This window comes from Roseinatronobacter alkalisoli (genome assembly GCF_028745735.1).
Classification (GTDB): Bacteria; Pseudomonadota; Alphaproteobacteria; order Rhodobacterales; family Rhodobacteraceae; genus Roseinatronobacter; species Roseinatronobacter alkalisoli.
In genome coordinates this window covers 57,672-115,342 of sequence record NZ_JAQZSM010000005.1, presented here as the reverse complement: position 1 = coordinate 115,342, position 57,671 = coordinate 57,672, and the positions used below count along the sequence as shown (strand labels likewise).

50 protein-coding genes and 1 riboswitch (2 of these 51 cut by a window edge) are annotated in these 57,671 nt (G+C 60.6%); of the genes, 18 read left to right on the top strand and 32 right to left on the bottom strand.

Annotated elements, in window-relative coordinates:
- The 4 genes from PUT78_RS07675 to PUT78_RS07660 form a co-directional block, all read right to left on the bottom strand.
- A protein-coding gene (locus PUT78_RS07675) for a LysR family transcriptional regulator (protein WP_274351666.1) crosses the window boundary here: on the bottom strand, window positions 1-26 show its start. Its footprint begins 1,180 nt before the window's first position; the window shows 26 of its 1,206 coding nt (coding positions 1-26); the start codon lies at window positions 24-26; the stop codon falls past the left edge of the window.
- Entirely contained in the window at window positions 23-901 is an 879-nt protein-coding gene (locus PUT78_RS07670; RefSeq protein WP_274351665.1) for a DUF1932 domain-containing protein, read from the bottom strand. Before PUT78_RS07670 ends, PUT78_RS07675 begins: the two co-directional genes overlap by 4 nt.
- 155 nt (window positions 902-1,056) lie before the next feature.
- Window positions 1,057-1,695 (bottom strand): SGNH/GDSL hydrolase family protein, encoded by a 639-nt coding sequence (locus tag PUT78_RS07665; RefSeq protein ID WP_274351664.1) that lies wholly within the window; start codon window positions 1,693-1,695, stop codon window positions 1,057-1,059.
- Complete coding sequence (locus tag PUT78_RS07660; RefSeq protein WP_274351663.1) at window positions 1,695-2,513, bottom strand: IclR family transcriptional regulator domain-containing protein; 819 nt, start codon at window positions 2,511-2,513, stop codon at window positions 1,695-1,697. The genes PUT78_RS07665 and PUT78_RS07660 overlap by 1 nt, the downstream gene beginning before the upstream one ends.
- Window positions 2,514-2,732: 219 nt before the next feature.
- Here PUT78_RS07660 and bglB point away from each other — a divergent pair, with 219 nt between their 5' ends.
- From bglB to PUT78_RS07630, 6 genes are all read left to right on the top strand, one after another.
- Window positions 2,733-3,851, top strand: a complete 1,119-nt coding sequence (gene bglB, locus PUT78_RS07655; protein WP_274351662.1) for a beta-galactosidase BglB — start codon at window positions 2,733-2,735, stop codon at window positions 3,849-3,851.
- 57 nt (window positions 3,852-3,908) lie between these two features.
- Entirely contained in the window at window positions 3,909-5,189 is a 1,281-nt protein-coding gene (locus tag PUT78_RS07650) for an ABC transporter substrate-binding protein (RefSeq protein WP_274351661.1), read from the top strand.
- Between the two features lie 107 nt (window positions 5,190-5,296).
- Entirely contained in the window at window positions 5,297-6,190 is an 894-nt protein-coding gene (locus PUT78_RS07645; RefSeq protein ID WP_274351660.1) for a carbohydrate ABC transporter permease, read from the top strand.
- Window positions 6,171-7,082 carry a carbohydrate ABC transporter permease gene (locus PUT78_RS07640; RefSeq protein WP_274351659.1) on the top strand — a complete coding sequence of 304 codons (912 nt, stop codon included), beginning with the start codon at window positions 6,171-6,173 and terminating at the stop codon, window positions 7,080-7,082. Before PUT78_RS07645 ends, PUT78_RS07640 begins: the two co-directional genes overlap by 20 nt.
- Window positions 7,083-7,093: 11 nt before the next feature.
- Window positions 7,094-8,176 (top strand): ABC transporter ATP-binding protein, encoded by a 1,083-nt coding sequence (locus PUT78_RS07635; protein ID WP_274351658.1) that lies wholly within the window; start codon window positions 7,094-7,096, stop codon window positions 8,174-8,176.
- 4 nt (window positions 8,177-8,180) lie between these two features.
- Window positions 8,181-9,461, top strand: a complete 1,281-nt coding sequence (locus tag PUT78_RS07630; protein WP_274351657.1) for a Gfo/Idh/MocA family protein — start codon at window positions 8,181-8,183, stop codon at window positions 9,459-9,461.
- An 8-nt stretch (window positions 9,462-9,469) separates the two neighbouring features.
- Here the strand turns inward: PUT78_RS07630 and PUT78_RS07625 are convergent, their stop codons facing one another.
- Window positions 9,470-10,408 carry a LysR family transcriptional regulator gene (locus PUT78_RS07625; RefSeq protein ID WP_274351656.1) on the bottom strand — a complete coding sequence of 313 codons (939 nt, stop codon included), beginning with the start codon at window positions 10,406-10,408 and terminating at the stop codon, window positions 9,470-9,472.
- A 116-nt stretch (window positions 10,409-10,524) separates the two neighbouring features.
- Here PUT78_RS07625 and PUT78_RS07620 point away from each other — a divergent pair, with 116 nt between their 5' ends.
- The 5 genes from PUT78_RS07620 to atzF are packed head-to-tail and all read left to right on the top strand — an operon-like array spanning window position 10,525 to window position 17,464.
- Window positions 10,525-12,132 (top strand): ABC transporter substrate-binding protein, encoded by a 1,608-nt coding sequence (locus PUT78_RS07620; RefSeq protein ID WP_274351655.1) that lies wholly within the window; start codon window positions 10,525-10,527, stop codon window positions 12,130-12,132.
- Window position 12,133: 1 nt separating this feature from the next.
- Complete coding sequence (locus PUT78_RS07615) at window positions 12,134-13,159, top strand: ABC transporter permease (protein WP_274351654.1); 1,026 nt, start codon at window positions 12,134-12,136, stop codon at window positions 13,157-13,159.
- Window positions 13,156-14,028 carry an ABC transporter permease gene (locus PUT78_RS07610; RefSeq protein ID WP_274351653.1) on the top strand — a complete coding sequence of 291 codons (873 nt, stop codon included), beginning with the start codon at window positions 13,156-13,158 and terminating at the stop codon, window positions 14,026-14,028. The genes PUT78_RS07615 and PUT78_RS07610 overlap by 4 nt, the downstream gene beginning before the upstream one ends.
- A 5-nt stretch (window positions 14,029-14,033) precedes the next feature.
- Window positions 14,034-15,683, top strand: coding sequence for a dipeptide ABC transporter ATP-binding protein (locus tag PUT78_RS07605; RefSeq protein ID WP_274351652.1), 1,650 nt, complete (start codon window positions 14,034-14,036; stop codon window positions 15,681-15,683).
- Window positions 15,684-15,697: 14 nt separating this feature from the next.
- Window positions 15,698-17,464, top strand: a complete 1,767-nt coding sequence (atzF, locus tag PUT78_RS07600; protein ID WP_274351651.1) for an allophanate hydrolase — start codon at window positions 15,698-15,700, stop codon at window positions 17,462-17,464.
- 58 nt (window positions 17,465-17,522) lie between these two features.
- Here atzF and PUT78_RS07595 read toward each other — a convergent pair whose 3' ends face one another.
- The 8 genes from PUT78_RS07595 to PUT78_RS07560 all read right to left on the bottom strand — a co-directional run bounded on the left by PUT78_RS07595 (window position 17,523) and on the right by PUT78_RS07560 (window position 25,570).
- On the bottom strand, window positions 17,523-18,530 hold the full coding sequence (locus PUT78_RS07595; protein ID WP_274351650.1) for a branched-chain amino acid ABC transporter permease: 1,008 nt from the start codon (window positions 18,528-18,530) through the stop codon (window positions 17,523-17,525).
- Window positions 18,527-19,453, bottom strand: coding sequence for a branched-chain amino acid ABC transporter permease (locus tag PUT78_RS07590; protein ID WP_274351649.1), 927 nt, complete (start codon window positions 19,451-19,453; stop codon window positions 18,527-18,529). Before PUT78_RS07590 ends, PUT78_RS07595 begins: the two co-directional genes overlap by 4 nt.
- Window positions 19,446-20,168, bottom strand: coding sequence for an ABC transporter ATP-binding protein (locus PUT78_RS07585; RefSeq protein WP_274351648.1), 723 nt, complete (start codon window positions 20,166-20,168; stop codon window positions 19,446-19,448). The genes PUT78_RS07590 and PUT78_RS07585 overlap by 8 nt, the downstream gene beginning before the upstream one ends.
- On the bottom strand, window positions 20,165-20,905 hold the full coding sequence (locus tag PUT78_RS07580) for an ABC transporter ATP-binding protein (RefSeq protein ID WP_274351647.1): 741 nt from the start codon (window positions 20,903-20,905) through the stop codon (window positions 20,165-20,167). Before PUT78_RS07580 ends, PUT78_RS07585 begins: the two co-directional genes overlap by 4 nt.
- 65 nt (window positions 20,906-20,970) lie before the next feature.
- Window positions 20,971-22,266, bottom strand: coding sequence for an ABC transporter substrate-binding protein (locus PUT78_RS07575; RefSeq protein WP_274351646.1), 1,296 nt, complete (start codon window positions 22,264-22,266; stop codon window positions 20,971-20,973).
- A 59-nt stretch (window positions 22,267-22,325) separates the two neighbouring features.
- Window positions 22,326-23,237: an alpha/beta hydrolase gene (locus tag PUT78_RS07570; protein ID WP_274351645.1), complete on the bottom strand. Its 912-nt coding sequence runs from the start codon at window positions 23,235-23,237 to the stop codon at window positions 22,326-22,328.
- 12 nt (window positions 23,238-23,249) lie between these two features.
- Window positions 23,250-24,014: a coniferyl-alcohol dehydrogenase gene (locus PUT78_RS07565; protein WP_274351644.1), complete on the bottom strand. Its 765-nt coding sequence runs from the start codon at window positions 24,012-24,014 to the stop codon at window positions 23,250-23,252.
- An 83-nt stretch (window positions 24,015-24,097) separates the two neighbouring features.
- A complete protein-coding gene (locus PUT78_RS07560; RefSeq protein ID WP_274351643.1) occupies window positions 24,098-25,570 on the bottom strand; it encodes an aldehyde dehydrogenase family protein in 1,473 nt (490 codons plus the stop codon).
- 256 nt (window positions 25,571-25,826) lie between these two features.
- On the opposite strand from PUT78_RS07560, the gene PUT78_RS07555 reads away from it, so the two are divergent.
- A complete protein-coding gene (locus PUT78_RS07555; protein ID WP_274351642.1) occupies window positions 25,827-27,515 on the top strand; it encodes a sigma-54-dependent Fis family transcriptional regulator in 1,689 nt (562 codons plus the stop codon).
- A gap of 470 nt (window positions 27,516-27,985) precedes the next feature.
- Window positions 27,986-30,031, top strand: a complete 2,046-nt coding sequence (locus PUT78_RS07550) for an OmpA family protein (RefSeq protein WP_274351641.1) — start codon at window positions 27,986-27,988, stop codon at window positions 30,029-30,031.
- A 51-nt stretch (window positions 30,032-30,082) separates the two neighbouring features.
- On the opposite strand, the gene PUT78_RS07545 is transcribed toward PUT78_RS07550, so the two are convergent.
- The 3 genes from PUT78_RS07545 to fsa all read right to left on the bottom strand — a co-directional run bounded on the left by PUT78_RS07545 (window position 30,083) and on the right by fsa (window position 33,104).
- A complete protein-coding gene (locus tag PUT78_RS07545) occupies window positions 30,083-31,189 on the bottom strand; it encodes a 5-methyltetrahydropteroyltriglutamate--homocysteine S-methyltransferase (RefSeq protein ID WP_274351640.1) in 1,107 nt (368 codons plus the stop codon).
- Window positions 31,190-31,296: 107 nt separating this feature from the next.
- A riboswitch (cobalamin riboswitch) is annotated at window positions 31,297-31,501 on the bottom strand.
- A 62-nt stretch (window positions 31,502-31,563) separates the two neighbouring features.
- A complete protein-coding gene (locus PUT78_RS07540) occupies window positions 31,564-32,340 on the bottom strand; it encodes a transglutaminase-like domain-containing protein (protein ID WP_274351639.1) in 777 nt (258 codons plus the stop codon).
- 110 nt (window positions 32,341-32,450) lie between these two features.
- Complete coding sequence (gene fsa / locus PUT78_RS07535; protein WP_274351638.1) at window positions 32,451-33,104, bottom strand: fructose-6-phosphate aldolase; 654 nt, start codon at window positions 33,102-33,104, stop codon at window positions 32,451-32,453.
- Window positions 33,105-33,281: 177 nt separating this feature from the next.
- Here fsa and PUT78_RS07530 point away from each other — a divergent pair, with 177 nt between their 5' ends.
- Window positions 33,282-34,085 carry a DeoR/GlpR family DNA-binding transcription regulator gene (locus PUT78_RS07530; protein ID WP_274351637.1) on the top strand — a complete coding sequence of 268 codons (804 nt, stop codon included), beginning with the start codon at window positions 33,282-33,284 and terminating at the stop codon, window positions 34,083-34,085.
- A gap of 147 nt (window positions 34,086-34,232) precedes the next feature.
- Here the strand turns inward: PUT78_RS07530 and PUT78_RS07525 are convergent, their stop codons facing one another.
- Window positions 34,233-35,129, bottom strand: coding sequence for a LysR family transcriptional regulator (locus PUT78_RS07525; RefSeq protein ID WP_274351636.1), 897 nt, complete (start codon window positions 35,127-35,129; stop codon window positions 34,233-34,235).
- Window positions 35,130-35,239: 110 nt separating this feature from the next.
- Here PUT78_RS07525 and PUT78_RS07520 point away from each other — a divergent pair, with 110 nt between their 5' ends.
- The 3 genes from PUT78_RS07520 to PUT78_RS07510 are packed head-to-tail and all read left to right on the top strand — an operon-like array spanning window position 35,240 to window position 39,222.
- Complete coding sequence (locus tag PUT78_RS07520) at window positions 35,240-36,235, top strand: TAXI family TRAP transporter solute-binding subunit (RefSeq protein WP_274351635.1); 996 nt, start codon at window positions 35,240-35,242, stop codon at window positions 36,233-36,235.
- Window positions 36,236-36,265: 30 nt separating this feature from the next.
- Window positions 36,266-38,158, top strand: a complete 1,893-nt coding sequence (locus PUT78_RS07515) for a TRAP transporter permease (RefSeq protein WP_274351634.1) — start codon at window positions 36,266-36,268, stop codon at window positions 38,156-38,158.
- Window positions 38,155-39,222, top strand: a complete 1,068-nt coding sequence (locus PUT78_RS07510) for an amidohydrolase family protein (protein WP_274351633.1) — start codon at window positions 38,155-38,157, stop codon at window positions 39,220-39,222. The genes PUT78_RS07515 and PUT78_RS07510 overlap by 4 nt, the downstream gene beginning before the upstream one ends.
- A gap of 554 nt (window positions 39,223-39,776) precedes the next feature.
- Here the strand turns inward: PUT78_RS07510 and PUT78_RS07505 are convergent.
- Genes PUT78_RS07505 through PUT78_RS07470 form a run of 8 tightly spaced genes read right to left on the bottom strand, consistent with a single transcriptional unit; the run spans window position 39,777 to window position 49,946 of the window.
- The gene (locus PUT78_RS07505) at window positions 39,777-41,225 is read right to left on the bottom strand and encodes an aldehyde dehydrogenase (protein ID WP_274351632.1); all 1,449 of its coding nucleotides are present in this window, start codon (window positions 41,223-41,225) and stop codon (window positions 39,777-39,779) included.
- Between the two features lie 48 nt (window positions 41,226-41,273).
- On the bottom strand, window positions 41,274-42,725 hold the full coding sequence (locus PUT78_RS07500) for an NAD-dependent succinate-semialdehyde dehydrogenase (RefSeq protein WP_274351631.1): 1,452 nt from the start codon (window positions 42,723-42,725) through the stop codon (window positions 41,274-41,276).
- Window positions 42,726-42,741: 16 nt separating this feature from the next.
- Window positions 42,742-44,244 (bottom strand): aldehyde dehydrogenase family protein, encoded by a 1,503-nt coding sequence (locus PUT78_RS07495; RefSeq protein ID WP_274351630.1) that lies wholly within the window; start codon window positions 44,242-44,244, stop codon window positions 42,742-42,744.
- A gap of 12 nt (window positions 44,245-44,256) precedes the next feature.
- A complete protein-coding gene (locus PUT78_RS07490; RefSeq protein ID WP_274351629.1) occupies window positions 44,257-44,760 on the bottom strand; it encodes a DUF3237 domain-containing protein in 504 nt (167 codons plus the stop codon).
- Window positions 44,757-46,400 carry a GMC family oxidoreductase gene (locus PUT78_RS07485; RefSeq protein WP_274351628.1) on the bottom strand — a complete coding sequence of 548 codons (1,644 nt, stop codon included), beginning with the start codon at window positions 46,398-46,400 and terminating at the stop codon, window positions 44,757-44,759. Before PUT78_RS07485 ends, PUT78_RS07490 begins: the two co-directional genes overlap by 4 nt.
- Window positions 46,397-47,884, bottom strand: coding sequence for a lignostilbene-alpha,beta-dioxygenase (locus tag PUT78_RS07480; RefSeq protein WP_274351627.1), 1,488 nt, complete (start codon window positions 47,882-47,884; stop codon window positions 46,397-46,399). The genes PUT78_RS07485 and PUT78_RS07480 overlap by 4 nt, the downstream gene beginning before the upstream one ends.
- 20 nt (window positions 47,885-47,904) lie before the next feature.
- Window positions 47,905-48,420, bottom strand: a complete 516-nt coding sequence (locus tag PUT78_RS07475; protein ID WP_274351626.1) for a DUF3237 domain-containing protein — start codon at window positions 48,418-48,420, stop codon at window positions 47,905-47,907.
- Window positions 48,417-49,946: an ABC transporter substrate-binding protein gene (locus PUT78_RS07470; protein WP_274351625.1), complete on the bottom strand. Its 1,530-nt coding sequence runs from the start codon at window positions 49,944-49,946 to the stop codon at window positions 48,417-48,419. Before PUT78_RS07470 ends, PUT78_RS07475 begins: the two co-directional genes overlap by 4 nt.
- A gap of 341 nt (window positions 49,947-50,287) precedes the next feature.
- Between PUT78_RS07470 and PUT78_RS07465 the strand changes: the two genes are divergently transcribed.
- Window positions 50,288-51,346 (top strand): MarR family winged helix-turn-helix transcriptional regulator, encoded by a 1,059-nt coding sequence (locus PUT78_RS07465; RefSeq protein ID WP_274351624.1) that lies wholly within the window; start codon window positions 50,288-50,290, stop codon window positions 51,344-51,346.
- 9 nt (window positions 51,347-51,355) lie between these two features.
- Here the strand turns inward: PUT78_RS07465 and PUT78_RS07460 are convergent, their stop codons facing one another.
- The 7 genes in view from PUT78_RS07460 to PUT78_RS07430 are tightly spaced (at most 59 nt apart) and all read right to left on the bottom strand, a layout consistent with a single transcriptional unit that may run on beyond the window.
- Window positions 51,356-52,348, bottom strand: coding sequence for an ABC transporter ATP-binding protein (locus tag PUT78_RS07460; protein WP_274351623.1), 993 nt, complete (start codon window positions 52,346-52,348; stop codon window positions 51,356-51,358).
- A complete protein-coding gene (locus PUT78_RS07455; protein ID WP_274351622.1) occupies window positions 52,345-53,340 on the bottom strand; it encodes an ABC transporter ATP-binding protein in 996 nt (331 codons plus the stop codon). Before PUT78_RS07455 ends, PUT78_RS07460 begins: the two co-directional genes overlap by 4 nt.
- On the bottom strand, window positions 53,337-54,254 hold the full coding sequence (locus PUT78_RS07450) for an ABC transporter permease (protein ID WP_274351621.1): 918 nt from the start codon (window positions 54,252-54,254) through the stop codon (window positions 53,337-53,339). The genes PUT78_RS07455 and PUT78_RS07450 overlap by 4 nt, the downstream gene beginning before the upstream one ends.
- Window positions 54,255-54,257: 3 nt before the next feature.
- Window positions 54,258-55,157 (bottom strand): ABC transporter permease, encoded by a 900-nt coding sequence (locus PUT78_RS07445; RefSeq protein WP_274351620.1) that lies wholly within the window; start codon window positions 55,155-55,157, stop codon window positions 54,258-54,260.
- A gap of 23 nt (window positions 55,158-55,180) precedes the next feature.
- Window positions 55,181-56,791 carry a GMC family oxidoreductase gene (locus PUT78_RS07440; protein ID WP_274351619.1) on the bottom strand — a complete coding sequence of 537 codons (1,611 nt, stop codon included), beginning with the start codon at window positions 56,789-56,791 and terminating at the stop codon, window positions 55,181-55,183.
- Between the two features lie 2 nt (window positions 56,792-56,793).
- The gene (locus PUT78_RS07435) at window positions 56,794-57,291 is read right to left on the bottom strand and encodes a DUF3237 domain-containing protein (protein WP_274351618.1); all 498 of its coding nucleotides are present in this window, start codon (window positions 57,289-57,291) and stop codon (window positions 56,794-56,796) included.
- A 59-nt stretch (window positions 57,292-57,350) separates the two neighbouring features.
- Window positions 57,351-57,671, bottom strand: partial view of an ABC transporter substrate-binding protein gene (locus tag PUT78_RS07430; protein ID WP_274351617.1) — the final stretch only. 1,200 nt of this gene lie beyond the right edge of the window; only the last 321 of its 1,521 coding nucleotides appear in the window; the start codon falls outside the window, past its right edge; it ends in the stop codon at window positions 57,351-57,353.

Here is a 57,671-nt window from a genome sequence, read left to right as displayed (position 1 = left end):
AAATGCCGCAGATTATGCCTTGTCATAGCCTGCCCAGTATCCGGTCCATACGCACCAGAAGATCATCGTCGCCGGGGTCCAGTTCAAGCCCGGCAATCTGTGCCTGCCACTGCGCCGATGCTGCGCTCATGCCATCCGGCAGACCAAGCGCGGCCACGGTCGCAGCGACTTCGCGCATCTCAGACGCGCGCCTTGCCCCGTGAACGATCATGCGTTCCAGATTGTAACTGGCACGCGCGCGCCAGTTGATGTCCGGATCAGACCGTTCAAGGGAGGCAAGAACCTGCTCTTCAACCCCGGCGCGGCGCGCAGCAAGAAAACATTCCGCACTTAATGCTTCCATCCCCTTGATTATGACCGACCGCAGCATCTTGATGGAGGACGCCTGCCCGACCTTGTCCCCGGCAATGTCCGGACGCATGGACAGCGCGGCCAGCGCATCAATCGCGGCGGCGGCATGCGGGCCTGATACCAGCATGGGCACAAGGTGGCGCTTGGGGTGAACAGGGGCCATGATCGCCACATCGACATAGCGCCCACCGGCGGATTCAATGATCCTTGCGGCCTGTGCCTTGGTGTCAGGGGCGCAGGAATTGCAGTCCAGCCACAGCGCGCCCGCCGCCAGACAAGGCGCGGCAGATTGCGCCGCGACCAGCGCCTGATCGGCTGTAACCACGCTGAACACCAACCCCGCCCTTTCAAGCGCGGCCGCCGGATTAGCAGCCCCGTCAACGCCATGGGCCTGATACTGCGCCTGCATCGCGGCGCTGGTCATCTGTGTCTTAATATCGAAGGCGGACACATGCGGCGGGCGCGCATCCCCCCAGCCAACCAGAAACGCCCGCGCCGCTTCGCCAAAACCTATGAACGCCACGCGGTGGGGAAGGTGGGATTGCGTCATCTGTGCGACTCCATGTCATTGAACAGTAACGCCCCGGACAGTGCCGCATGGCTACGGGATTCACAATTTACTATAGCTATTTCTTATGAGATTGGCCATGCTTCAAAACCGCCTTCGCAAAGCGGAAATCTGCGGGCGGCTTTGCGCGACAAGCGCTAATCCATCTGCCGGACAGCCTGCGCCATGACCTGGCCCAGCGTGATATGAGCGGTGGCCGACAAATGCACGCCATCAATGTCTGACACCTGCACATGCGCGCCCGCATCCACGAACCCTGCACCCAGTTCCTGCGCCAGCGCTGCAATCATCGACCCAAGGCGATGCGATTTTGCTGCCCCGCCCGCCAGCCGTTCGGCCGCTGCGCCCAGTTCCGCAACGGGGGCAGGCGCAACCAGAAGAAGCCGGGGCGCGCGCTGATCAGGGCCTGCATTGCTGGCCAGCACACGCTGACCCAGCACGCGCAATCCATGCTCAATATCAGTGGCACTGACCGCATGCAGCACCTTCAGGTCATTGGTGCCCAGCATCAGGACGAACACATCAATGGGCGCATGGCTTTCAAGAATGGCAGGCAACAGGCGCGCGCCGTTCTTATGCGCGCCGTCAAACGGGTTGTCATGGCAGGTGGTGCGACCGGGCAGGCCTTCTTCGATCACATGCCAGTCAGGGCCAAGCACTGCCGCCATGCGCCCCGGCCAACGGATCTGGCGGTCATAGCGTGTCCAGGGGCCTGTTCCCGCATTGGGCACGGACCCATAGGTGTTGGAATCCCCAAAACACACCACCACCGGCATTACAAAATTCCCTGCGCCGATGGCCCTGTAAGGCTGCCTTCGAACCCAAGCGCATGCGACGCCGCCTCGCCCGCCGCGATCAGCAGGGCCACATATTCGGACCTGCGCGCATCCTCGAACCGGAAAATCGGAAAGGCAATGCTGATCGCGGCGACTGAACGGCCCATGTGGTCCAGCACCGGCACGGCCATGCAGCGCACGCCTGCCTCGCTTTCTTCGATTTCCTCTGCGACGCCCAGACTACGATACTGACGCAGCAGGGCAATCAGTGCGTCGACATCTGTGACAGTGCGCGGCGCGATCTGCGGCAATGGCCCCTGCCCCAGTCGGTCGCGCACCTCTTCCTCTGGCCGCCAGGCCAGCAGGGCCTTACCCAACGATGTCGAATGTAGCGGGTTGCGCAGCCCCAGTGTGGATTTCATCGACAGGCTATAGGCGGAATCGTATTTGTGAATATAGGCAACCTTCTGTTCACGCTCATCCAGTATGCCCAGATTTATGGATTCTCCGGTTGCGCGCGACAGCCGCCCCATTTGCAGATCCGCCACCCGCAGCAGGTCTGACTGCCCGTTCAGGGACCGTGCCCCAAGGCTGAACAGTTTCAGTGTCAGGCGAAAGCGTTCGGTATCGCTGTCCTGTTCAACATAGCCAAGGTCAATCATCGTGTGAAGCAACCTGTGCGCGGTCGCTTTTGATGTCATTGCGTGCTTGGCAAGATCGGCCAGGCTGACCTGCCCATCCTGTACCAGCGCTTCCAGCACCGCAAACACCTTCAGCGCGGCGGCAACATTTTCGGTTTTTGAAACTGATTCGGCCATGTCACACGTTCATATTTTCTGAAACATCATTTTGAAATGTTTAGCATTGCCTGTCAAGAAGCCAAACCATATTAGCCTTACTCACTGATATTGCTAATTTTAATGGGCATTCAGATGGCAGAAATTTTTGGTTGCGAGCGTTTGATAAATATGCTTTCCTAATTTATGAAACAGCGTTTCAATAATGTCGCCCCGAGAATTGACAAGGAATCACTGCCCATGCACCCGCTTTTGCGTCAGAAGAATCGGTTCATTTCCCGGCAGGATGTTTGCGGGTTGATTGATCGGCTGACTGAAAACCTGATCTCTATCACGGATGACACCGGCGAATTCCTGTTGCGGCTGGAAGATGGCCGCGTGATCGACACCAAGGGCTGGGCTGGCTGGGAATGGACGCACGGAATCGGCCTGTATGGGCTGTTCAAATACAGTCAGACCACCGGCAACGCACGTGCCCGCGCCATTATTGACGACTGGTTTGCCGCGCGGCTGGCCGAAGGCACGCCTACCAAGAATATCAACACTGTCGCGCCCTTTCTGACACTGGCATGTCTGTATGAACAGGCGCCGAACCCCGTCTGGCGGCCCTATCTGGAAACATGGGCGGAATGGGTGATGTATGACATGCCGCGCACCCGTGAAGGGGGTTTGCAGCATATCGTCTATAACAGCGTCAATGACCAACAGATGTGGGATGACACCCTGATGATGAGTGTCATGCCGCTGGCCAAAATCGGGCTGGTTCTGGACCGACCGGAATTCGTGGAGGAAGCGAAATATCAGTTCCTGATCCACGCCCAGTATCTTGCCGATACCAGAACCGGGTTGTGGTTTCATGGCTGGTCGTTTGACGGCAATCATAATTTTGCGCGCGCACTTTGGGCGCGTGGCAATAGCTGGATCACCATCGCCATCCCCGAATTCATCGAACTTCTGGACCTGAAGGAAGGCGATCCGCTGCGCAAACACCTGCTGTCGCTGTTGCGCAGACAGGCGCAGACACTGGCGCAGACCCAGCATGAAAGCGGGCTGTGGCACACGCTGATTGATGACCCCGACAGCTATCTGGAAGCATCAGCCACAGCGGGGTTTGCCTATGGGCTTCTGAAAGGGGTGCGCAAGCGCTATCTGGACCCCGAATTCCTGCCCGTGGCCGAACGCGCCATCAAGGGTGTGATCGACAATATCAGCGCGGATGGCGAATTGCAGCAAGTGTCCTTTGGCACTGCAATGGGCGATGATCTGGATTTCTACCGCCAGATTCCGCTGACATCCATGCCCTATGGGCAGGCCATGGCAATGCTGTGCCTGAGTGAATTCCTGCAGACATATGTTTGACAATCGCAGGGCCATTTTCAGCCCCGCATCCAGTCCCGACGGAGGAGGAGAGGACACATGAAACTTACCCGCAGAACCTTGATGGGCAGCGCAGGCGCCGCAGCCGCCCTAGCTGCATTTCCCGCAACCCGCAGCCTTGCACAGGACCGGCGCGTCCGGCATTTCTGGTGGGGCAACCCCACCCGCGATGAACGCACCTTCCGCCTGATCGAACAGTTTCAGGCCGCAAATCCGGGTATCCGCGTATCAGGCGAAGCAATCGGCTGGGGCGACTACTGGACCAAGATGGCAACCCAGACCGCAGGCGGCAACATGCCGGATGTGGTCCAGATGGATCATGGTTTCATCAATGAATATGTCAGCCGCGGGGCGCTGTTGCCGCTGGATGAATATGTCGGCAACGGTTTGCGGCAGGATCATTATGATGCCGGGGCAAATGACGTCGGCACGATTGGTGGCAAACTTTACGGCATCAGCATCGGGTCCACCAGTCAGGCGATCCCCTATAACCAGCGCATTTTCGACGAAGCGGGCATCGAATTCGATCCGCTGACCTGGACGACTGATGATTTCGCGGCGATCTGCGCACGCATCACCGAACATTCCGGTGGCGCTGTTACCGGATCCGAAGACCTGTCGCTGTATATCGAGAATTTCGAAGTCTGGTGTCGGCAGGCAGGGACCGACATGTACGACGCTGACGGCAATCTTGTCGTGTCCGAAGACACCGTGCGGGAGTACTGGGAATTCTGGGGCGAATTGCGCGCCGCCGGGGTTGTTGAAGGGCCGGATGCCACTGTCCAGCTTGACAAGGGCATGAGCGAGCTGGGCATCGTGCGCGGGACATCCGCAATGACCTTCCGCTACGCCAATCAGGTAGGCGCAGTCCAGAGTCTGATGACAGACCCCGTGGGCGCAGCCATGGTGCCCCATCGTGCGGGCATGGATTACGGGCATTTCGTGCTGCCGTCGATGTTCCTGGCCATGACGCGCGATGCGGGCGACAAGGACGCGGTGATCGCCTATATCAACCACTGGATCACCGCCCCGGAAGCCTTTGTCACGCTTGGACTTGATCGCGGCATTCCGCCAAGTGAGTTGGGCCGTGAAGCACTGCTGCCGTCCCTGTCTGATGTAGACACCCGCGTGATCGACTATTTCAGCGCCATTCAGGACAAGATCGGGCCAACCCCGACCAGCAAACCCAAAGGCGCGGGCGAAGTGCGTGACAATTTCATGCGTACCGGCACCGACGTGGTTCTGGGCTATGTCCCCGCAGCAGAGGCCGCAAGCCGCTTCATCGAGGATGCGGGCTTCATCCTTGAACGCGCGCGCTGACCTAACAGCCAATAACGCGGCCCGCATGCAGATGCGTGCGGGCCGTTCCATTCGTCAAAAGGCCCCGTCTTGCTGAAAGGCCCCATCTTTCTGAAAGGCTCTGTCAGATGCGCCGATTTTTCCGCCGAAACGCCGCTGGCTATCTGTTTCTGACCCCGTGGCTTGTGGGGTTTTTCCTGCTGGCGCTTGGTCCCATTCTGGCCTCGCTTTACCTTGGGTTCACACGCTATGACATGGTGTCCGATCCCCGCTGGGTCGGGCTGGATAATTACCGCTACATGTTCGAACGCGACCGCCGTTTCTGGAAAGCGCTGGAAGTCACGTTCACCTATGTCGCACTGGCGGTGCCGCTGCGTCTGGCAATGGCGCTGGCCGTGGCCATGCTGCTGGACAAGGGGCTGCGCAGTATCGGGATGTATCGCGCGATTTTCTATCTGCCGTCGATTCTGGGCGCGTCCATTGCCATCGCCATTCTGTGGCGGGCCATGTTCGGCATTGACGGGGTGGTCAATCAGTTTCTGGCGCTGTTCGGCATTCAGGGCATCGGCTGGATCACCACGCCATCAACATCGATCTATACAATGGTGGTTCTGGCGATGTGGCAGTTCGGCTCGCCCATGCTGATATTTCTGGCTGGGCTGCGCAGCATCCCACGCGATCTGTATGAGGCGGCCGAAATAGACGGCACATCCAGACCGCGCCAGTTCTTCCGCATTACCCTGCCCTTGCTGGCGCCGGTGGTGTTTTTCAACCTGGTGCTGCAGATCATCGAGGCGTTCAAGACCTTCTCCTCGGCATTCATCATCTCGAACGGGACGGGCGCACCTGCCGACAGTCTGCTGTTCTACACGGTCTATCTGTTCAACGAAGCATTCCGCTTTTTCCGCATGGGCTATGCCTCGGCGCTGGCCTGGGTTCTGCTGGTCATTATTGCGGTCATCACGGCAATTGCCTTCGCGACGTCAAAATACTGGGTGCATTATGAAAACGAACGCGACTGATCTGGCCGCAGGCGCAGCAGAACTTGCCCGCGCCGAAGCCCGGATGAAAGCCCGCCGCAAGACGCGCGAACGTCACGCGCGGTTGCTGAAACATGTGTTCCTGATCGCGCTGTCGGTGATCATGCTGTATCCGCTGCTGTGGATGTTCGCATCATCCCTGAAACCGGAAGCGGAAATCTTCTCGGGCCTGTCGCTCTGGCCTGCGAAACCGCAATGGTCCAACTATACGGAAGGCTGGTTCGGGCTGCCGGTTTCATTCACGCAGTTCTACTGGAATTCCACCATTGTCACGGTGCTGTCGGTCATAGGCAACCTGATATCATGTTCCTTCGCGGCCTATGCCTTTGCGCGGTTGCAGTTCAACGGCAAGACCCTGCTGTTCGGGCTGATGATGATGACACTGATGATCCCCTATCATGTCGTGCTGATCCCGCAATACGTGCTGTTTCTGAAAATGGGCTGGGTGGACACCTATCTGCCGCTTGTGGTGCCGCGCTTTCTGGCGGCGGACGGGTTCTTCATTTTCCTGATGATGCAGTTTTTCCGCCAGATCCCGCGTGAACTGGATGAAGCGGCCATGATCGACGGCTGTTCGCCCTTCAAGATTTACTGGGCGGTCATCCTGCCGCTGTCGCTGCCCGCCATGGCCACTGCGGCCATCTTCTCGATGATCTGGGTGTGGGAGGATTTTCTGGCACCACTGATCTATCTGAACGACATCGACAGCTATACCGTGCCGCTGGCACTGCGCCTGTTTCTGGATCAGGAAGGCCAGTCGAATTATGGACAGATGTTCGCAATGTCGGTCCTGTCGCTGGTTCCGGTGCTGATTTTCTTCGTGCTGTTCCAGAAACTTATCATCCGCGGCATCGCAACCTCTGGCATGAAATAGGAATTGAACTGATGGCTGGACTTAGCATTCGCAACCTTGCCAAACGATATGGCGCAGTCAGCGTCATCGAAGGGCTGGACCTTGACATTCATGACGGGGAATTTCTGGTGCTGGTGGGGCCTTCGGGCTGCGGTAAATCCACACTTCTGCGCATGATCGCGGGGCTGGAGGAAATTTCCGACGGCACGCTGTCCATTGACGGGCAGATCGTCAATGACGTGCCTGCCGCGCGCCGTGATCTGTCGATGGTGTTCCAGTCCTATGCGCTTTACCCGCATATGACAGTGCGCAAGAATCTGGCCTTCGGGTTGCAGAACCTGAAAATGCCCCGTGCAGAGGTCCAGCGCCGTGTGGATGACGCCGCGCGCGCGTTGCAGATCGAACCACTGCTGGATCGCAAACCGCGCCAGTTGTCAGGCGGACAGAAGCAGCGCGTCGCCATTGGCCGCGCCATCGTGCGCGAACCAAAGCTGTTCCTGTTTGACGAACCGCTGTCCAATCTGGATGCGGAATTGCGTGTGCAGATGCGGGTTGAACTGGCCGCGCTTTACAACCGGCTGAAGGCCACGATGATCTATGTTACCCATGATCAGGTCGAAGCGATGACCCTTGCCAGCCGCATTGTGGTGCTGCGCGGGGGCAAAATCGAACAGGTCGGCACCCCGCATGAGCTGTATACCCGTCCGGCCAATCTGTTTGTCGCCGGTTTCATCGGGTCACCCAAGATCAACATGCTCCCTGTCAATCTGGATCTGGCGGCAGGGCGCATCCACAGCGCTGATTTTGGCGCCTTCAGGACCATCGCCCTGCCCGACAAGGGCAGCACCGCCACCATCTGCGTGCGCCCCGAAGCCGTGAAGCTGGGCGCGGGTGACGTGTCCGCACAGGGCAAGGTGCGTCTGGTGGAATATCTTGGCAGTGAATCGCTGGTTTATGTGGACCTGCCTTCAGGGGAAACGCTTCTGTTTCACGGGGCCGGGCTCGACAGCCATAAGCCGGGCGAAGATGTCACGGTCGGGCTGAATTTTGCTGATATGCATGTCTTTGACTGCGACGGCCAGCGCGTGGACGCGGCGCTGGAACAGGCGGCCTGATCAGATGCGATACGCCATAGTCGGGTGCGGATCGCGCCATGAAATGTTTGTCAGGGCGCTGACCGGGCCGTTTGCCGACCGTCATCAGCTTGTCGCCCTGTGCGACAGCAACCCGGTGCGCCTGAACATGTCCCGGCGCAATGCCGGTGGTGGGGTCGGTGCCTATCCCGCGCAGGATTTCGCGCGCATGCTGGGTGAAACCACGCCCGATGTGGTCATCGTGGCGACGCCTGACCACCTGCATGCAACCTATGTCATTGCAGCGCTGGATGCAGGGTGCGATGTGATCTGTGAAAAGCCGCTGACGGTCGATGCCGCATCGCTGCGCGCCATCACGCTTGCGCAGGCCCGCAGCCGCGGCACGGTCAAGGTGACCTTCAACTACCGCTATGCCCCCGCGCGCAGCCAGATCCGTGACTTGCTGGCCGATGGCGCGATCGGGCAGGTGGTGGCGGTTAATTTCCGCTGGCAACTGGACCGGATACACGGCGCGGATTATTTCCGCCGCTGGCACCGGCAAATGGAAAATTCAGGCGGGTTACAGGTGCATAAATGCACCCATCACTTCGATCTGCTGAACTGGTGGCTGGACAGTGCGCCCCAAAGCGTGGCGGGTAGTGGACAGCGCGCCTTCTATACCCCGCAAACCGCGGAACGCTATGGGCTGGCGCAGCATGGCAAGCGCTGCACCGGTTGCGCCGTGAAACTGGACTGCCCCTTCGCGCTGGACCTTGGCGCAGATGCGCGGCTGGACGCGATGTATCGCGCCGCCGAAGGGGCGGACGGGTATCATCGCGATCTGTGCATCTTCGACCCGGAAATCACCATCGAGGACACGCTTCAGGCCCATATCCGCTATGCCAGCGGGGCAGTGGCCAATTATACCCTGTCCGCCTATGCCCCGCAGGAAGGGCTTCAGGTCACCTTCATCGGCACCGAAGGCGAGTTGCATCACCAGCACACAGAATTGCATGGCATTTTCGGCGGCACCCGTTCCGCGCATGAACACGAACACATGTCCACTGTCCTGCACAGGTCCGGCCATGCACCCCGCAACATTCCGATCCCTGAAACGCAAGGGGATCATGGCGGCGCGGACCCGGTCATGCTGGGCTATCTTCTGGCCCCCGACAGCATGCCGGACCTGCCGCATATGGCCGCGCCCGACACCCGCGCGGGGTGCCTGTCAGTGGCTACCGGTCTTGCGCTGGTGCAATCAATATCCACAGGGCAAACTGTGGCAATTTCCGACATATTGCAGCCGGACTGGTTTGCGATGGGGTGATGCGGCGTTCATGCGGTGCCGGAACCGGCATCTTCCGGCGGCTGGGCTTCCAGAACCTGCGTCAGTTGCATTGCAAATCTGGAACTCGCGACAGGCAGCGAACGCCCGCGAAGCTGGCCCAGCAGTAGCACACCCTGCGATATATCGCGCGGTGAAATTTCGCGGATGACCATACCGGACTGGCGCGCGGCATTCAGCCCGATGGGAATCTGAAAGCCCACGGCATGTTCCTTGATGACATAATGACGGATCAGTTCAAAGGATTCGGTTTCCAGCACCGGCGACAGTTTCCGGCGCATGGCGCGCGCCGCATTGTCCAGAAGGTGGCGCACGCCATATTCCGCAGACGGGGCGACATGAATGTGGTCCAGACAGTCGCGCAACCGCAGTTCCGGCTTGGCCGCCAGCGGGTGATCAGCGGCCATGACTGCACAGACGGGCTGGGGTGACATGGCAATCACTTCGAAATCGACCATCACCACCGGTTCGAATACCAGCGCAAGATCACAGTTGAACGCGGCAAGTTCCGCTTCGGCCCGCGAGCGATCGCGCACGATCACGCTGAAAGTCACGCCCGGATGGTCGCGGCGGTAGCGCGAAATCTGTTCCGGCAGGAAATAGGGCAGCAGCGCCTGCGAACAGGCAATCCTGACATGGCCGCGCCGTACACCCGACAGATCCGCCACCTGACTTTGTACCCGCGCCATGTCCGAACGCTGGCTGCGGTAATGCTGCAGGATCAGCTCGCCCGCCGGGTTCAGCCGCACACCCCGCGCCAGACGTTCAAAAATCTGATCGCCGAATTCATCCTCAAATTTCGAAATGCGCCGGTTCAGTGCCGATGCCGTCAGCCCCGCATCCTCTGCCGCTTTGCGGATGGACCCCGCGCGCGCCACAGCCTCTATCAGGCGAAAGGTTTCCATGTGGCGCATGTCGGGCCTGTCCATAGTTGTTCATTTTTTGCATCAGTATTGTGAAATCATAGCATTTCCGGAATATGCTGCAAGCAGGTATCGTGTCCGCAATGCATCCATACGCGCCCAGAATCATCAGGAGCCCTGCCATGTCCCTTCTCAATCGCCGTGCTTTCCTTGCTTCCGCCACTGGTGCGGGCCTGTTGCCCTTCCTGCGGGTGCTGCCTGCCAGCGCGCAAGGCAGTGACACGCTGGTCACGGTTTTTGGCCAGACCATCAACAGCCTTGATCTGCACCGTGTCGGCACCAACCGCGCCAGCTATCAGGTGGCTGTCAACTGCTATGACCGGCTGGTGGGGTTTGGCGCAAAACAGCTGCCTTCGGGTGAAATGTCCTATGACTACGACGAAATAGTACCCGAACTGGCCGAAAGCTGGACCATTTCTGACGATGGGCTGACCATTACCTTCAAGCTGAAACCGAATGCCACCTTCTGGGACGGGCGCAAGGTAACAGCGGAAGATGTAAAATGGTCCTTTGACCGTGCCGTGTCTGCCGGGGGGTTCCCCACCACGCAGATGGCGGCAGGCGGTTTTTTCCGCCCCGACCAGTTCGAAGCACTGGACGCCGAAACCTTCGTCGTGAAGCTGGACTATCCGTCCAAACTGTCGCTGCCGAACCTTGCGGTACCTGTGCCCTTCATCATCAATTCGGAAGTGGCCAGGGCGCACGCCACCGAGGCCGACCCATGGGCCATGGAATATCTGCACACCACGCCTGCCGGGTCCGGTGCCTACAAGATTGCGCGCTGGGATCAGGGCCAACAACTGGTCTATGAACGCAATGACGCATGGGTCGGCGGCGACCTGCCCGCCATCAGGCGCGTGATCCTGCGAGAGGTGCCTTCGGCAGCAACACGCCGCGCACTGGTGGAACGCGGCGATGTGCAGATCAGTTTCGACATTCCTGACCGCGATGCGGCGGAACTGGCCGACAAGCTGACCGTCCATTCCACACCGGTTGAAAACTGCATCCATGCGCTGTGCCTGAACAGTAAATTCGCGCCCTTTCAGGATTCTGATGTGCGCAAGGCCGTGGCCTATGCCACCCCCTATGAGGCGATTTTCGAAGCTGCCGCCTATGGGCGCGGTGCCAAACTCTGGGGTGGCGACACGGAAATAACCGACACAGCATGGCCGCGCGCCTTTCCCTATGACACAAATCTGGATCTTGCACGCGAACATATGGCAAAATCGGGCTTTGTAGACGGGTTTGATGTAACATTGTCAATCAGCCTTGATCTGGTCAGTTGGATGGAACCGGCCGCGCTGCTGATACAGGAAGCAATGGCGCAGATCGGCATCAACGTGACTGTTGACCGTATTCCGGGTGCAAACTGGCGCACTGTCGCGCTGGTGGACAAGACGCTGGACATGCATCTGGAAAACTTCGGGGGCTGGCTGAACACGCCTTGCTATTACTTTTTCTGGGCCTACCAGAAAGACCGGCTGTTCAATTCGTCTGCCTATGACAACCCGGCTGTGCATGACCTGACCGAACAGACATTGCACATGGCCATGGATGACCCGGAATATGCGCCGCTGATCAAACAGATGTTCGAGATCGTGATAGAGGATCTGCCGCGCATTCCGCTGTATCAGCCCGCGCTGAATGTGGCGATGAACGGCGCAGACGGGTATGAATTCTGGTTCCACCGCCAGCTTGATGTACGCCCACTGACCGGCGCAGGGGCATAACATGGCAACCCGGTGGCTTCCGATCCTGTGGCGGCTGGTCCAGACCATTCCGGTTGTCATCGGGGTTGTCATCATCAGCTTCCTGCTGACACGCGCATTGCCGGGCGATCCGGCAGTGCAGTTTGCGGGCCAGATGGCCACGCCGGAAAGCATTGAACAGGTGCGCGCGGCGCTGGGGCTGGACAAGTCACTGCCGCAGCAATTCCTGATCTATTGTCAGGCGTTGTTGCAAGGGGATCTGGGCCAGTCAGTGGCCACCGGGCGGCCAGTGCTGACCGATCTGGCTACGCGACTACCCGCATCGCTGGAACTGACATTGACGTCCCTGCTGCTGTCTTGCCTGATTGCCATTCCGCTGGGCGTGCTGGCTGCCGTGCGGCAGGGGTCATGGGTGGACCACCTGTGTCGCGTGCTGGTGACAGCGGGCGTGTCGCTGCCCACTTTCTTCACCGGCATTCTGCTGATCTATATCTTCTATTACCTGCTGGGTTGGGCACCTTCGCCGCTGGGACGGCTGGATTTCGTCTATTTCGACCCGCCGCGCGTGACCGGGTTTTTCCTGATCGATTCCCTGCTGGATGGTGATCTGCGCACGTTCACAGGGGCGGCCAAACAGCTTGCGCTGCCCGCGATCACGCTGGCGCTGTTCACATTGGCCCCGATCGCACGCATGACCCGCGCCGCCATGCTGACCGCGCTGTCATCGGACTACATCCGCACCGCGTGCGCCGCTGGCCTGACCCCGCGCAAAGTGCTGTTCGGTTATGCGTTCCGCAACGCACTGCTGCCGGTTGTGACCACGCTGGGTATGGTGTTTTCCTTTGTGCTGGGCGCGAATGTGCTGGTGGAAAAGGTGTTCGCCTGGCCCGGCATCGGGTCTTACGCGGTCGAGGCACTGGTGCAGTCTGACTATGCCGCTGTGCAGGGCTTCGTGCTGGCGATGGCGCTTCTGTTCGTGCTGATCAACCTTATCATCGACCTCAGCTATGCGCTGATCGATCCACGCATCGGGTTTTCTTCAAAATGAGCGATCTTGCCCCCACCCAGACCAGTAACGGCATGCTGACCCATCTGGGCCATATTCTGCGCGAAAATCCGGTTACGGCGCTGTCCTTCGGGCTGTTTGCATTTTTTGTCGGTCAGGCTTTGGTCGGGCAATGGCTGGTGCCCTATGACCCGCTGGCCACCAATGCCGCACAGGCCCTGCAACCCCCGTCTGCCGCGCATTGGTTCGGCACCGACCAACTGGGCCGCGATGTGTTCAGCCGCGTGGTGGTCGCGACACGGCTGGACCTGACGATTTCGGTCCTGGCGGTGGCAATTTCGTTCGTGTTCGGGTCCGTGCTTGGCGCGATTGCGGGCTATTGGGGCGGCTGGCTGGATGCGGTGCTGAACCGCATTCTGGATACCATCATGGCATTCCCGCTGTTCGTGCTGGCCATGGGAATTGTGGCCGCCCTTGGCAACACCATTGAGAATATCATCTACGCGACCGCGATCATCAACATTCCCTTCTATGCCCGTGTTGTCCGCGCAGAGGTGAATATACGCCGCGAAGCAGGCTTTGCCCTTGCCGCGCGCCTGTCGGGCAACAGTCATCTGCGCACGCTGGCGTTTCACATCTTCCCGAATGCACTGCCCCCGATGATGGTGCAGGTGTCACTGAACATGGGCTGGGCCATTCTGAACGCGGCGGGCCTGTCCTTTGTGGGCCTTGGCGTGCGCCCGCCGACGCCGGAATGGGGCATCATGGTGGCCGAAGGGGCGAATTACATCATTTCCGGCCATTGGTGGGTCGCGCTGTTTCCGGGGATGTGGCTGATGCTGGCGGTCTTTACCTTCAACCTGATGGGCGACGGTCTGCGCGACCTTGTTGACCCCCGCAGAAGGACTTGATTCCCATGTTGTCAGTCAAGGATCTTTCCGTCGCCTTCAGAACCCGCAAGGGGCAGGTAGACGCAGTGCGCGGCATCTCGTTCGATCTGGCACCGGGCGAAACACTGGGGATTGTCGGCGAAAGCGGGTCGGGCAAATCGGTGACATCCTATGCGCTGATGCGCATTCTGGACGCAGGTGGCCGCATCAGTCAGGGCGATGTGTCCTGGAACGGGCGCGACCTGCGCGCCGCATCCGAATCCGCCATGCGCCAGGTGCGCGGGCGGGAGATTTCGATGATCTTTCAGAACCCGCGCGCGGCGTTGAACCCCATCCGCAAGGTGGGCCACCAGATCGAAGACGTGCTGCGCCAGCATGGACGCGCCACCCGCGCCAATGCGCATGAAAAGGCCATTGAAGCGCTGGAGGCCGTAAAAATCCGCGATGCGGCAGGGCGCTACCATGCCTATCCGTTCGAACTGTCGGGCGGTATGTGCCAGCGTGTTGTCATCGCACTGGCACTGGCCTGCGGCCCCAAGCTGATGATCGCAGATGAACCCACCACCGGCCTTGATATCACCACCCAAAAAGCCGTGATGGACCTGATGGGTGATCTGATCCGCGAACGTGGCATGTCCGCCATCGTCATCACCCATGATCTGGGATTGGCGGCGGAATATTGCGACCGGCTGGCCGTGATGAAGGACGGTCAGATCGTGGAAACCGGCGCGTCTGGTGATCTGTTCGCGAACCCTCGCCATCCCTATACCCGCAAACTGGTCGATGCCACGCCCCGCCCCGGCGTCAACATCCGCGACCTGCTGCCGCCTGAAATCCGCACCCCCGATCTGCCGCATGATGTGGGGGGGCGCGCGCTGCTGGAAGTTGTCGATCTGGTCAAGATCTATCCCGGCAAATCCGGCCCGGTTCATGCCGTTAAGGGCATCAACTTCACAATCCGCGAAGGGCAATCCGTGGGGTTGGTGGGTGAATCCGGCTGCGGGAAATCCACCACGTCATCGATGCTGGTGCGCCTGCTGGACCCGACATCGGGCGCGGTTGTCTTTGACGGGCATGAAATCGGCGGCATCCCGGCGGAACGTTTCCTGCGTGATGCGCGGCGCGGCCAGATTCAGATGGTGTTTCAGGACGCAACCGACAGCCTGAACCCCCGCCACAATGCCTTTGACAGCATTGCCGAACCCCTGCGCCGCCTTGGCGCATTGCGCGGGGCGGCCCTGCGCGCGCGGGTCAGGGAACTGGCGCACCTGACCGGCCTGCCCGAACACCTGCTGTCGCGCTATCCGCATCAGTTGTCGGGTGGGCAGAAAGCGCGGGTGGGTATCGCCCGCGCCATCGCACTTGACCCGAAATTCCTGATCCTGGACGAACCCACAGCGGCGCTGGATGTGTCCATTCAGGCCGTGGTGCTGAACCTGCTGGCCGATCTGCGCGCGCGCCTTGGCATGACCTATCTGTTTGTTAGCCATGATCTGAACGTGGTCCGGCTGCTATGTGACCATGTGATTGTCATGCAGGATGGCCAGATTGTGGAACAAGGTCCGACGGCTGCGGTCATGGACGCGCCCACCCACCCCTATACCCGCGAATTGCTGAACTCAGCGCCAAAACCGCCGGCGCCACCCGCTGCAGCGCTGACCAATGCCGCAGAATGAATAAAGGAAAAGACATGTCGTCACTGCCCTCCCCCCTGACCATATGTGACCTGCACACTGCCTATGCGGCAGGCGTTCCGGTTGCTGATGTCCTTCAGGAAATCTTTGCCCGTATCAAGGCAGTGAATGATCCGGGCATTTTCCTGCATCTGGCCAGTCTGGCGGAACTGGACATGCATATTCAGGCGCTCGGGGCCTATGACCCAGAGCGCCCGCTTTGGGGCGTTCCCTTCGTAGTGAAGGACAATATCGATGTGGCGGACATGCCCACAACCGCGGCCTGCCCCGACTGGGCCTATACGCCCGCCAAGGACGCATTCGCGATCGCACGGCTGCGCGCGGCAGGTGCCATTCCCATAGGCAAGACCAATCTTGACCAGTTCGCAACCGGGCTTGTGGGCATCCGCACACCATGGCCCGTGCCGCGCAACGCGCTGGATGCGGAAATCGTGCCGGGGGGGTCGTCATCCGGGTCGGCGGTGGCGGTCGGGCATGGAATTGTGCCCTTCTCCCTTGGCACCGACACGGCGGGGTCGGGCCGAGTGCCTGCGGCGCTCAATGGCATTGTCGGGCTGAAACCGACTCTCGGCATGGTGTCGGCAACCGGTGTCGTGCCCGCCTGCCGCACGCTGGATACAATCTCGGTCTTTGCGCGCAGCGTGACCGATGCGCATGCCGTATTACAGGCCATGGCCGGGTATGACCCTGCCGATGCCTATGCCCGCGACATTCCCGCAACCCCGCTGCGCCCCGCACCCCCGCATGTGAAAGTCGGCATTCCCGACCCCGCCACGCGCGAATTCTTCGGCGATGCGCTGCAAGCAGCGGCATTTGATGCGAACCTGGGCGCACTGCGCAATCGCGGCGCACAGATCGTAGAGCTGGATTTCACGCCCTTCTATGACGTTGCCAATATGCTGTATGACGGGGCATGGGTGGCCGAACGGCATACGGTCATCGAAACCTTACTGGCGCAGAAGCCGGATGCCGTTCACCCCGTCACCCGCGCCATCATCGGCAAAGCCGAGGGCCTGAGTGCCACTGATGCGTTTCGCGGCATCTACCGGCTGGCGGAGCTGCGCCGCATTTGCGCACCGCTGATCGCCTCGGTTGATCTGCTGGCGGTGCCCAGTATCCCCACGTTCTATACGCTGGCCGATCTGGATGTTGACCCGATCACGCCGAATACCAATCTGGGCACCTACACTAATTTCGTAAACCTGCTGGACCTGTGCGCGCTGACTGTGCCCATGTCCCCCCGCGCGGATGGCAGGCCTGGCAGCCTGACGCTGATCGCCCCCGCGGGGCATGATGCGCGATTGGCCGCCGAAGCGCTGGCCCTGTCAGGGCAGGCCGTGGCCGCACCCGACGCCGCGTCAGGGGACGAGATTGCGCTGGCGGTCTGCGGTGCGCATATGTCCGGCCTGCCGCTGAACCATCAGCTTGCGTCGCTGGGGGGCAGGTTTGTCAGGACGACAGAAACCGCGCCATGCTACAGTTTCCACGCGCTTGCAGGCGGGCCACCGGACCGTCCGGGGCTGGTGCGCGAAGCCAAAGGCGGGGCCCGCATCGCGCTGGAAATATGGGCATTGCCGAAACGCGCGCTGGGGCATCTGATGTGCCAAATCCCCGCGCCACTGGGTCTGGGCAGTATCGTGCTGTGTGACGGATCTCAGGTGACGGGTTTCCTGTGTGAGGCTGCGGGCACTGACGGCGCGCGCGATATCACCGCCCTTGGGGGATGGCGCGCCTATCTCTCGCAGGGGGTTGCGGCACAATAAGGAGACCGCTGGCGCATGTCCGGCAATTCCCCGCCGCGCGTGGATCAGGTCGGTCTGATCATGCGCGCGGTGTTTGCCCCGGCGCCAGACCCAGCCGTTTACGCATTGACAACGGCTCGTCACAACCACGATCCAGCCACAGGCCTACCAGCCCGCGCGGCAGATAAAGCGCGAAGACAATCGCAACGATACCGATCCCCGCCAGATACCACGCACCGAAATCACCGAATATTTCCTGCAATGCGAAAAACAGCAGCGCGCCCAGTATCGGGCCGATGAAGGTGCCAAGCCCCCCGACCAGCACCATGAACAGCATGAAAACCGACCATTGCACGCCAAAGGCCGTGCGCGGCTGAAAGGTGATGGCCGATGCCAGCCACAACGCGCCCGCCAGCGCACAGCCCACTGACGCGATGATGTATATGCGTTGCTTGACCTGAAAGGTTGAAATGCCCACTGACGCCGCAGCACCTTCGTCGTCGCGGATCGCCTGACTTTGCGCGCCGATGCGCCCGTGCAGCAGCCGCCATGTGCCCCAGATCATCACGCCCATGCTGGCCAGCGCCAGCAGATAGACCGTAAGGCGGCGAATTTCGGGCGCATAGGCGTTCAACGCCACCAGCGAGGTGCCGGTTTCACCCTGAATCAACGGATCAAACGAAACGACAGCACGGATGGCTTCGGCAATGACCCATGTGGCGATAGCAAATTCGCCTACCTTCATGCGCAGCACGAACCATGACAGAACCCACGCAGCCAGCCCGGTCAGCGCCGCGCCCATGAAGATGGCGGGAAAGGGCGGCAGGCCCGCCTCCACCAGCCGGATCATGGCGTAGCCGCCAAGCCCCACAAAGGCCTGTTGCCCGACGGATACCAGCCCGGCATAGCCTGCAAGCAGATTCCACATAACGGCAAACATTATCAGAATGAACAACAGCGTCAGCTTGTCCACGACCAGCGCAGATGCAACCAGCGGCAACAGGGCCAATGCCACAAATACCAGACAGGCCAGCCCTATCAGCCAGCGGTCGGACAGGGGCATTGGCAGGATATGGGTGGTTTTCATGCTTTTCTCCGCAATCTGTCCCGGTGCAGGAACACGGCCACAATGGCACTGCGCCAACCGCCCCGGTCATTGGCAGCAACGCGCATCAGCCGGAAGGCCAGCACGCCCAGAAACAGGCAATGCCCGGCCAGAATGGAAAATTGCGGCGAGATCATTCCGCCAAAAGTCTGTGCCACGCCAAGCGCAATGCCGCCGATCAGCGTGCCGCGCAATGACCCGATCCCCCCGATCACCACAGCCTCGAAGGCGAAGATCAGCATCATCGGTCCGGAAAAGGGCGTCACCTGCGCGCGTAATGCCAGAAAAATGCCTGCCAGACCGGCCAGCGCCACGGCAATCGCCGCCGCCCAGCGATGCACGCGCCGCGCATCCACCCCGCACAGAGCTGCGGCCTCAGCATCTGTGGAGGTAGCGCGCACCGCACGGCCAAACGGTGTGCGCGTCAGCAGAAGATGCAGAACACCCAGAACCACAATGGCGGTTACAAACATATAGACCGGCAGCTTGCCGATGAAGATATTGCCCGGCAACTGCCAGCTTGACCATGACAGCGCCCCGATATGCGCGCCCAGCGATTTCGTGTCCGACCCGAACACCGCGAACATGCCGTTTTGCAGCGCCGCCGCCAGCCCGATTGTTGTCAGGATAGGAATCAGGAAACCGCCTGCCAGCGCGCGCTCGAATATCAGCCGCTGCATCAGCCAGCCAAGCGCGGCCATGGCAGGCAAGGTCAGCGCAATCGCCGCCGGAACCCCAAAACCCATGGTCTGCACCAGCCATAATGCGCCCATTGCCCCCAGCACAGCCATATCCCCATGGGCCAGATTGATAAACCGCACCACGCCAAACATCAGCGACAGGCCAGCGGCCAGAACCGCGTAATAGCCCCCCAGCAAAATGCCCTGGATCAGTGATTCAAGCATGTCCGCCCTCCGGTGTCTTGTGAATGCCGAAATAGGCGTCGGTAATTTGCTGGCGGGTCAGATCCTGCGGCTTTCCGTCCAGTTCGATAATCCCTTCGGCCAGACAGATGATGCGGTCTGCAAATGCCATGGCGCGGGTCAGATCCTGTTCAACGACAATCATAGTCAGATGTCCTTTCAGGCCCTCCAGCGACTGATACAGCCCCTCAACTGCCGCCGGGGACAGGCCCAGCGACACCTCGTCCAGCAGCAACACCGACGGGTTGGCCACCAGCGCGCGGCCAATCGCCACCGCCTGCCGCTGCCCGCCCGACAGCCCGCCTGCGGCCCGGTCCAGCAAGGGCGTGATCTGGCCAAAGGCATCGCAGACACTGGCCAGTGTCCAGTCGCCGCGCCGCCCGTTTTCCGCCGCGATCATCAGGTTTTCGCGCACGCTCATATCCTCGAACAGGCGGCGACCTTCGGGCGACATGGCAATACCTGCCTTTAGGCGGGCATGCGCGGGCATCTGCGTGATGGGGGTGCCCGCCAGCGCGATTTCGCCCTCGGCCACCGGATGCAGGCCAGCGATCATGCGCATCATGGTGGTTTTTCCTGCGCCATTGGCACCGATCACGGCCAGGGTTTCCCCTTCGGGAATGTCCAGCGACAGCCCCTTGACCGCCTGCAACAGGCCATGCCGCCCCACCATATCTGATATTTTAAGCGCGCTCATTCCGGGCTGCTCCCAAGATAGGCGCGCTGCACATCCGCATGGGCAATCACGTCGCGCGGGTCACCTTCGGCCAGAATCCGGCCCTCGGCCATACAGGCCAGCCGGGTAACGACACGCAGCAGCGCGTGCAGGATATGTTCAATCCAGATAATCGTCAGCCCTTCGGCCTGCAGCCCCTGGATCAGCGCGATCAGTTCATCAAGTTCTGCTTCGGTCAGCCCGCCGCCGATTTCATCCAGCAGCACCACCCGTGGCCCCGTCGCCAGCGCGCGCGCCACTTCCAGCCGCTTGCGGTCCAGCAACCCCAGCGCCCCGGCGGGGCGGTTGGCATAAGCTGTCAGGCCAGTGCGTTCCAGAATTCCGGTGGCGCGGGTCGTGGCTTCTGTGATGGACAGGCCCGCCCCTGCCACTGCGGCAACATGAATGTTCTCAAACACCGTCAACCCGGTAAACGGGCGCGGCACCTGATGGGTGCGCGCCAACCCCATGCGACACCGTTCTGCCGCGTTGCTGCCCGACAGGTTCTGACCCGCCAGCCGGATGGTGCCCGAACTGATGGGGAAAGCCCCCGCCATCGCCCCGAACAACGTGGTCTTGCCCGCGCCATTGGGACCGACGACGCCCAATGCTTCGCCCGGCATGACGCGCAGATCCACATCATGCAGCACTTTTAACGCCCCGAAGGATTTGCCAATCCCCCGCGCTTCTAGCATCGGTTCTGCCGTCATGCTGGCCATGTTCTGATTTATTCCTTCCGGTCCGGTGAGGACGCAGGACGCAGCGCGCCCTGCGCTGTTCTTACTTAGCCAAAGGCAAGGGGCCGGAAATCGGCGGTCAGCTCGATCTGCGGGAAATCGGCATTTGACACCAGATCAAGCTGGAACTGCCACGGCCCGTCGCTGGCCTTGTTCCACTGGCCGCCCGCCAGCCCACTGACCGCGCAATTCGCCACCGGACCAGTGTTGAAATCAACCGTACCCACGGCAGTTTCTGCCCGCAGCATCGGCAGAGCCGCAGCCATTGCCTCTTTGTCCTTGGGGTCGCCCGCCTGCGTGGCCAGCGCCAGCGCCGCATCAAACAGTGATGCCGAAGCCCCCAACGCCTGCGCCCATTGCCGCCCGGTCGCGGCTTCATAGCCCGCGCCAAGTTCGGCATTCGACAATCCTGTCGCCACCGAATTGAACGGAAAGGCCGGGTGCCAGTAAACGCCGGTACACAACCCATGCCCCAGATCGCCAAGGGCTTCCATTTCGGCGGCGAACAGTCCTGCCTTGGCCATCTGCATAATCTTCAGCCGCTGTGCCAGACCGCGCTGCGCGGCCTGCCGCCAGAATACCGGGAAATCCGGCGGGAACGGAAAGCAGACCACAATATCCACACCCGCATCCCGGAAGGCATTGATATGGGTGGTGAAATCCTGAGACATGTTTTCATAGGGGCCGGGATCAATCACCTCCCACCCGGATTGTTCCAACGCGGGCAGTAGCCCTGCGCGGATGGCGTTCCCATCCGCATCGGACGGGATCAGCGTGCCCACCTTGCGGTTGGTGTCCAGCAGCGACCATTGCCCGTTATACAGGTTCAGGAAATTGCCCGACCCGAAGGAATAGTGGAAGGTCCATTTGAACGTCTGCTCGCCGGGGCGGCCCCCGCGACCGAAATAATAGGCCTCCCACGGGGCGACAGTGGACAGGCACGGCGTTGCCCCCGCTTCGCAGGCATCTGACACCGGGTTCACTGTTTCAGGGGCCGAGTGCGTCAGGATCAGGTCAGGGTTTTCCGAATTGATCATGTCGCGGGTAATCTGGCTGGCGCGCACCGGGTCCGACTGGGTGTCGGCGGTGATAATCTCGACCTGCATCTGCGTGCCGTTCACATCAACCCCGCCTGCCAGATTGGCGCGGATCGTGTCTATCAGATAAGTGTCAGCCGCCCCGAAAATGCCCAGCGGGCCAGATCGCGGGCCGATATAGCCGATCTTGTAAACATTCGACCCCTGCCCGAATGCGCGGGTGCCAATCAGCGGTGCGGCCAGCGCCGCGCCGCCCATCAGGCCGGTGAATCTACGGCGGGTCAGCGGTGGGGTGTGAGATGTCATGATTATCCTCCCTTGGGTTACTTTGCCGGGCGCCCACATGGGCGGGCACCCGGGGCCTGTCATTGCGCGCCCAGGCGCGCGTCCTGCAGCAGATGCGCGCGTAGAAATACGCCCGCCTGATCGAGGGACTCCATCCCCTCGTCCAGAAAGGGCGCGAACAGCTGGTGATTGTGGCACATACCGTCCCACAGGCGCAGTTCGGCCGCGACCCCGGCCGCCTGCATCCGCGCCGCCAGTGTCTGACTGTCCGAGCGCAGCAACTCCCAGCTGCCGACATGGATCAGGGTCGGCGGCAGGCCGGTCATGTCGGCATCGAACGGGGTGACGGCGGGCGAGGCGGGATCGCCATCGCCCAGATAAAGCGCGGTGAACAGGCCCATCAGGCCACGATCAACCAGCGGCGCATCGGCCATCTCGCTGTGCGAGGCACCCTGACCGGTCAGGTCCAGCGCCGGCGACATCAAGACCAGCGCGGCGGGCAGGGGCAGCCCCGCGTCACGCGCGCGGATCGCCGTGGCCAACGCCATGTTGCCACCGGCCGAGTCGCCCACCAACGCCAGTGTCCGGTCCGGGTAACCCTGCGCCAGCGCCCACTCGTAAGCCGCGAAAACATCGTCATGCGCGGCGGGTGCAGGGTTCTCGGGGGCCAGGCGGTACTGCACCGACAGCACGGCACAGCCGCTGGCGCGGGCGAGGTTAGAGGCGATCACCCGATGCGAGCGCGGCGAGCCGAACAGCCAGCCGCCGCCGTGGACATAGACCACCAGCCGGTCCGGCGCCAGATTCGCGGGGTGCAGGATCTCGCAGTCCAGCCCGTTGATCGTCACCGGCACGACGGCGATGCCGTCTGCGGTCGGGGTTGGGGCCATCATCGCCTCGAACCAGTCGCGCATGTCCTGCGGACCGCCATTGGCGGGGGGTGGGTTCTCGGCCCCCATAGCCAGAATCGCGTGCAGTTGTTCGGCAGACATCGGCTATCTCCTTCAGGTGTAAAACGCGTCGATTCCGCCGTCGACAGGCAGGTTGATCCCGCTTACCCAGCGCGCGGCGTCCGAGCACAGGAACAGGATCGGCGGCGCAACTTCATCCGCAATTGCGGGACGCTTGATATTCGCGGCATCGGCGGCCACGCGCTCTTCGCCCAGCATCTGGACGAATTCCCCCAGGATCGGCGTGAATACCGGGCCGGGCGCGACCGCATTCATGCGGATGTCATGGTCCATGAACAGGCTGTAGCCGCGCTTCTTGGTCCAGACCACCAGCGCTTCCTTGAAATACTGATAGCAGGTTTCCTGTGCGACAGGGTTCGCGGCCAGCCAGTCATGCCCGGCCTTGAAGCCTGCGGTTTCGGCCAGCGCCTTGTGGGCGTCCAGCCGCTGCGGCCATTCATACCCCAGGATCGAGGTGACATTGACCACCGCGCCACCCGTCATGCGCGGCACCAGCGCTTCGGTCAGATGACGCAAACCCAGATAGTTGACCCGTGCAACAAGGTCTTTCTCCGCCACGCCCGAAACGCCCGCAGCATTTACCAGCGCGTCAATCCGGTCCGGCAATGCGGCCACAGCGGTGTCAATGGCGGCGGGATCGCCCATGTCAACCTTCACAAATTCATCAAGGGTAATCATCGGATCATTGCGGTCCATGCCAATGACATGCGCGCCCTGAAAGCGCGCGAGCCGCGCCGTTTCCGCGCCAATTCCCGAAGAGGCGCCGGTGATGACAATCGTTTTTCCGTTCAAGGTCATGGTCTTTCTTTCGGATGCAGGGGGCCGCCCGTACCGGACAGGTCCGGACGGCCATCTTGTTATGCGGGGCGTGTTGGATGCGCTTAGAAAGGATAGACCACCGCGTCAGGGCGGGTGGTAACCCAGACCCATTGGGTGAATTCTTCCCAGATTGCCGGGCCGGAAATGCGCGAGCCGTTGCCAGAGCGACCACGCCCGCCGAAGGGTGCGAAGGGGCTGGCCATCACGGTCTGGTCATTAATGTGCAGATGACCCACACGCAGCCGGTTGCCAATGGCGCGCGCGCGACCAAGATCCTTGGCGATGATCCCTGCGGCAAGCCCATAATCGGACATATTCGCCAGTTCTACCGCGTGATCGTCGCTGTCATAGGCCACAATCACGGCAACCGGGCCGAAGATTTCTTCCTCAAATGCGCGCATGCCTGGTTTTACGCCGGACAGAACTGTGGCGGGAAACATGCGGCCCTGCGGTGTGCCGCCAGCCAGCAGGTTTGCCCCCTTGGCCACCGCATCGTCAACAATGCCCTTGATGCGCACGGATTCATGATCGGAAATCAGCGGACCCAGCGCACATTGGTCCGATGCCGGGTTGCCGACCGGCAGGCGTGCGGCCTTGGCGGCAAGTTCTTCAGCCAGCTTGTCGGCCATCGCGGCAGGCGCAAGGATAAGCCCAGTCGCCATGCAGATCTGGCCCTGATGCAGCCAGGTGCCCCAGGCCGCGTTTGCCGCAGCGGCGGTGAAATCGGCATCATCCAGAATGATCAGCGCGTTCTTGCCGCCCAGCTCCAGTTGCACCTTCTTCAGGTTGCGCCCGCAGGCCTCGCCGACCTTTGACCCCACTTCCGGCGATCCGGTGAAGCTGACCATGGCAATATCCGGGTTCTCACACAGCGCCGCGCCCACATCGCCCCCGCCGGGAATGATATGCAGCAGGTTCGCAGGAAGGCCCGCTTCTTCAAAAATGCGCGCAATGATGATGCCGCCGGAAATCGGGGTGCGGGGGTCGGGTTTATGCACCACTGCGTTGCCGGTGGCCAGCGCGGCGGCAATCGCCCGCACCGACAGGATAAGTGGAAAGTTGAATGGCGAAATCACGCCAACCACACCATGGGCCACGCGCAACAGTTCTTCGTGGCGGCCGTCCTGGCTGGGGATGATCCGGCCTGCGGGTTCCAGTGCCGCTGCTGCGGCCGCACGCAAAAATCCTGCGGAATGTTCAACCTCGATCGCGGCCTTGGGGTGAATCGATCCCGTCTCGCGGATAATCCAGGGGATCAGTTCATCACCATTGGCCTGCAACTGATCAGCGGCAGCATTCAGGATACGGGCGCGTTCATGGGCAGGCGTTGCTTCCCACGCCGGTTGTGCTTCGCGCGCCTTAGCGGCAGCCTTCGTGACATCCTGCGCCGACCCGTTGCCCACGGTGGCAACCGTGCTGCCGTCGCCCGGTGCGGTGACATCCGCCACCCCGCCATTCGCAAGCCGCCAGCCACCGGAAAAGATCATGCCGCTCCAGCTGTCGGCGGCAATAAAACTATGCGTGGTTCCGTCCATGGTAATAACCTCCCTAAGGTCCTGCTCCGGCTCGGAGGATTTTCGCGCGCCCCGCAACAGTATTGCAGATGTACTGACGCCCCCCCCGGACACTGAGGAAAGGTCTGCGCAGGACTTGTATTTTATCAACAGAGAATTTCCCCTGTCTGATATTTTGTTTAACAGATTGATATTTATATATTTTTAATAAATATTGCGCCGCAGCGTCGTTTTATGTTTTAATGAATTCTTGTTTCCATTTCACTAAATGAAGAAAATGACCAAACGCATCTCACTGACGGAGGCATCACGCCACGCCCCCAGAATCACTGCACGCGGCGACAGTCGTCTGCTGGAAGAAGGTGCGCCGCCCACGCTGGCCGATCTGGCAGGCGCGCTGCAATTCGCCCTTGGCGATGGTCGCATCTGGCTGAACGATGAACGCATGATCATGATGCAGACCCGCGTTCTGGGAAACTTGCGCAAGGAAGCCATCAACGCGCTTGGCATTGATGCCGCGCGCAGCCTGTTTTACCGCGCGGGCTGGGTGCAGGGCAAACAATATGCCGATCTGGTGCAGAAACGCTTCAACCAGCAGGATCTGACTGCCGCACTGGCTGCGGGACCGCGGATTCACACGATGGAAGGCTTCGTCAAGGTTACCACCAAGCGCTTCGAATTTGACATCAAGCGTGGCTATTACCATGGCGAATTTCATTGGCATGACAGCACCGAAGCGCAGGAACACCTGACCCATTTTGGTGTTTCTGAATGTCCGACGTGCTGGATGCAGGTCGGCGCGCCGGCGGGGTTCACGTCGGCGCTTCTGGGCCAGCCCGTCATCTTCCGCGAAGTTGAATGCGCCGGCATGGGGGCGGAACGCTGCGTGGTGATCGGGCGCAATGCGTCCGCCTGGGGGGCGGATGTGCCCGAGCTTCAGAATTTCAGCCGTGCCCCCGCCCCGCCCCCGGCGCAGGCCGCACCATGGACGCCACCCATCGACCTGAAGGCGCCGACATCAGCACCGGAAATTCCACATCAGATTATCGGGCGTACGGCCGGGATCGAACGCGCCAAACGCTTGCTGGAACGGGTCGCGGGTTATGATGAACCGGTGCTGTTTCTGGGTGAACCCGGCACCGGCAAGGAATATTTCGCACACCGCCTGCATGATATCGGGCGCACCCCGAAGGGGCCGTTCATCACTGTCAATTGCGGCGGCTGGGATGACGGGCAGACCGCCCTGCCCCTGCTCGGTCCTGACGGGGCGCTGGCACGTGCCAAGGGGGGAACACTGTTTCTGAACGATATCTTTGCATTGCCGCCGGCGCAACAATCGTTGCTGGCGACGCAGCTGACCGCAGATAACCCGCCTCAGCCACTGCGCATCATGTCCGCCAGTTCCGCAGCCCCGCGCGAAGCGATGAAATCAGGGGCGTTCCGGTCAGACCTGTATTTCCGGTTGTCGCTGCTACCGATCGTCATTCCGCCGCTGCGCGAACGGCGCGACGATGTGCCGATGATGATCGACCATTTCCTGCGCCTGCACAGCCGCAAGCACCGCAAACCCCTGCGCCAGATTTCCGGCGCGGCGCTGGGTCTGCTGCTGCGCTATGATTTCCCCGGCAATGTGCGCGAATTGTCGAATATGATCGAACGCGGGGTTATTTATGCCGAACCGGGCGGTGATCTGGAAATCTCGCATCTGTTTACCGGGGTTGAGGAAATGCCCGAATTCGTCGAAGGGTTGCATATGTCCGGGCGGATCGTGCGGCGTGCTGCATCGGCAGAACCCGCCACTGACGGGCTGACCTTCGCCGAGATCGAGGCAGAAACCTATGCCAACGCGCTTCAGGCGGCCGAAGGGAATGTTTCTGCCGCGGCGCGTGCGCTTGGTCTGACGCGCGCAAAGCTGGAATACCGGCTGCGCAAACTGAACCTGATACCGGATAAACCCGGCACCTGAACGCTGCATCTGGTTGCGCGCGGAATATCCCGCGCGTTCATTGCATTCACGCCCCACCTATGGCGCAAGCATTGCGCATAAACCAAGGGCCGCTTGCGACTGAAAACAACCTGTTCCCACCTGATCTGACAATGGTTTAACATGTGGCGTGATACATCATCAAAGGTTTCAGGGAACCCGCCGCGCATTCGCGCGTTCTATCCGGTATGCTGTTGCGTCAGGGAGTTCGGACCATGGATCAGATCACATTACTTGCGGTCCTTACTGCATTCACGCTGAATTGCATTGTTGTTTCAGTCATATTCAGCGACCCGAGACGTAGGGCACAGCAGCGACATGCAGGCCGCGTCAATGGCTCTGCCCGGACTGGAAGCCTGCCAGGGGTGCTGTCACGGCATCACGGCGCTACACACCACTGAACCGGTTCGACACTTCCGGTCGGTTCCCTTACCTGTTGAAAGAGAGTTCAGATGCGCAACGCAAAATTATACGCCACAACCGCCCTGACCATGTGTCTGGCATCCCCCCCTGTCATGGTTTCGGCACAGTCCGATGCGATTTCGGATGACGATCTGGCGCTTTTCACACCGGCGGCGCAAATCTGTATTCTGGACCCGCTAAGCACGGATTGCGCGCCCCTGGCCGAAGTCATAAGCGAATGCGCCGAGGATCCGCTTGATGGGCAATGTGAAGTCCTGTTTGACGACCCGGAAACGATTATGGATGATCCCGACACACTGGAAGACGTGCAGCATATTCTGCGCGAGACAGACGCAGCGATAGCGGGATTTCCATCCCCCGAAGCCCTTGAGGCGCTGGACGATCCTGAACTGCCGGAAGAGGCACCCATTGAGGAAGTGCCCGTTGAGGAAATGCCAGAAGAACTGACCGAGCCGGACCCATTGCCGACCGAGGATGACAGCATCCCTGCGCCATCAGATTTGCTTGATGAGTTGTTGACCGACGACCCGGTGGAAGACGAACCGGCACCAACCGAAGAAGACGAGGCCGCCGACACTGCCGCAGCCATGCAGCAAGCGCTGGAAGCAGAGGCAGAGCTAGAAGCCGAAGCGGAGGTAGAATCCGAAGCAGAGCTGGAAGCAGAGGCCGAGGTGGAAGCGCCGGAAGATGAAGCCGCGCTGGAGCCGGAAACCACCGAAGCCGAAGTTGAGATGACACAAGAGGAACTGGAAGCGGAACGCGCGGAGCTTCTGGCCGAAGCAGACGAAATGGCCCAGGATGCCCCCGAACTGGTGATCGAGGACGCACCGGAAGAAGAAGTTGCGGCCCCTGCCGAAACCCCGGCGGAACTGGATGCCACCCAACAGGCGGCCATTGATCGCATGCTGGAAGATCCGGGCGTGTCATCGGCAGTTGGCCTGCTTGGGGCGATGCTGGGGACGCAGGAAACCCCTGCCGACAGTGACCCCACCGAACAGACCACATCCGCCGCCGCATTGGCCGCCCGCGAAGATGACGCTGACGCGGATACGGATGCAGAAGACCCCGAAGTCAGCGAAGAACAGATCACAGCCGAACAGACACGCAGCAGCCGCGATGACTTTGAATCGCGCCTGGCACTGGATTTTGACGCAGACGCACTGGCGCACACCCAACGCAGCAGCAGCAACCGCCGCGATCTGGAACGCGCGGGTCTGGTTGCCCTTGGGGCGCTGGCCGTGGGGATGGTCATCAACCAGAACCGTGTCGTGGCGCGGTCGGATGAACGTGTTGTCGTTGATCAGGGCGGTGGCGATTTGCAGCTGTGGCGCGATGATGATGCCATTCTTCTGGAAGACGGTTCCACCCGACGGATTGAACGCTACAGCGACGGGTCCACGCGCACCCGCTGGGAACGTCTGGACGGCACGCAGATTCTGACCATCCGCGATGCCACGGGCCGTGTGCTGCGCCGTGACCGCGTACTGCCGGATGGCACCATCATCGAATTGGTGGACGACACGCGCCCGGTGGACGCTGTTGATGTGACGGTGCTGCCGCCGCCACGCACCCGCGAATTGCGCATCACCCAGCGCACCGACCCGGAACTGGCATTTGCCATGCTGCACGAAGCAGAAGCAGAAGCGCGCGCGCTGGATCGCAGCTATTCCCTGCGCCAGATCCGTGAATGGCGCGAATTGCGCGAAACCCTGCCATTGCTTAGCCCTGACCCGATTACGTTTGAAACAAACCGCGCGAATGTACGCCCGCATGAAGCATCAAAACTGTTGCAGGTCGGGCGGCTGATGGAACGTCTGGTCGCGGATAACCCGCGCGAGATTTTCCTGATCGAAGGGCACACCGACGCAACCGGCCCTGCGGCATATAACCTGGCGCTGTCGGACCGGCGCGCGGAATCCGTGGCGCTGGCCCTGACAGAGTTTTTCGACATTCCGCCGGAAAATCTGGTCGTTCAGGGCTATGGCAAACGCTATCTGCGCATTCAGACCCTGCAGGCGGAAGAACGCAACCGCCGTGTTGCCATCCGCCGGATCACACCGCTGCTGCGGCAGTAACGCGAATACAGCATTGCGGCGGGCCGGTGTGCCCGCCGCAATTTCATATATTCAGACCTCGCCCCACAAGTCCTGCGCTAGTCTGACCACAAGGTCCAGCTTGCGCTTCTGGTCATCCTCGGTGATCTTGTTGCCATGCTCGGTCGAGGCAAAACCACATTGTGGCGCAATGCCCAGCTGGTCCATATCCACAAAATTTGACGCCGCATCAAACTGGCGGCGCAGGCTGTCCATGCTTTCCAGCTCGGGGGTTTTTGTGGTGATGAAACCGGGCAGAACACGTTTTTTCCCCTTCGGCAGCAATGCCAGCGGTTCCAGCCCGCCTGCGCGGTCAGTGTCATATTCCATGAAATAGACATCCACACTGGTACGGTTGAAAATCGCATCCGCCGCCGCATCATACCCGCCGGTAGCCACAAAAGTAGACTGGAAATTTCCGCGGCACATATGCATGCCGATGATCATATCGGCAGGACGGTCCTTGATGGCTTCTTCCAGCATCCATGCATAGCGGTCGATCAGCCAATCAGGGTCTTGCCCCATGGCTGCGCGGATCGCCCGCTGTTTTTCGTCGCCCAGATAGGCAAAGAAAATATCATCGAGTTGCAGGTACCGGCATCCCGCCGCATAAAATGCCTGCACGGCCTTTTTATAGGTCGCGGCAATACCGGCCATGAATTGGTCCTGATCGGCATAGGGGGCGTGTTTGTTATTGTCCGGGGTCACGCGGAAATGCACCGCCGACGGGCCGGGAATCGAAATCTTCGGGCAGACCGTGGTCATCTGTGCCAGTTTGCGGAAATGCTCCAGCATCGGGTGATCCGCAGGGAAATCAAGTTCTGCCGTGATCTGCGGCACCTGACTTATGGTTGCGCCCTTGAACCCAAGCGCATCGCTGCCGGTTTCAATGATGTCCAGCCCGTCCAGCATGCCCATGAAGTCATAATGCCAGAAGGCGCGGCGCGCTTCGCCATCGGTGACCACCTTCAGGCCGACATCTTCCTGCATGCGTACAAGCGCCGGAATTTCGCGGTCTTCAATTGCGGTCAGTTCCGCCCCGGTCAAACCCGCCTTGCGGGCGTCGGCAATCGCCGCAGGGCGCAACAGACTGCCAACATGGTCGGCGCGAAATGGCGGTGTGGGTGTGGTGGGTGTCAAGGTTTAGTCCCTCTTTTCAGTCAGCGGTCAGGTGCGGGACACAGCAGAATGCGACAGGTCGCAACCTGCCCTTCATCGCGCATGCATCCCAAGGCCCGCCGCCTGTGGGTGTCATTTCCTGTCAGGCAGGTCTTCTGGCTTGCGGATAGCAGCTTGGCTGGCCTTCGCGGGACATACTGATCCCGAAGGTATTTCAGCCGCGCGCGCCGCTTTCAGTTGCGAGGCCAGCGCCGGAATTGAATGGCAATCCGCACCGGCTTCCCTTTTACATCCCCGCATTGCTGCGGGGAACCATGACAAACGCCAATAGGCATGGAACGCCGCCACATGTCAACATATCGCGCAGGAGGAGGGGGAGGCACCGGCGGAAATGCCTATTGCCGCGTAACCCGCACATTCTGACTGACAACATAGGCATTCCCTGCGGTTTCCATAAAGGCCACATCCGCGGCATCGCGCCCACAGCCGATAATCACCACCCCGTCAGCGGCGACCATGCCGGTCGGATCGATGAAATGCCATGCCGAGTCGAGCCAGACCTGCGCGACCGCGTGAAAATCGGGCGGGTGAACATCCGCGCCATAGACAGAGGTATAGCGCGCCGGAATACCCGCCGCCCGCGCCAGCGCGCAGAACAGATGCGTTGCATCCCGGCAGACCCCTTCGCGTGACACAAATGTTTCCATGGCGGTCGTCGTTGGGGTGGAACTCCCGCTGACATAGGCGATTTCCGCCTTCACCCAGTCGCGTATCGCAATCACCTTGGCCCCGCCCTTCAGATGGCCAAACCTGCGGCCCATGAACGGCACAAAAAGATCGGACTGGCAGAATCTGGACGGGCGCAAACAACTTAGCGCTTCTGGCGGAAGGGCCCCCAGTCCAGCCTGTGGCAGGGCGTCCAGCATGATTTCGGAACGGGTGACATCCACCACCGCGCTGTAACGCAGCTTCAGCCGGTCGCTTGTTACAGACGCGCAAACCCGTGCGCCTGTGCCGCCCTCGCCGGGAATGCGATGCAGGGTCGCATCGGCAATGTCCAGCGCGCTTTGCAGTACCTTCTGCCCGTCGGTTTCAGCCGCATCGAGGGTCAGCAGAACCGTTTCTGCGCCAGCAAGCTGATAATCCATGGTGACGTCGATGGCGATGCGCATTGGTGACTGTCCGTTTCAGGTGGCACGCCAGATACGACGCAGAAACGCCCTATCTGACATGGCGCAGACGCGAAAGGACTATTCACATGACCGCCGGAATGGCGCGGCACCTACAGGATGGATTGCCCGGTCGCCGCCCAGTCCCTGGCGAACTGCTCCAGCCCCTTATCGGTCAGCATATGGTTTGCAAGGCTGCGGATCACCGCAGGCGGAATGGTCGCCACATCTGCACCCGCAAGGGCCGCTTCCTTGACATGGTTGGCCGACCGGATGGACGCAGCAAGGATTTCGGTTTCAAACCCGTAATTGTCATAGATAACACGAATGTCGCGGATCAGTTCCATCCCGTCCAGCGCCAGATCATCCAGCCGCCCAAGGAAGGGCGAGATATAGGTAGCGCCTGCCTTGGCCGCCAGCAACGCCTGATTGGGTGAAAAGCACAGTGTCACGTTGGTACGTATGCTGTTGCGCGCAAAATGGCGGCAGGCCTTCAGCCCGTCCAGCGTCAGCGGCAGCTTGATGACGACATTTGACGCAATCTTCGCCAGATGCTCGCCTTCGGCCACCATACCGTCAAAGCCCATCGCGGCCACTTCGGCAGATACAGGCCCATCAACAAGCCCGCAGATCTCGGCAATCACTTCTTTGAAATCGCGGCCGGATTTGGCGATCAGCGACGGGTTGGTGGTAACCCCGTCCAGCAGGCCATAATCATTCAGTTCGCGAATATCTGCGATCACGGCGGTATCAACAAAGAATTTCATTCCAGCATCTCCTTTGGGTTAGCGGGCGGTCAGCAGGGTAAAGGGCCTGCCTGATGATGTTTCCGCGAACATAGGCAGGAAACAAGATAATAACAACAATAAACAACAAAATCACATAATTTTTGTTGTTTTAGATGATACCTATGTTATATTTATGCGGAAACAGGGACAACGCCAATGAAACGCGACGACCGCCGACAAGCCATCATGGACCTTCTGGTGCGTCATGGTGCTGTCGATATGGATGATCTGGCCGAACGCTTTGTGGTGTCCAGAATGACAATTCACCGTGACCTGGACGATCTGGAAACCCAGGGCCTGCTGCGCAAGATCAGGGGTGGCGCCACAATCGAGGCCGGAACCCTGTTCGAAAGCGATTTCCGTTTTCGCGCCCAACAGGGGCTGGCCGCGAAAACCGCCATGGTCAACGCCGCACTGGAACTGGTTGAACCGGGCATGACAGTCATGGTCAATGACGGGTCCACAGCCGCAGGTCTGGGAACCGGATTGCTGGCGCACAGACCGCTGACCGTCATCACCAATAACGCCGCCATCATCGACCAGCACCGCGCCGAGCAGGGCCTTGGGCTGATTGCGTTGGGCGGGGTATATTCGGCAAAATACCACGCCTATTTCGGTGTGGTCACCGAAGACGCACTATCGCACCTGCGCGCAGATATCGCCTTTATTTCGGTTCCGGCGGCCGCAGGGCTGGATGTGTTTCATATGAATGACGCCGTTATTCGCGCAAAACGCGCGATGATGGATGCCGCGCAGCACCGGTGCCTGCTGGTCAATCAGACGCGCTTTGGCCGCACAGCATTGCACCGGCTGGCGGGACTGTCCGAATTCGATACCGTCATTACCGACAGCCCGCCGGATGATGAAACCATGACCGTGCTGGCGCGCGCGGGCATAAGCCTGACCTTTGCCCCCACAGCATCATCCACCGCGGCTGAAACGGCAACATCACAGGAATAGCCATCACCGGCGCGCACCACATGACTGCTGCATTTGGCCTGAACGGGTGGCGTTGGGGAATGAACCAAGCCCGCGCTATCGGCGGGCCGGGGTCCGCCGATAGCGCGGGCCACCTGCGGCCTTGCTCCGCGCCTTTTGGCATCTCTTTCACGCCAAATCACGCGCCAGCATATCAACGAAACGCTGTGCCGAGGGTGACAGCGACCGCCCGCGTTTTGAAATCACCGCCATTGACCGGGTGACAACCGGATCGACCAGCGGGCGCACTACCAGATCCGGGTCATTGATCGCCCCCGCCAGCCGCGAAGGAAACGCCGCGAGCCCCATGCCACACGCAATCATCCATTCGGCACTGTAAAGAAAGCCGATCTCGACCCGCAGATTCGCGGTCGCGCCGACAGAGCGAAGTGTATCCTCGATCTGCGTGCGCACGCCGTAATTGCGGCGCGGTGCAATCAGCGGTTCGCCGTCCAGATCGCGCCAGCGCACGGTTTCCTGCGCCGCCAGCCGGTGGTCCCGACGACACACCAGATAAATCGGGTCGTGGTGCAATAGCCGCCAGTCGAATTCAGCACGGTCATGGGGGGGAATGCCAAGGCCGAAATCCACCTTCTCTTCGCGGATCAGGGGGAAGAATTGATCCGGGGCGCAATCATTCATGTCCAGCGCAATGCGGGGATAGGCGGCGATGAAGTGTTTGACCGTGGGGGGCAGAAGCGCAATGCCCGTGGCAGGCGTCGCCGCTATGCGCAGAACGCCACGCTCCAGTTCCTGCAGATCGGTTATCGCGGTGCCGATGGCCGACACATCCCCCATAATACGTGTCACGATACCAATGATCTGCTCGACCGCTTCGGTGGGCACGACACGCCGCGTAGACCGGTCGAAAAGCCGTGCGCCCAGTGTCGCCTCCGCCTGCCCGAGCAGCACACTGGCCGAGGATTGCGAAACCGAAAGCCGTTCGGCCGCCGCCGAAACCTGGCCAGTATCATAGATCGCCTTGATCGCCTGAAGCTGGCGCAGCGTAAGATGATTGATCGCCATTCATATACTTACTGCATAAATAATCTTTTAATATTCATTAAATCATTCAATCAACCAATGGTAGCCTTTTATCGCGGCGGGGCCCTACCCGCCCGGTCTGGGAGGATCACATGTATAAACGATTTCTGATCGCGGCCATTGCCGCAGCTTCAACATTTGCCGCAACCGTACCGGCCACGGCACAAGAACGGATCACCATCGGGACCAACCCGCAGGGAACGCTGTACTACACCATTGCGGGCGGGCTGGCCGCCGCTTTGCAGGAAACGCTGGCGCGTCAGGTAACAGTGCAACCGTTCACCGGTTCATCAGTTTACATACCACTGATCGACGCGGGCGAGGTGACGCTGGGGCTGAATTCCTCTATTGATGTGGGGGCATGGTATCGTGGCGAGTACGGTAATGACCCCTATACCGGTATGCGGGTGCTGGCCCGGCTGTGGCCCCTGCGTCAGGCGTTAACCGTGCGCGCCGACAGCGGGATGACCGAAGTGGCCGACCTGGCCGGCAAGCGCGTCATCACCAGCTTTTCCGCGCAGGCCGCAACTGGCCGCGTGAACACCGCCATTCTTGAAGCAGGCGGGCTGCAGGTCGATGACGTCGAAGGCGTGACCGTCGCCGGGTTGCAACAGGGCATCAACGCACTGATTGAGGACAATGTCGATGCGACAGGCGTGGCAGTTGGCATTCCGTTGACCCAGCAGGCACATGCGACCATTCCCGGCGGCATCCGGTATCTGTCGATCACGGGCGCAGGTGCCACGGATGAAAACCTGGACAGCATCTTCAATGGCGTCTACCTGACGGAAATTGCCCCGAACCCGCGCATGCCCGAAATCACCGAACCGGTGACAGTTTCGGCCTATGATGTCTTTATTACCGTGTCGTCCGATCTTTCAGACGCGGATGCGACTGCGATCCTGACAGCATTGTACGATGCGTTGCCCGGCCTGAAAGCGGATTATCCACCGCTGGCCGAAGCGGCGCAGGACCGTCTGTCCACCCCCACCAATACGGTGCCCTACCACCCGGCTGCAGTCGCGTTCTTCAAGGACCGGGGGCTTTGGTCAGACGAGAACGAAGTGCGCGAAACCGGGCTGGAATAAGTCAGGCACCAGAGCACCGGGGGAACCATTGTGAGCAGTCGCATTATCACCGCCTTGTTGCCGGTGCTGGGAATCGCGTGGATTCTGGACCTGCCCGCGCGTCTGGGCATGGTTGTCATCACCGAGCAATATCTGGCCACAGTGCTTGGCGTGGCTGTTCTTGCCGGTTTCCTTGCCGCCCCGCGCAATGGGTTGTGGCGCTGGCCGGATGTCGCATTCGGCGTTCTGGCGATGTCCGGCTGGCTATGGCTGGCCTGGAACTATGAAGGCTGGCTGCTTACGGCGCATATCCGCGGGCCGGAAAAATGGGTGCCTGCGCTGATCGCCATCGCCGGAACTGTGGAGGCGACGCGGCGCAACTGCGGTCTGGTTCTGGCCGTGCTCGGGCTGATTTTCATGGCCTACGGGTTTCTGGGCTGGCTGGGGCCGGGAATATTTGAAGGCGCATATCTGCGGCCCGCGCGTTACCTGCTGTACATCTATAGCGACTCCAACGGTGTGCCCGGTCTGGTCCTGAATGTGGCGGCAAACCAGATTCTGGGGTTCGTCGTCTTTGGTGTGGTGCTGACCGCTGTTGGCGGGTCCGATGCAATGACGCGGCTGGCCATGGCGCTGATGGGGCACAGGCGCGGCGGCCCCGCGAAGGTCGCGATCCTTGCCTCGTCATTGTTTGGCACATTGTCCGGGTCAACAGTCGCCAATGTCATGTCCACCGGCGTTGTCACAATTCCGATGATGAAACGCGCAGGCTTCCCGTCACGCCATGCCGCCGCCATCGAGGCCGTGGCGTCAAACGGCGGACAGATCGCACCGCCGGTGATGGGGGCGACAGCTTTTGTCATCGCCGAATTCCTGCAGGTGGGATATGCTGATGTAGTCGTTGCCGCATTCCTGCCCGCAGCCTTCTATTACTACCTGCTTTACCGTCAGGTGGACCGGTTTGCGGCCGCCCACGGGATCATGGGCGAGCCGCGCGAAAACCTGCCCCGCGTGGGCGGCGCGCTGGCCGGGGCATGGCCCCTGATAGCACCCCTTGGTGTGCTGATCTGGTTTCTGTTCGTGCTGGGCTACAGCCCCGGCAAGGCCGCGCTTTATTCGGCCATCAGTGCGCTGGCGCTGAACCTGATCCGCACACCGCGTGAAATGCTGTCATTGAGGTTCTTTGCAGATATTCTTGCCAGATCAGGGCGCACGCTGATTCCGGTGATCCTTGTCAGTGCGGTGGCGGGTATCGTGATCGGCACCATCAATGTCACCGGTCTGGGATTCGCCCTGACGCTGGCGCTTGGCAAAATCGCCGCCGCGGGGGGGGTGCTTGCGCTGCTGGCGGCAACAGCCACGCTTGCGATAATCCTTGGCGTGGGAATGCCGACAACCGGGGTTTATGTGGTAATTTCCGTCCTGCTTGCGCCTGCGCTGGTGCAGGCGGGCGTGGCCCAGATGTCCGCGCATCTTTTCATTTTCTATTTCGGACTATTGTCAATGCTGACCCCGCCGGTCGCAATTGCCAGCTATGCGGCTGCGTCCATCGCGGGGTCGGACATGTGGCAGACCGGCGTGACCGGCATAAAACTGGCAATCACGGCCTATCTGCTGCCCTTCGTCTTTGCCCTGAACCCCGCACTGGTCTGGCAGGGTACATGGCATGAAATTGCCGTATCGGTCGCAACTGTGGGCGTCGCCGGGTTCCTGCTGGCCGAAGTTCTGGCAAATCCCCGCGCCTATGGCGGTAGGGTGCGAAGGCTGGGTGCAGGGGTGCTTGCGCTGGCCATAGGGGCCACGACTGCCGTTATTCCACCCGCATCCACGGCGGCGTTGATCATCGCCATCCTGGGTGTGGTCGCGGCTATTTTCATCGCGCGCCGTGAAGGCACGCACACCGATGGCGCGCTGCGCCTGAAACCTGAAGGAAACACTGAATGAGTGAACGCTATCCCGCCATGCCCCCGCGTGTTGAAAACCCACCCTATAAGCGGATCGCGGCCGAGGAAGCATGGCTGCCGCCGGAAATCATGGATCTGTACATCAAGGGTCTGGACGATGGCACGATAACCGACCCGGGGTTCCGCAGCCTGTGGGGGTTTTTCGGCAAATCCACCACCGACAAGGCGCGCGCCCATAACCGGCGCATTCAGTCGCTGGGTGACGAACGGCTGCGGGACATGGACGAAAGCGGCATAGACATGGCCGTGCTCGCCCTGTCATCACCCGGTGTGCAGGTGTTTGAACCCGCGCAGGCAAGCGCGCTTGCTACCATGGCCAATGACATGCTTGCCGAAGGGATCGCGGCGCATCCCAACCGTTTTGTCGGCCTTGCCGCATTTTCACCGCTGGATATTGGTCAGGCCGAGAAGGAGCTGGAGCGCGGCGTGACCAAACTGGGCCTGCGCGGCGGTATCCTGAATTCCCACACGATGGGCGTTTATCTGGACGATGAAAAATACTGGGGCCTGTTTGAAGCCGCCGAGGCGCTGGATGTGCCGATCTATCTGCACCCCAACACGCCACCCGCCGACATGATCGATCCGTTCCTGCCGCGCGGGCTGGACGCCGCAGTCTATGGGTTTGCCTGCGAAACCGGACTGCATGCGCTGCGGCTTGTGGTGTCGGGCCTGTTCGACCGGTTCCCCAAACTTAACATCGTTCTGGGCCATTGCGGCGAGGCGCTGCCCTACTGGCTCTACCGAATCGACTATATGCACGGACATATCTCAAAAACCGGGCGCTACCCGAATGTTCAGCCGCTGAAGCGTCGGGCATGGGACTATCTGTGCGATAATTTCTACTACACCTCTTCTGGTGTGGGCTGGACGCCGCCGGTGAAATACGTGCAGGACGTGATCGGCAAAGACCGGATGATGTACGCAATGGATTATCCGTGGCAGTTCGTTCAGGGCGAGGTTGGCGTCTTCGATCATATGGACGTAGATGACGCGATCAAGAAAGCATTTTTCGAAGACAACGCGCGCAAGGTCTTCAAGATCTGATCTGACACAGCTGACAGGGGCGGCACCTGAATTGCCGCCCCCCCCCTTTCCTTTACAGGTTCACCACAAAAAAACCGTCCGCAGCGCCATCGCCCCGGACGGTCGGCGGCTTCAGCCAGCCATCGATCACGCTTGTCGTCCGACCATATCAGGTTCCACGCAAGCGCGGGTCGGTTCTGGCCTGAAGGGAACGTTACCGCTTTGATCAAGCCAGCGGTGGGCTGGGGATTGCCGGTCCCACGTTTTAGAAGTTCACTTTATGCAGGCGGAATACCCCGACATCCAAGGCTTGGCCTGTCGCTGGCGGTATCGGCAGGCCGCGGGACGGCCCACTGATGGCGCAGCAGGCTGCGCCATCGATTCCGTGCCTATGGGCGCCCCCTTCATGCCAGTAGCCACTCGCCAAGGGCGCGGTTTCGGCTTGAAGCGATTATGCTCCAACTCAACGCATGTCTCCTGGAAGTGATATCCAGTTCCGAGCTTTTACTGGTAAAACAATACGTCAATGCGTGCCCGCGTGAATGCGAATGAACACGGCACGCATTGACTGCGACTTAGAACGGGTAATGCTGTTTGTGCGGGTCTTCGATGGTAAGCCAGCGCCAATCCGTAAAGGCGTCGATCCCGGCCTTGCCGCCGAACCGGCCATGCCCCGACGCCTTGACGCCGCCAAAGGGCATCTGCGCCTCGTCCGATACAGTGGGCCCGTTGATATGGCAGATACCGGATTTGATCCGGTCAGCCACGGCCATCGCACGCTTCAGATCCCCGCCATGAACCGCCGCTGACAGGCCGTATTCCGTGTCATTGGCCACGCGCACCGCTTCGTCATCGCCATTCACGCGGATGACCGACTTGACCGGGCCGAAGCTCTCCTCACGGTAGATACGCATCTGGGGCGTGACCCCGTCAAGTACACCGGCGGGCACTACAGCGCCCTTGCGCGCACCGCCTGCGGTCAGCTTCGCGCCTTTCGACACAGCGTCATCCACCAGCGAGTCCATCTTTTCGGCGGCGGCTTCGGATATCAGCGCGCCAAGCGCCACCTTGCCACGCGGATCGCCCGCAGGCAGCGACGCGGCCCGCGCAGACAGTTTCGCAACGAAATCATCGGCAATTTTTTCGTCCACGATAATGCGTTCGGTGGACATGCAGATCTGGCCCTGATTCATGAACGCCCCGAACACGGCGGCATTCACCGCACCGTCAATATCGGCATCATCCAGAACAACCAGCGGCGCCTTGCCGCCCAGTTCCAGCAGCACGGGCTTCAGGTTCTCACCCGCAAGCCGGCCGATGATCCGCCCGACAGCCGTAGACCCGGTGAAGTTCACATGCTTCACCGCATCATGGCTGATCAGCGCTGCCACCAGATCGGCGGCATCTTCGGGGGCATTGGTCACCACATTCAGCACACCTTTGGGCAACCCGGCTTCCGCCAGTACATCCCCGATCAGCCGGTGCGTGCCTGGACATGCCTCTGACGCCTTCAGAATGACCGAGTTGCCGCATGCCAGCGGCATCGCAATCGCGCGCACCCCCAGGATGACCGGCGCGTTCCATGGCGCCATGCCAAGACAGACGCCCAGCGGCTTGCGCTGGCCCATCGCCATGGAACCGGCCTTGTCGGACGGAATGATCTCGCCCGTGATCTGGGTAGTCATCGACGCCGCTTCGCGCAAGACCCCCGCCGCAAACGCCACGTTGAACCCGGCCCAAGGCCCAGTTGCACCGGTTTCCGCGATGATCAGTCTGGTGAATTCATCCACCTTGCTTTCAAGAATATCAGCGGCCTTGTTCAGGATCTTGCGGCGCGCGTTCGGCCCGGTCCGGGACCAGCCTTCAAACGCTTCCTGCGCGGATGCAACGATCCCCGGCACATCATCAGCGGTCGCTGCCGCCGCGACTGTCGCAACCTCGCCAGTGAACGGGTCGATACGTTCATAGGTCTTGCCGCTTTTCGCACTGACGGGTGCGCCGTCAATCAGCATGTCGATCTTCATTTTTCGTCCTCCTTGGGCCGGGCGATCCCCGACCTTCTGATGAAACACTCAAAGTTGATGTATGACCTTCGAGACGAGGCACGCCTCAACCCCTTCGGGCCCATCCTCGGCCCCGTGGCCGGAATGCTTGACGCCCTGGAACGGGCTGTCGGGCGCGGCCATGACCACTGCATTTATCCCGACCATGCCGCTTTCCAAAGCTGCGCCGATTCGGTTGGCCAGCCGCCCGTTTTCAGTAAACGCATATGCGGCCAGTCCGAAGGGCAGCCTGTTGGCCTGCGCAACAACTTCGTCAAAGTCACGGAACGGCAGTATGGACACGACGGGGCCAAAAGGTTCTTCATTCATGATCCGCATGTCATTCGACATATTGGCCAGCACAGTGGGCTGAAAGAAGAACCCCTCATTGCCGATACGCTCACCCCCTGTGCGGATTTCGGCCCCTTTTGAAACCGCGTCCTGCAACAGCCCCTCAATCGCTTCGGGGCGGCGCGCATTGGCCATCGGCCCCATCTGCACATCGGGGTTCAGCCCGTTCCCGACCTTGACCTGCGACAGCCGTTCGCTGATTGCCGCAACAAACCGGTCATGAATGTTTTCATGAATGTAGAACCGCGTGGGCGACACGCAAACCTGCCCGCTGTTGCGGATTTTGGCTGTTGTCAGCATGTTGATTGTCCGGTCGAAATCACAGTCATCAAACACTACAACCGGCGCATGGCCGCCAAGTTCCATCGTCGTGCGCAATGCATTGTCGGCGGCCAGCTTCATCAGGTGGGTGCCTACCACCGTAGAGCCAGTAAAACTGACCTTGCGCAGGACTTTCGAGGCCAGCAGATGGCGCGACACTTCGTCGGGCACACCAAAGACCAATTGGCACACACCGGCGGGCAGGCCGGAATCCACCAACGTCTCCACCACCGCCATGGCCGAAGCTGGCGCTTCCTCGGCGGGTTTCAGGATAACCGAGCAGCCCGCAGCAATCGGCGCTCCCAGTTTGCGGCCGGGGTTCGCGATCGGAAAATTCCACGGCGCAAAGGCCGCGACCGGCCCCACAGGTTCCTTGACAACAATGGAACGCTGGCCTTCGGGTCGCACCAGAACGCGGCCGTAGGTACGCTTGGCTTCGCCCGCGTAGAATTCAAACAGGTTGGCAGTGACCATCACTTCCAGCCGGGTTTCAGCGAAGGTTTTGCCTTCTTCCAGCGTCGCATTGCGCGCGATCGTATCAGCACGCTCGCGCAGCCGTCGCGCCGCACCGTTCAGAACCGCCGCGCGTTCCTCTGGCGTGGATTTGCGCCATAGCCTGAACCCGCGGTCAGCCGCATCCAGTGCCCTGTCCAGATCACTGGCATCGACCAGCGGCAGATGTGCCAGCACGGCCCCGGTCGCGGGGTTCAGCACATCGAAGGTCCGGCGGGCGCCCGCCTTGATCCATTCGCCGTCAATATGCAGTTTCAGGACCGGATAGGTGTCGGCCTCTCTCATCGTGGTGTTCATGATGCCCTCCATGGCGTCAGTTGAGCGAGACGGTGACCGTCTTGAGTTCAGTGAAGATTTCCAGCCCCGCGCGCCCGTTTTCGCGCCCGAAGCCAGATGCCTTATAGCCGCCCAGCGGCAATGCGGGATCGGGCGGGCCGGAACCGTTGATGCGCACAGTTCCCGCGCGCAGCCGATTGGCCAGTTTATGGGCGGCGGTGATGTCTTGCGTCCAGATGGCCGAAGACAGACCGTATTGCGTATCGTTGCCGCGCGCGGCCAGCGCGTCAAGGTCATCGTCGCCAAAGCGCATGGCACAAAGCACCGGGCCAAAGATTTCTTCACGGACAACCGACAAGTGCGCACCCGGTTCAACCAGCACTGTGGGTTCGACGAAATATCCACCCTCGCCCAATGTGCCACCACCGGTCAGCAGGCTTACGCCCGCATTGCGCCCCGCGTCTATATAGCCCATCACCCGGTCGCGCTGCACGGCACTGACCAGCGGGCCCATCTCGGTTCCCGGTTCCAGACCTGCGCCGATTTTCAGGGTTTTTGCGCGTTCGGTGATCCCCTCCATCACCTGATCAAAGACGCTTTCATGCACAAACAGCCGCGATCCCGCCGCGCAGACCTGTCCGGCATTGCCGAATATCCCTTGCGCTGCCGCCGGGATGGCGCGACCAAGATCGGCATCCGCGAAAATGAAGGTGGGCGACTTGCCGCCCAGTTCCAGTGTCACCCGCTTCATGGTGCCCGCACTTTCGCGCAGAATATGTTGGCCCACCACGGTCGATCCGGTGAAGGAAATCTTGTCGATACCGGGATGGGTAACCAGCGGCGCGCCAGCTTCCGCACCTGTACCGGTGACAATATTGACCACACCATCGGGAAAGCCTGCTTCGCAGATCAACTCGCCCAGTTTCACTGCGGACAGGGGCGTCTGTTCAGCCGGTTTCAGGACCACAGTGCAGCCTGCAGCCAGCGCTGCCGACAGTTTGCCGACTTCCATTGCCAGTGGAAAATTCCACGGGGTGATCGCGGCGACCACGCCCACCGGTTCGCGCCGCGTATAGCCCAGCCATTCACCGGGCCATGAAGGGGTGATGGTTTCGCCACTTACCTTGGTGGCCCAGCCCGCGAAGTAGCGCAGCATACCAACAGCGCCCATGGCCCCGCCCATGCGCGCCATCATGAAGGGCATGCCGTTATCCATAGTTTCAAGCAGCGCCAGTTCTTCAGCATCGCGCGCGATCAGATCAGCCAGTTTCAGCAGCAAATCCTGACGCCGCGCGGGTGGCAGCCCGGTCCAGCGACCATCGTCGAACGCGCGACGGGCCGCCATGACAGCTGCGTCAATATCCGCCGCGCCCCCGGCAGTGGCCTCGGCGAATTTCCGGCCCGTGGCAGGGTCGATCACGTCAAGCACCTGACCTTTCTCTGCGTCGTGGAACGCACCGTCGATCAGCAATTTGCGGGGGGCGGCAGCCAGTTCAGCGCACAGCGCATCTGGGCGGGCAGGGTCGAACATCTGGTTCATATCAGGTTTCCCTCAGCGGATGGCGTAATAGCGAAAAAGCGAATGGTCCGGCGGATCATCCGGGGTCACATGGGGTTTGCGCACGGCCACGCCCACAATCACTGTGCGGTTCAGCCATGCATGGGGGCCGTCCTCCGGGGCCTTGAAATAGGGGGTGCAGCGGAAATAGGCGGGTACATCGGGCGGATCGTCCGGCCCCTGCCCCTGCGTGCGCAAGGGCCGGTGAACATATCCCAGATTGCGGATATAGATCAGCGCGCCATCATCCGCCCGGATCATGTAATGGGCGTTCAGTTCCACCACACCATCCGCGCGCACCACCGGCCAGTCAGCCCCAGAATAATCGACAAGCTGCCCGTTCAGCAGCGGTCCTTCAACCATGGACCCGACACCCACCGACGTATAACCCAGCTGCGCCCCACCATAGATTGGTCCGGTACTCCAGCGTTTGTCGAAATTGATGCGGATGTCGAAAGCATGTTCATGCATAAGTGCCAGCGGATCGGGGGTTGTCATGCGACCTCCTCTTGATGACGGGCGGCGGGCGCGGGACGGCCCATGATCAGATCGGCGGCCTTCTCGGCCAGCATGATGGCGGGGGCCTGCGTGTTGCCGCCCGGTATATCCGGCATTGACGAACAATCCACGACACGCAAGGCATCAATCCCGCGCACCCGCAGGTCCGCGTCCAGCACCGCATCATCCCCCGTGCCCATGGCACAGGTAGAGGTCGGGTGCATCGCGGTGCGCACAGCCGCGCGCACATAGCCGTCAATTGCGTCGGCTTTGGTCAGGGCATCGGGGGGCAGCACCGCGCCTTTAACCAATGATGCCCCGGCCTTTGTCGCGAAGAAGTCGCGCGTCAGAGCAACAAAGCGGCGGAACGCCAGGCGGTCGGCTTCAGCGTCCAGCAGGTTCAGGCGGATGCGCGGCTTCGCCGCCGGATCGTTTGAGGCCAGCCGCACCCAACCCCGGCTTTCGGGGTGAAGCAGCACGTTGGCCACGGAAAACCGCGATCCGACCGACCGGCGCAACCCCGGAAACCACACGTCATTATTCATCGCAACCGGGCTGATCAGCGTTTGCAGATCCGGGCGGTCAAGCCCGTCGCGGCTGCGGATGAACCCCTGTATCCCGACCGGTAATCCCGCAGCAGGACCGGTCCCGGTCAGTTGCCACCGGATGACCGAACGCGCCAGCCGGTCCAGCCGCAATTCGCGGTCAAAGGTGAAATTCCCGGCTGCATCATAGAAATGCGCGACACTTGCATGGTCTTGCAGATTACGCCCCACGCCCGGCAGATCATGCAAGGGTTCGACACCGACCGCGCGCAGCTCATCCGCAGGGCCAATTCCCGACAGCATAAGAATCTGCGGCGATCCATACGCCCCTGCGGACAGGATCACTTCGGCCGAAGCGCGGATTACTTCGGTCCTGCCGCCGCCCCCGCGCGATAGTTCCACGCCCACGGCGCGCCCGTTTTCGACCAGCACGCGATGCACCAGCGCCCCCGACATCAGCTCAAGGTTCGGGCGTGACAGCGCAGGGCGCAGGAACCGCGCAGCCGTTGACCCGCGACGCCCTTTGTGGACGGTGAAATCAGGCGTCGAGAACCCTTCTTGCTGGTCGCCGTGAAAATCCTCGATCACGGGATATCCCAGTTCCTGCGCCGCGCGGGCAAGGGCGGGATAGACCATGTCATCTGTCTGATGCCGTGCGACCGTCAGCGGCCCCCCTGCCCCGTGATGGCGTGATGCCCCGCGCCAGTTATCTTCCGACCGGATGAAATAGGGAAGCACCTCGTCAAAAGACCAGCCAGTCAGCCCCTTTTGTGCCCAAAGATCGTAATCACGGGCATGACCGCGCGAATACATCATGCCGTTGATCGACGAACACCCCCCCACAACCCGGCCCCGCGGCACCGGGATGACCCGGTTATCGGCATGGGGTTCGGGTTCAGTTGCATAACCCCAGCTTAGCGAAGGGTCGTTCATCGCCTTGAACCATGCCAGCGGCATTGCCACACTGGGGCGTTTTTCGGACCCGCCCGCTTCGATCAGCAATACACGGGCGGCGGGGTCTTCGGACAGGCGCGCGGCCAGCACGCAGCCTGACGACCCCGCACCAACAACGATATGATCGTAGCCCCTGTTCATGCGGCCGGGTTTTCCGGCAGCATTGACGCAGGCACCCAGTTGCCATGCAACCCGCCGCGCAGACGCAATTCCAACGGCATCCGCGCAATCGGCCCTTCGTCAATGCGCATCGCATCAAACAGCACAAGGTCCGAGCGGTGCTCTGCCAGCACATTCTCCACCGCGACCAGATAACCGTCGCCTTCGCTGACGGAACCGGGGCGCGGAATGAAGGCCGGTTCCTGCAAGGTTGATGTCGTGCCGGTGAAATACTGCTTCGTCTTGCCCGTGGCATGGTCCATATGGCCCAGCAGATTGGGCATCAGCCCGGACATGGAGCGCCCATTGGGCAATTCCAGTGGACGATCAAGATCCTGCGCCAGCATGAAGCCGTGCCGATAGGGCATAGCGGCATAGCGGTCATCAATCCGTGGAAATTCACCCACGAAATCCGAAAGCCGGGTCATTGAATGAAAGTTATCCGACTTGTCGTTCATGTTCACCGCCCAGCGGGTCATGACTGCTGCGGCCTCCGCGCGGTTAAAAGGCGCACCGTGGACATCAGGGAAGAACGGAAAGCCGTTATTTCTGGCCATGGGCACGTCGAAATACACCATCTCGCCATCGTTGAAGGCATTCATGACATGGCTTGCGAAACAGTTGGGGGCCTTGAACCAGCGAATATCCTTTGCATCGCCCCGGCGCGGCAAAATGCCCAGATAAACCTCTTTGGTGGTGTCGAACCCGAAATGCGGTTTGCGCTCTTCCAGCCGTTCCCATGAACCGACGATCGGCACGACATGGAAACAGGCGTAATCCTCTGTCAGGCCGAAATCATGCATCATGCAGTAATAGGGCAGTTCGAACCAGACTTCGTGCTTGATCTTGTTGTCGGGGCTGATCTCGTAATAGGCCATGTCCTTGGTGATCAGGCCCTTGGCGGCATAACCAAAGGCACACATATCACCGGTATTCGGGTCAAACTTGGGGTGCGCGGTGAAGGTCTGACTGGTCATCTGGCCGTCAAGATCGCTGTACCCTTCGGTTTCCAGCGTCCAGGGGTCCATCAACACCGGCGGGCTGTCTTCTTTCAGCGCCCAGAGCTTCTTGTTCTGGACCACGACATTGGTGTTGGCCGTGCCCCGGTATTCGCCTTTCACGCTTTCGTCGTCGTCCAGCGGGTTGCGATAGGCCCCGAACAGGGCCTTTCCGGCGTCGCGTTCCAGTCTGAACTTGTCCGTGCGGACATAGCGCTGCTTGAAATCAACCCGCCCGTTTCTGAACCGGAACGCCGACACCATGCCATCGCCGTTGAACGGGATGTCAGTGCCCAGCTTGGGCGGAAACTGCGCATCCGGCGCGACGCGAAAGAACACGCCATCCAGGTCTGAGGGCACCTCTCCGATGACCTCCAGATCCCTTATGTCAGCCTCAACGCGCGAGGGTTTGTTGAAGCCCTGAAAACTCGGGTGGTCGGGAAACGGTTGCATAATCTGCCTCGTCATTTCGGGACGCCGCCCAGGCGTCATGTGATCTCATAAAACCGAAGGCGCACCCCGTCCGGGTAACGCGCGCCTGTCGAAAGAAAAAGCGAGCGGTTCAGCCAGTCATACTTACCCTCGGGCGCGGTAAAGACCGGGGTCGCGCGAAAATAATATTCCGACGGATCAACCAGTTCGCCGCGCCCCATACGGGCCATAACCTCTGGCGGGCCGTGCCGGATGCCAGTGTTGCGGCATTCGACCAGCACCCCGTCATCGGTTTCCAGCAGATAGGTGGCCTCTACCGCTGTCACGCCATCCGGGCGCACCCATTGCCAGTCAAAGCCCGAAACCATGCGCCCGCGGATACGCTCGCCCTCGAACGGGCCGTCAGGTTCTATCGGAATGACCTGCCGACGCGACCCCCTGACCTGTCCGATCACCATGGGCGGGCTGACCTGACCGCTGGCCTCGAACAGCAATTTCAGTGCCGGTTCCTGCATTTTCCGGGACTCCGCCGTTGTATCCGGGTCGGAATTCCGCCCGGATACGGTGATCATTCGGCACTCAACGTCACATCCGCAATGGTAGAACGCACAAGATGACGTGGTGCAGGTGTGTAGGAAATGCCCGGCTTCATGGCGTAGACGGACACATTGTTCCACAGCGGTATCTGCGGCACATCCGCGTGCAGAATGCGCGTGGCCTCAACTACCAGCGGCGCGCGTGTGTCGGGGTCTACGGTCTGCACCGCTTGTGCCACCAATGCGTCAAATTCGTCGTTCTGCCACTGAGCAAAAGGCGATTGCGACCAAAAGGTGAAGGCCAGCGCGATGGTCGGGTCGAAATATTCAGCCAGCGGTGTCGGCGTGATCCCGACCCATGCCTCCCTCGACCCCTCGCCCTTGGCGGCGCGGATCTTGCCTACGAAATCCGGCACATCAAGGCTGGATACATTGGCCCGGATACCGACCTGTTGCAGATAGATCGACACGACCTCTGCGGTTTCGCGAATACCCGCATTTTCACCACGCCACCAGATCAGCGGCATGTCGAACCCGTCAGGATACCCGGCTTCGGCCAGAAGCTCTTTTGCGCGCTCCGGGTCATAGCCGTAATGTTCCAGTTCGGGGTCAAACCCGATCTCGTTCGGGCCGAAGGCGACGTGGCGTTTTGGCACACCTTCAAACAGCCCATCCACGATGCTGTCAGCATCGATTGCATGCGCCACCGCGCGACGCACGCGCACGTCATGCCATGGCACATCGGGGTTGTTCATGGTGAACTGCACCGACACGGTCGGCGTGACCGCGACTTCCTCGATCTGGAAGCCGTCCCGTTCCAGCGCATGGCGTTCAGTGAAGGGTACGTTCAGTATCAGGTCGGCTTCGCCCGTGCGCAGCATGGCAACGCGGGTGCTGTCCTCATGAACAAACACGAAGCGCAGGTTCTTCACCTCGGGGGCACCACCATGATACCCCTCAAAGGCCTGCATCTCCATCGACTGGCCGGGTGTGTAGCTGACCAATGTGTAAGGCCCCGTGCCAACAGGGTTGGCCACGAATTCCGCCTCGCCCACTTCATCGTAATAGGCCTTTGACAGCACCGACAGGTTGCGCGGTGGCAGATAGGTCACATCAGCCGATGTGAACACGAATTGCACGGTGCGTTCATCCAGCTTTTCAACCCGGTCGAAATTGCGCAAGCGCGACTGATAGATCGGCGAACGTTCGGCCATGCGTTCATGGCTGAAGATCAGATCATCCGCCGTCAGGGGCATTCCGTTGTGAAAGGTCACGCCGTCCCGGATGGTGAAGGTCAGCACCGTCCCGTCATCGGAATAGGAAAAATCCGCAACGCCCGGCACAAGATTACCCTCGGCATCCAGCGCCACGATGGGCTCGATGATGTTTTCAAGCGTCGGGCGACTAAGGACCGTGTTGATCGAAATCGACGGGTCCAGTGTGTCCGGCTCGTGGTTGATCGCAACCACGAATGGCGAATTGATACTGTCACTTCGCGCCAATGCCGGTCCCGTCATGGACATAACAATCAGCGCCGCAACGGCGGCTTTCGTGAATTTCATTTCGCCCTCCCTGACAATGGCCCTGCGCGGCACCTCTCCACGCGGCGGCCCGCCCGGATGATAAGATGGATCACCCGGCGTTTTGCATAATTGTTCATATTACTGATGTTTTTTAAAGTCAAGTTTTCAGGACAGGTTTTCGACAATCTATCAGACATGGAAAGCACCGTTTTCCATGCCACACCGCCAGCTCCGACAGGTGCACCGCACAGGCACAATGCCGCACCTGCGCGCTTTTGACTTGCCGCGAAGGCCATTTTTCTGTCTAGTGTTCAAGATCATCAGCGTCGCAACGATGCTGCCGCATATTACTGGTAATTAGTTCAGGATACCTGAAAAAAATGAAAGAAATGTCTACTGACGGGTTTACGGAGACACGCCCGGATATCGACGGCAATGACCTTGCGATGATCGAAGAATTGTCGAGCTTTTACGACCGCCCCGGTTTCCTGATCCGTCGGGCGAACCAGATCGCTGTGTCCTCCTTCATGGAGGATTTGGGGGAGTTGGGAATCACGCCGACACAGATGTCATCGCTTGTCGTAATCTCGGAAACACCGCAAATTGATCAGATCACACTTGCTCGGCGTATCGGCGTTGACCGCACCACAATTTCAATGGTGGTGAACGGTCTGGTGGAGCATGGTTTCGTGCGTCGGGAACAATCCAGCCAGGATGCCCGCAGGAAGGAAATCGTAACCACCCGCGCGGGCCGCGCCTGTGCCATGCTGGCGCGTGACAACGCTGTGCGCAATAACGCCAGGCTGCTGGGTTTCTTCACCGAAGCGGAACGCGAATGCCTGGCTGCGCTGCTGCGCCGCCTGATTGATGATGTGCCCGCACATGCCCCCGACTGGATTCGCCCCGACGGGACGACAAGATTCGGCACCGAATCCACGCTCGCCAGGGATTTCCCCGAACATGCCAACCTGTATAACGCCTTCGGGTTCCTGTTGCGCCGCACCCATCAGACGCTGGAAAGCGTCTTTATCGAAACAACAAAATCACTTCGGCTGACGCCGCGCCGCTATGGTGTGTTGCGGATTGTCGACAAGGGCCAGCCGGTCGAACAGATCAGCGTGGCGCGCTGGCTGGCGCTGGATGGTTCGACCACAGCGACACTGGTGACAGAACTGGTGCGCAGGGGCTTCATTATGCGCGATGCCCATCCCCATGATCGTCGCCGCAGGCTTCTGCGTCTGACCGATGCGGGCAAGCAGTTGATCACTGACGGTCACCCGCTGGCCTTCGAAGCATCTCAGAAAGTTCTGGCCGTGCTGGGAAAGGATACCGACACATTCCGCAATCTGATCCGGCGGTTCATTGTTGAAAACGACGAATTCAGCCGCGTGCCATTGCAGCGCGCGGTCACGCTGGCGCTGCGTCAGGCCGACATCTGAATGACACCATCACGCCAACGCCTTTTGCCCGCATAGCGCATGACAGGTGGCCACTGACCCATTCGGCCCCGGCACGCCTGGCGGGGTTTCCTGTCGGCAGATCGGCATGGCCATTGGGCAACGGGTATGGAAATGGCACCCGGTTGGCGGGTTCAGGGGTGAAGGCACCTCTCCCCTGATCATTCTGACCGGGGCCGCTGCCCGGTCAGGCGTGACCTTCAGCGCCGACGAAAACAACGCCTGCGTATAGGGGTGGCGCGGGTTATCCGCAATTTCACGCGCCGGGCCTTGTTCGACAATGCCACCCAGATACATGACCGCGATCCAGTCGCATTTATTCGCAACCAGTTCAAGGTGATGGGAAATCAGGAAATAGGCCAACCCCAGTTCTTCCTGGAGGTCGTCCAGCAGGTTCAGAATCTGCGCCCGCACGGAAACATCCAGCGCCGAAACCGGTTCATCCAGAATCAACAGCCTTGGGTTCAGCACAAGCGCGCGCGCAATCGCAATACGCTGGCGCTGACCACCGGAAAATTCATGTGGTCCGCGCCGGGCGGCATTGGCTGGCAGGTTCACCAGTTCCAGCAATTCGGCGACACGCACATCAATCTGTCTGGCAGAATACTTCCCGGCCGCCTGCATTGGCTCGGCAATAATCTCGCGCACTTTCATGCGCGGGTTGAGCGAACCGTAAGGATCCTGGAACACCGTCTGGATGTTCGATCTGAAATCGTGAAGCGCCTGACCTGTCGCGTTCTGCACCTCTTTGCCGTCAAACAGGATCTTGCCGCCGGTCGGGTCAAGCAAACGCAGGATCAACCGGGCTGTGGTTGATTTGCCGCAACCACTTTCACCGACCAGACCAAGGGTCTCTCCGGCGCGTAGGGCAACATCAATCCCGTCCACCGACTTGACCACTTTGGGGATACGCCGGAATGGTAGGCCGGATTTCAGATAAAAATACTTTTGCAGCCCGCGGGTTTCCAGAATTATATCGCTCATGTCATTCCCTCTCCCGCGTACCAACATGTGGCTTGGTGGATATCAGACAACTGTATCCGGGGTGGCGCCGCGTGGTGGCACTGCTCATTCGCCAGCGGGCAGCGTGGCGCAAAGGCGCAGCCGGGCGGCAGATCCCCCAGATCGGGTGGCTGACCTTCGATGGTGGGCAGGCGGCCCTTACCTTTGGGCACGGTGGAGCTTTCCATCAGCGCGCGGGTATAGGGATGGCCGGGGTTGTCGAATATCTGGCGCACCGGCCCGGTTTCAACCACCTCACCCGCATACATTACCATGATGTCATCGCAGATATGCGCAGCGACGCCGAAATCATGGGTGATGATCATGATCGATACACCCAGCGTGTCACGTAAATGGCCCAGCAGGTCAAGAACCTGAACCTGAATCGTCGGGTCCAGCGCGGTTGTCGGTTCATCCGCAATCAGCAGGGCGGGGTTCCAGGCAATCGCGATGGCGGCGACCACACGTTGCAACATTCCGCCGGACAATTCATGCGGATACTGCGTCAACCGGTCCTGCGGGGCGGGAATGCCCACCGCTTCCAGCAGTTCAATGGCACGCGCGCGGCGACGGGCGGCAGGCATCCGGCCATGCATGCACAATGCCTCGTCGATCTGGTCACCAATGGTGAACAGCGGATCAAGCGACACTGACGGATCCTGCAGCACCATACCGATGGATTTGCCGCGGATCGCACGCATCGCGCGGGGCGATTTTGTCAGCAGATCTTCGCCATTGAACAGGACCGTGCCGCCGGTCACTTTCGCGGATGCGGGCAACAGGCGCATCACCGACAGCGCAGTCATGCTTTTGCCACAGCCGGATTCCCCGATCACACCGACAACGCGACCCCGTCCCACCCGGAACGTCAGATCACGCGCGGGGCGGACTACGCGCCCCTCGCGGCCCGCAATCTCAACCGTCAGACCCGCGACATCCAGCACGAATGGTTCAAGTTTTTCCTGACTGCTCATGCGTATCTGATCCTTGGGTCAACGACGCAGAACAACAGATCCACGGCAAGGTTAAGAAGGATAAGGAACGTCGCAATCAGCAACACACCCACCTGAATCACCGGGTAGTCGCGGCTGATGAAACTTTCGATCATCAGACTGCCAAGTCCCGGCCAGTTGAAGATCGTTTCGGTAATCACAGTGCCGCCCATCAGGTTGCCAAGTTGCAGACCCGACAGCGCGATCACCGGGATCAGCGCATTGCGCAAGGCATGCCGCCACAGGATGCGCCCTTCGGACACGCCCTTGATGCGCAAGAACTTGACATACTCACTCTCGATCGTTTCCAGAATCGCGGATCGAGTCATGCGCATGATTGCGGCCAGCGGAAACAACATCAGCGTCATGGCGGGCATGATATACGATGCGGCCCCGTCCCGCCCGGACGTGGGCAACCAGCGCAGCATTACCGCAAACAGTAAAATCGCCATGATCGCGATCCAGAAATTCGGCATTGACTGCAGCAGAACTGCACTGGTGCGAATGCTGCGGTCCGCCCATCCGCCACGGTAATAGGCCGCGACAAGGCCCAGCGACACCCCGACCACAAGCGCCAGAACGAACGCCATCAGCGCAAGCTCTACCGTGGCAGGCAAGCGCTGAAGGATCACTTCAAGCGCGGGGCGCTGATAGCGCAGCGACTCCCCGAAATCGAGAGTCAGCATACCACGCATGAAGTTCAGGAACTGAACCGGGATCGCGCGGTCCAGCCCGTGCCGGGCGCGATAGGCCGCAATCTGTTCGTCGCTGGCATCCTGTGGCAGCATCAGCAGCGCCACGTCCCCGGACATCCGGGTGGCAACAAAGATCAGAAGAAGCACGCCAAGCACCGTAATGACGGCCAGTCCCAACCGTTTGAGTATGTAATTCGTCATGGCTTACCTCTTCTTCAGTCTGGGATCGAAGTAATCGCGCAGCCAGTCACCCAGCAGGTTTGCGCCAAGAGCCGTCAGGGCAATCGCCATCCCGGCAAAGGTCGGTATCCACCATGCTGAAGTCAGATACGCCCGCCCATCCGCGACCAGTAGCCCCCATGCAGATGCAGGGGGCTGAATACCCAGCCCGATAAAGGTGATCGCGGCTTCGATCACCAGCGCAGCACCGAATTGCAGGGTGATCAGAACAATGCAGGTTGGCAGCAGGTTGGGCAGCAGATGCCGGGTGAAAATGCGCCAGTCGCTGGCATTCGCGACGCGCGCAAGCTGCACGAAGCCGCGCGACTTCAACGCCAGCGTCTCACCCCGGATCACGCGCGCGTAATCGGCCCAGAACACAAGGATGATCGCGACCAGAATCGTCGTCAGACCACCACCCAACACCGCCCCGATCAGGATGGTCAGCAGCACTGGCGGGATTGACATCTTGACGTCCACGATTCGCATCAGAATCGTGTCCACGATACCACCGTAATACCCCGCAAGCATGCCGACGGCAGTGCCGATGATGGCCGCCGTCGTGACCGTGACGGTTGAAACGATCAGCGCAATCCGCGCCCCTTCAATCAACCGCGACAGCAGGTCGCGTCCGAACTGGTCAGTGCCCAAAAAATATCGCCACTCGCCCCCCTCCAGCCATACGGGTGGTGTCTGCCTGACAGTAAAGTTGATGGCAGTGGGGTCGTGCGGCCATATCCACGGACCGAACAGCCCGCAGACAACCATCGGCAACAGCAACAGCACCGGGATGATCGGGTACTCGAATACCCGCCGCATTGCATAACGCCGCTTTCGTGGCGGGGCCTGTATGCTTGTTTCATTCGTCATATCGGTCGAAGCCACTGCTCCGGTCCTCCCATTTTGTCTCAGGCCGCGTCCCCAAGAATCATGTCGGCGGCTTTTTCACCGATCATGTAGACAGCGGCATTCGTGTTCGCGCCGGGGATTGTCGGCATGATCGACGCGTCGACCACCCGCAGCCCGGCAATGCCGTTCACCTTCAGGTCCGGTGCAACCACAGCACCCGCGTCACGCCCCATCCGACATGTGCCGACCGGATGCTGGGTCACCCCCGCTTTCGCCCGGATTGCTGCATCGATTGCATCGTCATCCGTAAATTCGGCCCCCGGCATGATTTCCTTGCCGATCAGCGCGGCCTGACTTTCCATGCCGTAGACACGGCGCGCTTCACGCAGGGCGCGGCGCAGCACTGCGATATCTTCGTCGTCACCCAGCAGGTTCAGATGCACGCGCGGCGCATCGCGCACATCACCGGAACGCAGCGCCATCCGACCACGGCTTCTGGGATGAAGCAGGCAGATTGATGCATAGAACGCATGCGGCGGCGGCGCAGTCAGCCCCGGAAACCACAGATCCGCACGGATCGATATGGGCGAGCACAAAAGCTGCACATCGGGTCTTTGCGCCCCCTCGGACACGCGCAGAAGCGCTGTGCCGGAACACACATGACTGGCAAAAGGCCCTTTCCCGGTCAATGCCCATCGGGCAAAGGCCAGCGCCGCGCGGTCATAGCGCAGGCGGTTGGAAAATGTTGTAGGCTGTGCGGCTTCATAGATCAGGTCAAGCCGGGGATGTTCCAGCAGGTTCTGGCCCACCTCCGGCAGGTCGCGGCGCACCGTGATCCCATGCGCACGCAGTTCGGCCTGCGGACCAAGCCCCGAGACCATCATGATCTGCGGCGAATTATATGCGCCTGCAGACAGGATCACCTCGCGCGCCGCACACCATTTGTGCCGCTTGCCCTTGCGCATTCCTTCAACCCCGCTCACCCGGTCCCCGTCGAAACTCAGCCGTTCGACCGTCGTGTGGTCAAGCACAGTCAGGTTGGCCCGCGCACGCACGTCGCGCGTCAGATAGGCGCGCGATGACGATGCCCGCCGCCCGCGCATGTCCACCGCAATGTTTCCCGGCCCGAAGCCTTCCTGCACCGCGCCGTCGTAATCTTCGGTAATCACGTGCCCGGCAGCGGCGAAAGCATCGCGCAGCGGTTCGTGAAACAGCGCCTCATTCCTGATCGGCTGCACGCTGACCGGACCGGACCCGCCGTGATAGGCGCCTTCGCCGCGCCAATGGTTTTCGGACCGTTTGAAATAGGGCAGAACATCATCGTACCCCCAGCCGTCGCAGCCCAGATCACGCCATTCGTCGTAATCGCCGCGATGCCCGCGAATGTGGAACATGCCGTTGATCGAAGATGACCCCCCCATCAGCCGGCCCCGCGGTATCGGGATTGCGCGATTGCCTGTGCGTTCTTCGGGTTCCGACAGATAAGGCCATGTAAACTGCGGCATTCGAAGTGCGCGCATGAAACCTAGCGGCATCCGGATAAGGGGGTGTGCATCGCTGCCGCCCGCTTCCAGCAACAGCACGCGGTGGCGCGGATCAGCACTTAGCCGGTTGGCCAACACGCAACCCGCAGACCCGGCCCCCACGATGATGAAATCATAGTCTGCCACGTTCAGAGCACCTTATAATACCACAGGTGCAGCGTTTCCGGATGCCGCTCGCCAAAGCCTATGAACACAGTGCGGGTAAGCCAGTCATATTTGCCGACCGGGGCTTCAAACACGGAATAGGTGCGGAAATAGTATTGTCCCGCATCCACCACGCGCGTTTTCATCTGGTCGCGCAATTCGGGCGCGATCACGCGGTATCCCGTATTACGGATATTCACCAGCACACCGTCATCGGTTTCGAACGAATACCGCGCGTCAATGCTGTCCACACCATCGGGGCGCACAAGCGGCCATTCGGTGCCACCGGGCAGGATTTCACCACGAATACCGGGGCCTTCGACAGTACCGCCGCCAACCGTCATGATCAGCCGTTCACCCGAGCCGTGCAGATTGCCGATATTGCGCGCCGGGTTCACTGTCACCTTGGTCGCAAAAGCGAATTCCAGTTGCGGCGTCATGTTTGGCAGCCAGATCGGTGCTTCGTTGGTCAGATCTTTCATGTGTCCTGCATCTCCTATCAGCCCGCGTGGGGAATGGACCACGCGCGCGCAATTCCCGGTCATTCGAAGCTGACATCCTTGAGCATCACCACTGGAAAGAACTTCTCGGTCGGGGTGAATCTGACGCCGCTGTCCATGGCGTAGACCGCGACAAAATTCCAAAGCGGGATCACGGCTGCTTCTTCATGCATCAGACCAAAGGCCTTCTTCAGAACCTCCCCTCGGGCGTCGGGATCAAGCAGCGCGTTGGCTTCGTCGATATACTGGTCCAGCCGGTCATCCCGAAACGGCGTGAAGGGAGAACGCGATGTATAGGCCACGTTCAGCGCCTCTATCGGGTCGGACTGATTGGCATAGGGCAAGGCACTGATACCAACATA

What these genes read in the sequence shown, in the direction of transcription:
- PUT78_RS07605 (WP_274351652.1), top strand. Translation starts at nt 14,034, where the DNA reads ATGTTGTCAGTCAAGGATCTTTCCGTCGCCTTCAGAACCCGCAAGGGG.
- PUT78_RS07540 (WP_274351639.1), bottom strand. Translation starts at nt 32,340, where the DNA reads ATGCGCATCGCCATCGACGTCACCATGGATTATCAGCTTGCTGGCGCA.
- PUT78_RS07615 (WP_274351654.1), top strand. Translation starts at nt 12,134, where the DNA reads ATGGCAACCCGGTGGCTTCCGATCCTGTGGCGGCTGGTCCAGACCATT.
- PUT78_RS07620 (WP_274351655.1), top strand. Translation starts at nt 10,525, where the DNA reads ATGTCCCTTCTCAATCGCCGTGCTTTCCTTGCTTCCGCCACTGGTGCG.
- PUT78_RS07610 (WP_274351653.1), top strand. Translation starts at nt 13,156, where the DNA reads ATGAGCGATCTTGCCCCCACCCAGACCAGTAACGGCATGCTGACCCAT.
- PUT78_RS07630 (WP_274351657.1), top strand. Translation starts at nt 8,181, where the DNA reads ATGCGATACGCCATAGTCGGGTGCGGATCGCGCCATGAAATGTTTGTC.
- PUT78_RS07635 (WP_274351658.1), top strand. Translation starts at nt 7,094, where the DNA reads ATGGCTGGACTTAGCATTCGCAACCTTGCCAAACGATATGGCGCAGTC.
- PUT78_RS07475 (WP_274351626.1), bottom strand. Translation starts at nt 48,420, where the DNA reads ATGATCACCGTATCCGGGCGGAATTCCGACCCGGATACAACGGCGGAG.
- PUT78_RS07455 (WP_274351622.1), bottom strand. Translation starts at nt 53,340, where the DNA reads ATGAGCAGTCAGGAAAAACTTGAACCATTCGTGCTGGATGTCGCGGGT.
- PUT78_RS07505 (WP_274351632.1), bottom strand. Translation starts at nt 41,225, where the DNA reads ATGAAGATCGACATGCTGATTGACGGCGCACCCGTCAGTGCGAAAAGC.
- PUT78_RS07575 (WP_274351646.1), bottom strand. Translation starts at nt 22,266, where the DNA reads ATGACATCTCACACCCCACCGCTGACCCGCCGTAGATTCACCGGCCTG.
- PUT78_RS07485 (WP_274351628.1), bottom strand. Translation starts at nt 46,400, where the DNA reads ATGAACAGGGGCTACGATCATATCGTTGTTGGTGCGGGGTCGTCAGGC.
- PUT78_RS07555 (WP_274351642.1), top strand. Translation starts at nt 25,827, where the DNA reads ATGACCAAACGCATCTCACTGACGGAGGCATCACGCCACGCCCCCAGA.
- PUT78_RS07670 (WP_274351665.1), bottom strand. Translation starts at nt 901, where the DNA reads ATGACGCAATCCCACCTTCCCCACCGCGTGGCGTTCATAGGTTTTGGC.
- PUT78_RS07550 (WP_274351641.1), top strand. Translation starts at nt 27,986, where the DNA reads ATGCGCAACGCAAAATTATACGCCACAACCGCCCTGACCATGTGTCTG.
- PUT78_RS07640 (WP_274351659.1), top strand. Translation starts at nt 6,171, where the DNA reads ATGAAAACGAACGCGACTGATCTGGCCGCAGGCGCAGCAGAACTTGCC.
- PUT78_RS07590 (WP_274351649.1), bottom strand. Translation starts at nt 19,453, where the DNA reads ATGCTTGAATCACTGATCCAGGGCATTTTGCTGGGGGGCTATTACGCG.
- PUT78_RS07525 (WP_274351636.1), bottom strand. Translation starts at nt 35,129, where the DNA reads ATGGCGATCAATCATCTTACGCTGCGCCAGCTTCAGGCGATCAAGGCG.
- PUT78_RS07580 (WP_274351647.1), bottom strand. Translation starts at nt 20,905, where the DNA reads ATGGCCAGCATGACGGCAGAACCGATGCTAGAAGCGCGGGGGATTGGC.
- PUT78_RS07490 (WP_274351629.1), bottom strand. Translation starts at nt 44,760, where the DNA reads ATGACAACCCCCGATCCGCTGGCACTTATGCATGAACATGCTTTCGAC.
- PUT78_RS07435 (WP_274351618.1), bottom strand. Translation starts at nt 57,291, where the DNA reads ATGAAAGATCTGACCAACGAAGCACCGATCTGGCTGCCAAACATGACG.
- PUT78_RS07665 (WP_274351664.1), bottom strand. Translation starts at nt 1,695, where the DNA reads ATGCCGGTGGTGGTGTGTTTTGGGGATTCCAACACCTATGGGTCCGTG.
- PUT78_RS07660 (WP_274351663.1), bottom strand. Translation starts at nt 2,513, where the DNA reads ATGGCCGAATCAGTTTCAAAAACCGAAAATGTTGCCGCCGCGCTGAAG.
- PUT78_RS07495 (WP_274351630.1), bottom strand. Translation starts at nt 44,244, where the DNA reads ATGAACCAGATGTTCGACCCTGCCCGCCCAGATGCGCTGTGCGCTGAA.
- PUT78_RS07530 (WP_274351637.1), top strand. Translation starts at nt 33,282, where the DNA reads ATGAAACGCGACGACCGCCGACAAGCCATCATGGACCTTCTGGTGCGT.
- fsa (WP_274351638.1), bottom strand. Translation starts at nt 33,104, where the DNA reads ATGAAATTCTTTGTTGATACCGCCGTGATCGCAGATATTCGCGAACTG.
- PUT78_RS07520 (WP_274351635.1), top strand. Translation starts at nt 35,240, where the DNA reads ATGTATAAACGATTTCTGATCGCGGCCATTGCCGCAGCTTCAACATTT.
- PUT78_RS07570 (WP_274351645.1), bottom strand. Translation starts at nt 23,237, where the DNA reads ATGTCTGCCGAACAACTGCACGCGATTCTGGCTATGGGGGCCGAGAAC.
- PUT78_RS07650 (WP_274351661.1), top strand. Translation starts at nt 3,909, where the DNA reads ATGAAACTTACCCGCAGAACCTTGATGGGCAGCGCAGGCGCCGCAGCC.
- PUT78_RS07645 (WP_274351660.1), top strand. Translation starts at nt 5,297, where the DNA reads ATGCGCCGATTTTTCCGCCGAAACGCCGCTGGCTATCTGTTTCTGACC.
- PUT78_RS07450 (WP_274351621.1), bottom strand. Translation starts at nt 54,254, where the DNA reads ATGACGAATTACATACTCAAACGGTTGGGACTGGCCGTCATTACGGTG.
- PUT78_RS07585 (WP_274351648.1), bottom strand. Translation starts at nt 20,168, where the DNA reads ATGAGCGCGCTTAAAATATCAGATATGGTGGGGCGGCATGGCCTGTTG.
- atzF (WP_274351651.1), top strand. Translation starts at nt 15,698, where the DNA reads ATGTCGTCACTGCCCTCCCCCCTGACCATATGTGACCTGCACACTGCC.
- PUT78_RS07560 (WP_274351643.1), bottom strand. Translation starts at nt 25,570, where the DNA reads ATGGACGGAACCACGCATAGTTTTATTGCCGCCGACAGCTGGAGCGGC.
- PUT78_RS07510 (WP_274351633.1), top strand. Translation starts at nt 38,155, where the DNA reads ATGAGTGAACGCTATCCCGCCATGCCCCCGCGTGTTGAAAACCCACCC.
- PUT78_RS07470 (WP_274351625.1), bottom strand. Translation starts at nt 49,946, where the DNA reads ATGAAATTCACGAAAGCCGCCGTTGCGGCGCTGATTGTTATGTCCATG.
- PUT78_RS07465 (WP_274351624.1), top strand. Translation starts at nt 50,288, where the DNA reads ATGAAAGAAATGTCTACTGACGGGTTTACGGAGACACGCCCGGATATC.
- PUT78_RS07625 (WP_274351656.1), bottom strand. Translation starts at nt 10,408, where the DNA reads ATGGACAGGCCCGACATGCGCCACATGGAAACCTTTCGCCTGATAGAG.
- bglB (WP_274351662.1), top strand. Translation starts at nt 2,733, where the DNA reads ATGCACCCGCTTTTGCGTCAGAAGAATCGGTTCATTTCCCGGCAGGAT.
- PUT78_RS07565 (WP_274351644.1), bottom strand. Translation starts at nt 24,014, where the DNA reads ATGACCTTGAACGGAAAAACGATTGTCATCACCGGCGCCTCTTCGGGA.
- PUT78_RS07595 (WP_274351650.1), bottom strand. Translation starts at nt 18,530, where the DNA reads ATGAAAACCACCCATATCCTGCCAATGCCCCTGTCCGACCGCTGGCTG.
- PUT78_RS07500 (WP_274351631.1), bottom strand. Translation starts at nt 42,725, where the DNA reads ATGAACACCACGATGAGAGAGGCCGACACCTATCCGGTCCTGAAACTG.
- PUT78_RS07480 (WP_274351627.1), bottom strand. Translation starts at nt 47,884, where the DNA reads ATGACGAGGCAGATTATGCAACCGTTTCCCGACCACCCGAGTTTTCAG.
- PUT78_RS07460 (WP_274351623.1), bottom strand. Translation starts at nt 52,348, where the DNA reads ATGAGCGATATAATTCTGGAAACCCGCGGGCTGCAAAAGTATTTTTAT.